The 57,671-nt window shown below is 63.6% G+C and carries 49 protein-coding genes (1 of these 49 running past the window's edge); 23 read left to right on the top strand and 26 right to left on the bottom strand.

The features are described 5' to 3' along the window. Window positions 1–323 carry the start of an alpha/beta hydrolase gene (locus ACW73L_RS17810; protein WP_498923928.1) on the bottom strand. 352 nt of this gene lie to the left of the window's left edge, so the window shows 323 of its 675 coding nt (coding positions 1–323); the start codon lies at window positions 321–323; its stop codon lies beyond the left edge, outside the window. A 299-nt stretch (window positions 324–622) separates the two neighbouring features. On the opposite strand from ACW73L_RS17810, the gene pbpC reads away from it, so the two are divergent. The 3 genes from pbpC to ACW73L_RS17795 all read left to right on the top strand — a co-directional run bounded on the left by pbpC (window position 623) and on the right by ACW73L_RS17795 (window position 4,480). Next, window positions 623–2,887 carry a penicillin-binding protein 1C gene (gene pbpC / locus ACW73L_RS17805; RefSeq protein ID WP_498923927.1) on the top strand — a complete coding sequence of 755 codons (2,265 nt, stop codon included), beginning with the start codon at window positions 623–625 and terminating at the stop codon, window positions 2,885–2,887. 98 nt (window positions 2,888–2,985) lie between these two features. Continuing rightward, window positions 2,986–3,870, top strand: a complete 885-nt coding sequence (locus ACW73L_RS17800) for a bestrophin family protein (protein ID WP_498923926.1) — start codon at window positions 2,986–2,988, stop codon at window positions 3,868–3,870. A gap of 55 nt (window positions 3,871–3,925) precedes the next feature. Further along, window positions 3,926–4,480: a DUF2058 domain-containing protein gene (locus ACW73L_RS17795; protein WP_498923925.1), complete on the top strand. Its 555-nt coding sequence runs from the start codon at window positions 3,926–3,928 to the stop codon at window positions 4,478–4,480. A 14-nt stretch (window positions 4,481–4,494) separates the two neighbouring features. Here ACW73L_RS17795 and ACW73L_RS17790 read toward each other — a convergent pair whose 3' ends face one another. The 4 genes from ACW73L_RS17790 to ACW73L_RS17775 all read right to left on the bottom strand — a co-directional run bounded on the left by ACW73L_RS17790 (window position 4,495) and on the right by ACW73L_RS17775 (window position 8,044). Next, window positions 4,495–5,826, bottom strand: coding sequence for a dicarboxylate/amino acid:cation symporter (locus ACW73L_RS17790; protein WP_498923924.1), 1,332 nt, complete (start codon window positions 5,824–5,826; stop codon window positions 4,495–4,497). Window positions 5,827–5,908: 82 nt separating this feature from the next. Next, window positions 5,909–7,072, bottom strand: a complete 1,164-nt coding sequence (locus ACW73L_RS17785; RefSeq protein ID WP_498923923.1) for an AAA family ATPase — start codon at window positions 7,070–7,072, stop codon at window positions 5,909–5,911. 42 nt (window positions 7,073–7,114) lie between these two features. Next, window positions 7,115–7,441, bottom strand: a complete 327-nt coding sequence (locus tag ACW73L_RS17780; RefSeq protein ID WP_498923922.1) for a DUF3301 domain-containing protein — start codon at window positions 7,439–7,441, stop codon at window positions 7,115–7,117. A gap of 6 nt (window positions 7,442–7,447) precedes the next feature. Further along, on the bottom strand, window positions 7,448–8,044 hold the full coding sequence (locus ACW73L_RS17775; RefSeq protein ID WP_498923921.1) for a YqiA/YcfP family alpha/beta fold hydrolase: 597 nt from the start codon (window positions 8,042–8,044) through the stop codon (window positions 7,448–7,450). Window positions 8,045–8,189: 145 nt separating this feature from the next. On the opposite strand from ACW73L_RS17775, the gene ACW73L_RS17770 reads away from it, so the two are divergent. The 3 genes from ACW73L_RS17770 to ACW73L_RS17760 all read left to right on the top strand — a co-directional run bounded on the left by ACW73L_RS17770 (window position 8,190) and on the right by ACW73L_RS17760 (window position 11,334). Further along, complete coding sequence (locus ACW73L_RS17770; RefSeq protein WP_498923920.1) at window positions 8,190–9,092, top strand: dihydrodipicolinate synthase family protein; 903 nt, start codon at window positions 8,190–8,192, stop codon at window positions 9,090–9,092. Between the two features lie 401 nt (window positions 9,093–9,493). Continuing rightward, window positions 9,494–10,549, top strand: a complete 1,056-nt coding sequence (locus ACW73L_RS17765) for a sterol desaturase family protein (protein ID WP_498923919.1) — start codon at window positions 9,494–9,496, stop codon at window positions 10,547–10,549. Window positions 10,550–10,581: 32 nt separating this feature from the next. Then, complete coding sequence (locus ACW73L_RS17760; protein WP_498923918.1) at window positions 10,582–11,334, top strand: alpha/beta hydrolase family protein; 753 nt, start codon at window positions 10,582–10,584, stop codon at window positions 11,332–11,334. On the opposite strand, the gene ACW73L_RS17755 is transcribed toward ACW73L_RS17760, so the two are convergent. Further along, a complete protein-coding gene (locus ACW73L_RS17755; protein WP_498923917.1) occupies window positions 11,276–11,527 on the bottom strand; it encodes a DUF6868 family protein in 252 nt (83 codons plus the stop codon). The genes ACW73L_RS17760 and ACW73L_RS17755 overlap by 59 nt on opposite strands. A gap of 22 nt (window positions 11,528–11,549) precedes the next feature. After that, complete coding sequence (locus tag ACW73L_RS17750; RefSeq protein ID WP_498923916.1) at window positions 11,550–12,413, bottom strand: SDR family oxidoreductase; 864 nt, start codon at window positions 12,411–12,413, stop codon at window positions 11,550–11,552. A 289-nt stretch (window positions 12,414–12,702) separates the two neighbouring features. On the opposite strand from ACW73L_RS17750, the gene ACW73L_RS17745 reads away from it, so the two are divergent. The 3 genes from ACW73L_RS17745 to ACW73L_RS17735 all read left to right on the top strand — a co-directional run bounded on the left by ACW73L_RS17745 (window position 12,703) and on the right by ACW73L_RS17735 (window position 16,095). Then, window positions 12,703–13,572 carry a sigma-54-dependent transcriptional regulator gene (locus tag ACW73L_RS17745; RefSeq protein ID WP_498923915.1) on the top strand — a complete coding sequence of 290 codons (870 nt, stop codon included), beginning with the start codon at window positions 12,703–12,705 and terminating at the stop codon, window positions 13,570–13,572. Window positions 13,573–13,639: 67 nt separating this feature from the next. Beyond that, window positions 13,640–14,872, top strand: coding sequence for a sigma-54-dependent transcriptional regulator (locus ACW73L_RS17740; protein WP_498923914.1), 1,233 nt, complete (start codon window positions 13,640–13,642; stop codon window positions 14,870–14,872). A 326-nt stretch (window positions 14,873–15,198) separates the two neighbouring features. Further along, entirely contained in the window at window positions 15,199–16,095 is an 897-nt protein-coding gene (locus ACW73L_RS17735; protein WP_498923913.1) for a 1-phosphofructokinase family hexose kinase, read from the top strand. 9 nt (window positions 16,096–16,104) lie between these two features. Here ACW73L_RS17735 and hslO read toward each other — a convergent pair whose 3' ends face one another. Further along, complete coding sequence (gene hslO / locus ACW73L_RS17730) at window positions 16,105–16,974, bottom strand: Hsp33 family molecular chaperone HslO (protein ID WP_498923912.1); 870 nt, start codon at window positions 16,972–16,974, stop codon at window positions 16,105–16,107. Window positions 16,975–17,091: 117 nt separating this feature from the next. Between hslO and msrA the strand changes: the two genes are divergently transcribed. The 4 genes from msrA (at window position 17,092) to ACW73L_RS17710 (ending at window position 20,905) form a co-directional block, all read left to right on the top strand. Further along, window positions 17,092–17,742: a peptide-methionine (S)-S-oxide reductase MsrA gene (gene msrA, locus ACW73L_RS17725; protein ID WP_498923911.1), complete on the top strand. Its 651-nt coding sequence runs from the start codon at window positions 17,092–17,094 to the stop codon at window positions 17,740–17,742. 95 nt (window positions 17,743–17,837) lie between these two features. Then, window positions 17,838–18,644: a M48 family metallopeptidase gene (locus ACW73L_RS17720; RefSeq protein WP_498923910.1), complete on the top strand. Its 807-nt coding sequence runs from the start codon at window positions 17,838–17,840 to the stop codon at window positions 18,642–18,644. 369 nt (window positions 18,645–19,013) lie between these two features. After that, window positions 19,014–20,348: an ATP-binding protein gene (locus ACW73L_RS17715; protein WP_498923909.1), complete on the top strand. Its 1,335-nt coding sequence runs from the start codon at window positions 19,014–19,016 to the stop codon at window positions 20,346–20,348. After that, window positions 20,345–20,905: a response regulator transcription factor gene (locus ACW73L_RS17710; RefSeq protein WP_498923908.1), complete on the top strand. Its 561-nt coding sequence runs from the start codon at window positions 20,345–20,347 to the stop codon at window positions 20,903–20,905. Before ACW73L_RS17715 ends, ACW73L_RS17710 begins: the two co-directional genes overlap by 4 nt. A 15-nt stretch (window positions 20,906–20,920) precedes the next feature. On the opposite strand, the gene gmk is transcribed toward ACW73L_RS17710, so the two are convergent. The 3 genes from gmk to ACW73L_RS17695 form a co-directional block, all read right to left on the bottom strand. Continuing rightward, window positions 20,921–21,535 (bottom strand): guanylate kinase, encoded by a 615-nt coding sequence (gene gmk, locus ACW73L_RS17705; protein WP_139558741.1) that lies wholly within the window; start codon window positions 21,533–21,535, stop codon window positions 20,921–20,923. A gap of 57 nt (window positions 21,536–21,592) precedes the next feature. Beyond that, the gene (locus ACW73L_RS17700) at window positions 21,593–22,462 is read right to left on the bottom strand and encodes a YicC/YloC family endoribonuclease (RefSeq protein WP_498923907.1); all 870 of its coding nucleotides are present in this window, start codon (window positions 22,460–22,462) and stop codon (window positions 21,593–21,595) included. A gap of 87 nt (window positions 22,463–22,549) precedes the next feature. Further along, complete coding sequence (locus ACW73L_RS17695; RefSeq protein WP_498923906.1) at window positions 22,550–24,928, bottom strand: penicillin acylase family protein; 2,379 nt, start codon at window positions 24,926–24,928, stop codon at window positions 22,550–22,552. A 108-nt stretch (window positions 24,929–25,036) separates the two neighbouring features. Here ACW73L_RS17695 and rph point away from each other — a divergent pair, with 108 nt between their 5' ends. From rph to ACW73L_RS17665, 6 genes are all read left to right on the top strand, one after another. Beyond that, complete coding sequence (gene rph, locus ACW73L_RS17690) at window positions 25,037–25,777, top strand: ribonuclease PH (protein WP_129884568.1); 741 nt, start codon at window positions 25,037–25,039, stop codon at window positions 25,775–25,777. 88 nt (window positions 25,778–25,865) lie between these two features. Continuing rightward, window positions 25,866–26,474 (top strand): RdgB/HAM1 family non-canonical purine NTP pyrophosphatase, encoded by a 609-nt coding sequence (gene rdgB / locus ACW73L_RS17685; RefSeq protein WP_498923905.1) that lies wholly within the window; start codon window positions 25,866–25,868, stop codon window positions 26,472–26,474. 89 nt (window positions 26,475–26,563) lie between these two features. Continuing rightward, window positions 26,564–27,229 carry a Crp/Fnr family transcriptional regulator gene (locus ACW73L_RS17680; protein ID WP_498923904.1) on the top strand — a complete coding sequence of 222 codons (666 nt, stop codon included), beginning with the start codon at window positions 26,564–26,566 and terminating at the stop codon, window positions 27,227–27,229. A gap of 146 nt (window positions 27,230–27,375) precedes the next feature. Continuing rightward, entirely contained in the window at window positions 27,376–27,567 is a 192-nt protein-coding gene (locus ACW73L_RS17675) for a hypothetical protein (RefSeq protein WP_498923903.1), read from the top strand. A gap of 258 nt (window positions 27,568–27,825) precedes the next feature. Continuing rightward, a complete protein-coding gene (locus ACW73L_RS17670) occupies window positions 27,826–28,548 on the top strand; it encodes a cytidylate kinase-like family protein (protein WP_498923902.1) in 723 nt (240 codons plus the stop codon). Further along, entirely contained in the window at window positions 28,545–29,000 is a 456-nt protein-coding gene (locus tag ACW73L_RS17665; protein WP_498923901.1) for a F0F1 ATP synthase subunit epsilon, read from the top strand. The genes ACW73L_RS17670 and ACW73L_RS17665 overlap by 4 nt, the downstream gene beginning before the upstream one ends. A gap of 72 nt (window positions 29,001–29,072) precedes the next feature. On the opposite strand, the gene rpiA is transcribed toward ACW73L_RS17665, so the two are convergent. Continuing rightward, window positions 29,073–29,729 (bottom strand): ribose-5-phosphate isomerase RpiA, encoded by a 657-nt coding sequence (rpiA, locus tag ACW73L_RS17660; protein ID WP_498923900.1) that lies wholly within the window; start codon window positions 29,727–29,729, stop codon window positions 29,073–29,075. Between the two features lie 119 nt (window positions 29,730–29,848). On the opposite strand from rpiA, the gene ilvA reads away from it, so the two are divergent. Next, window positions 29,849–31,381 (top strand): threonine ammonia-lyase, biosynthetic, encoded by a 1,533-nt coding sequence (ilvA, locus tag ACW73L_RS17655; RefSeq protein ID WP_498923899.1) that lies wholly within the window; start codon window positions 29,849–29,851, stop codon window positions 31,379–31,381. Window positions 31,382–31,415: 34 nt separating this feature from the next. Here ilvA and ACW73L_RS17650 read toward each other — a convergent pair whose 3' ends face one another. The 4 genes from ACW73L_RS17650 to ACW73L_RS17635 form a co-directional block, all read right to left on the bottom strand. Further along, window positions 31,416–31,874, bottom strand: coding sequence for an EVE domain-containing protein (locus ACW73L_RS17650; RefSeq protein ID WP_498923898.1), 459 nt, complete (start codon window positions 31,872–31,874; stop codon window positions 31,416–31,418). A gap of 503 nt (window positions 31,875–32,377) precedes the next feature. Further along, window positions 32,378–39,568 (bottom strand): PAS domain S-box protein, encoded by a 7,191-nt coding sequence (locus ACW73L_RS17645; protein ID WP_498923897.1) that lies wholly within the window; start codon window positions 39,566–39,568, stop codon window positions 32,378–32,380. A gap of 128 nt (window positions 39,569–39,696) precedes the next feature. Then, window positions 39,697–42,633: a PAS domain S-box protein gene (locus tag ACW73L_RS17640; RefSeq protein ID WP_498923896.1), complete on the bottom strand. Its 2,937-nt coding sequence runs from the start codon at window positions 42,631–42,633 to the stop codon at window positions 39,697–39,699. A gap of 203 nt (window positions 42,634–42,836) precedes the next feature. Next, window positions 42,837–43,034, bottom strand: coding sequence for a hypothetical protein (locus tag ACW73L_RS17635; protein ID WP_498923895.1), 198 nt, complete (start codon window positions 43,032–43,034; stop codon window positions 42,837–42,839). 352 nt (window positions 43,035–43,386) lie between these two features. Here ACW73L_RS17635 and ACW73L_RS17630 point away from each other — a divergent pair, with 352 nt between their 5' ends. Then, a complete protein-coding gene (locus ACW73L_RS17630) occupies window positions 43,387–43,812 on the top strand; it encodes a hypothetical protein (protein ID WP_498923894.1) in 426 nt (141 codons plus the stop codon). Between the two features lie 769 nt (window positions 43,813–44,581). Here the strand turns inward: ACW73L_RS17630 and ACW73L_RS17625 are convergent. The 4 genes from ACW73L_RS17625 to ACW73L_RS17610 form a co-directional block, all read right to left on the bottom strand. Further along, a complete protein-coding gene (locus tag ACW73L_RS17625) occupies window positions 44,582–45,214 on the bottom strand; it encodes a glutathione S-transferase family protein (RefSeq protein WP_498923893.1) in 633 nt (210 codons plus the stop codon). Between the two features lie 285 nt (window positions 45,215–45,499). Beyond that, window positions 45,500–46,024, bottom strand: a complete 525-nt coding sequence (locus ACW73L_RS17620) for a hypothetical protein (protein WP_498923892.1) — start codon at window positions 46,022–46,024, stop codon at window positions 45,500–45,502. Window positions 46,025–46,234: 210 nt separating this feature from the next. After that, entirely contained in the window at window positions 46,235–46,612 is a 378-nt protein-coding gene (locus tag ACW73L_RS17615; RefSeq protein WP_498923891.1) for a hypothetical protein, read from the bottom strand. A 69-nt stretch (window positions 46,613–46,681) separates the two neighbouring features. Next, on the bottom strand, window positions 46,682–48,094 hold the full coding sequence (locus tag ACW73L_RS17610) for a hypothetical protein (RefSeq protein WP_498923890.1): 1,413 nt from the start codon (window positions 48,092–48,094) through the stop codon (window positions 46,682–46,684). 335 nt (window positions 48,095–48,429) lie between these two features. Here ACW73L_RS17610 and ACW73L_RS17605 point away from each other — a divergent pair, with 335 nt between their 5' ends. Then, the gene (locus ACW73L_RS17605) at window positions 48,430–48,840 is read left to right on the top strand and encodes a BLUF domain-containing protein (protein WP_129884996.1); all 411 of its coding nucleotides are present in this window, start codon (window positions 48,430–48,432) and stop codon (window positions 48,838–48,840) included. An 81-nt stretch (window positions 48,841–48,921) separates the two neighbouring features. Here ACW73L_RS17605 and ACW73L_RS17600 read toward each other — a convergent pair whose 3' ends face one another. The 5 genes from ACW73L_RS17600 to ACW73L_RS17580 all read right to left on the bottom strand — a co-directional run bounded on the left by ACW73L_RS17600 (window position 48,922) and on the right by ACW73L_RS17580 (window position 55,510). Beyond that, complete coding sequence (locus ACW73L_RS17600) at window positions 48,922–49,800, bottom strand: sterol desaturase family protein (RefSeq protein ID WP_498923889.1); 879 nt, start codon at window positions 49,798–49,800, stop codon at window positions 48,922–48,924. After that, window positions 49,797–50,150: an HU family DNA-binding protein gene (locus ACW73L_RS17595; protein WP_498923888.1), complete on the bottom strand. Its 354-nt coding sequence runs from the start codon at window positions 50,148–50,150 to the stop codon at window positions 49,797–49,799. The genes ACW73L_RS17600 and ACW73L_RS17595 overlap by 4 nt, the downstream gene beginning before the upstream one ends. Further along, window positions 50,123–53,158 carry a PAS domain S-box protein gene (locus ACW73L_RS17590; protein WP_498923887.1) on the bottom strand — a complete coding sequence of 1,012 codons (3,036 nt, stop codon included), beginning with the start codon at window positions 53,156–53,158 and terminating at the stop codon, window positions 50,123–50,125. The genes ACW73L_RS17595 and ACW73L_RS17590 overlap by 28 nt, the downstream gene beginning before the upstream one ends. Window positions 53,159–53,515: 357 nt before the next feature. Beyond that, window positions 53,516–54,868: a glutathione-disulfide reductase gene (gene gor, locus ACW73L_RS17585; RefSeq protein WP_498923886.1), complete on the bottom strand. Its 1,353-nt coding sequence runs from the start codon at window positions 54,866–54,868 to the stop codon at window positions 53,516–53,518. Window positions 54,869–54,979: 111 nt separating this feature from the next. Next, window positions 54,980–55,510 (bottom strand): peroxiredoxin, encoded by a 531-nt coding sequence (locus ACW73L_RS17580; protein WP_498923885.1) that lies wholly within the window; start codon window positions 55,508–55,510, stop codon window positions 54,980–54,982. 163 nt (window positions 55,511–55,673) lie between these two features. On the opposite strand from ACW73L_RS17580, the gene ACW73L_RS17575 reads away from it, so the two are divergent. Further along, entirely contained in the window at window positions 55,674–56,552 is an 879-nt protein-coding gene (locus tag ACW73L_RS17575) for a LysR substrate-binding domain-containing protein (protein WP_498923884.1), read from the top strand. Between the two features lie 663 nt (window positions 56,553–57,215). On the opposite strand, the gene ACW73L_RS17570 is transcribed toward ACW73L_RS17575, so the two are convergent. After that, on the bottom strand, window positions 57,216–57,671 hold a 456-nt coding region (locus tag ACW73L_RS17570), incomplete at its 5' end, for a sigma-70 domain-containing protein (protein ID WP_498923883.1).

Genomic DNA, 57,671 nt, shown 5'->3' with positions numbered 1-57,671 from the left:
ACGCCCGCCGCCACTTCACGTTCGACAAGCCGCGCGACCTCGCGGCACGAGGCCTCGACTCCGGCAACATCGACGCTGCGGCCAAGATCGGCACCGGCGATGTCATACCAGGCTCGCATCACGTAGCCACCGTTGATCGTCACTGGACGATGCGGCGCGTTCGGAAACACGAAGCGCGTCGGACCCAGTCGGGACAACGGCAGCTCCTGGACGATGGGTTCGAAGTCGTGCGCATCGGCGCCGAGGCCGTGCAGCCAGATCACGCTGGCGGCCGGCGGCGCGCCGGACTCGACGGTCAGGCAATCGAGAAGTTCAGCAGTCATTGGCAGGCTAGTATCGTCGGGTTGAACGGCGCGGGTTACTCCCTCGCGGCCGGGAACAAGGTGGTGATCGATGTGGCTGGAGCAGCCTGCCGCAATACCGCGGCCACGCACAGCCGAGCAATGCAGCATAGCGGCAATCGTACGCCGCGGTAAACCGAACGAAATACGCCGACCGGCTGGCGCGAGAGGGGAAACCCGGCGGATTGCCACTGCCGCCTTGGCGGCGGACCCTGTCGATGTCACCATGCCGCAGTGGCCTGGCTGGCCATCGTGGCACCTTAACTCCCGCGTCCGATCTTATGCCGACCCGACAAGAAGCCCCTGCGCCTGTCGCTCCGCGCCGGCTACGCGACCGCCGGTCGCACGGACTGCGGTCGATAGCCTGGGTTGCGGCCATCCTGCTGGCGGTTTCCGGCGCCGGAGCCGGCTCCACGGCGTTGCCGACGCCAGCCGAGGTTCGTGCCGCCTGGCGTTCATCGGAAGCGTGGCTGCTGGATCGCCATGGCGAAGTGCTGCACGAACGGCGAATGGACCGGAATGTCCGGCGCCTCGCCTGGACCACGCTGGACAATATGTCACCGGCCGTGATCCGCGCGGTCATCCAGGCAGAGGACAGGCGTTTCTACCGTCACTCGGGCGTGGACTGGCGCGCGGTGGCCGCGGCAACCTGGGATCGGCTCGTCACTAGCCGCCGGCGCGGCGCCAGTACGCTGTCGATGCAACTCGCCGCGCTGCTGGATCGCGATGGCATCGCCAAACCGGGACATCGCAGCATTCCGGAGAAACTCGCCCAGATGCGCGCCGCGCTGCGCCTGGAGGAAACCTGGCGCAAGGACGAGATTCTCGAGGCGTATCTGAACCTGGCCGTGTTTCGCGGGGAACTCCAGGGCATCGGAACAGCGGCGCAGGGCTGGTTCGGCAAGGAGCCTTCCGGCCTGAACGATGGCGAGGCCGTCCTGCTGGCCGCGCTGCTGCCGGCGCCGAATGCGGAACCCGGCGATGTCGGCCGGCGCGCCTGTGCGCTGGCGGCAGTCGGGAACCCCTCGGTCGACTGCCACGAGCTTCAGGCCTTGGCGGCACGCCTGGCCCGGCCGCCGGCCGTCGCGAAGGCCGCGAACCTCGCCCCGCAACTGGCGCAGCAACTGCTCCGCGAGCCGGGCGAAGCCGTGACGACGACACTGGACGCGCGGCTGCAGCGTCTGGCCATTGAGGCGCTAACGGAACAGCTCAGCGCTCTGATCGACCGGAACGTGCGCGACGGTGCAGTCGTAGTGGCCGACAATGCCAGCGGCGACGTGCTGGCCTACGTGGCCTCCGGCGGTCCCTATTCCCGTTCCCCGGCGGTCGACGGCGCGCGCGCGCCGCGACAGGCGGGCTCGACCCTGAAACCGTTTCTCTATGCTCTGGCCCTTGAACGGCGCCATCTGACGGCCGCCTCGCTACTGAACGACTCCCCGGTCAACCTGGAAACGCCGAGCGGGCTGTACATTCCTCAGAACTACGATCGCGACTTCAAGGGTATGGTCAGCGTGCGCACCGCGCTGGCCGGATCGCTGAATGTTCCGGCCGTGCGGGCGCTGGCCCTGGTCGGCGTCACGCCGTTGCGCGACTATCTCCAGACGCTGGGCTACGCGGGCATCGACCGGGACGGTGAGTACTACGGCTACTCGCTCGCGCTCGGGTCGGCGGAGGTCAGCCTGCTTGAACAAGTCGCAGCCTATCGCGCGCTGGCCACCGGCGGCCGTGGCGGCGCGCTCCGCCTGCGGCTCGACGCGGCCATCCCACCGATTCGGCCCACGGTCGACGAGTCGGCGGCCTGGGTGGTCGCCGACATCCTCGCCGATCGCGCCAGCCGTGCGATTACGTTCGGACTCGACAGCCCCCTGTCGACGCGTTATTGGTCCGCCGTCAAGACCGGCACCAGCAAGGACATGCGCGACAACTGGTGCATCGGCTTCAGCCGACGCTACACGGTCGGGGTCTGGGTCGGTAACTTCGAGGGCGACGCGATGCACGACGTGTCCGGTATCACCGGCGCGGCACCGGTCTGGCAGGCCATCATGGACGCATTGCACGAGCAGGAGCCCGGAGTAAGACCCCCGCCACCGTCTAGCGTCGTGAGCCGCGACATCGTCTTTCGCCCGCCGCTGGAATCCCCACGGCGCGAGTGGTTCCTGTCCGGGACCGAAGTCAGGGAGGTCGTGCTGAACGAACCCGCGACGCGCGGACCGCACATCGTTTCGCCACCGCAGGGTGTCGTGATCGCGCTCGACCCCGATATCCCGCCAGCCCATCAGGCCGTGATCGTGACGGTAGAGGCACCGCCACCCGGGGCGGAACTGCAACTGGACGGAATCGCGCTCGGATCGGCGGCAACTCACCATGCCTGGCGGCCGACCCCGGGACGACATCGTCTGGCGCTAATCGGCGCGCAAGGCACCGTCATCGATGCGGTCGAGTTCTCCGTCCGGCCGATCGCCAACGCGGCCAGGGTCAACGGCAACGCCGACCCGGACGGACAACCGCACCAGGACCCTGCCGGGAACGTGAGCACCCGGCACTGACACGTGGCAAAACGGCGAGGCTGCCGTATGATCAACAGTAAACGCGGCCAACGGCGCTGCCGCGATAAGCCCAGCGGAACTTCACCTTAGCGCACAGCATGGTTAGCTACGATCCCAAGTCCTGGTGGGGACTCATTTTCCAGTTTCACAAGAGCGACACCTTTCGCCGGCTGCTACCTGCGATGCTCTCCGTGGCCCTGTTCAATGCCTTGATCGCCTACCTCGAGCATCGCTTCTTTGGAAACTCGCTGCAGGGCACGAGTCTGGTGCATTCGCTGCTCGGCTTCATCATCTCGCTGCTGCTCGTGTTCCGGACCAACACCGCCTACGAGCGCTGGTGGGAGGGCCGCAGGCTCTGGGGCCAGCTCGTCAACACGTCTCGGGACCTCGCGCTGAAGCTGCACGCGTATCTGCCGGAGGCGCACCCGAGCCGTCCCAACTTTGCGGCATTGATAGGGCAATTCGCGTCGACCCTGCGGGAAAACCTGCTGAACGGCCCGGCTCCGGGAATTCACGCCGGGATCAGTCACGGCCCGAATCGCGTGTCGGCCGAGCTGTTCGTCGAACTGGAACGCCTTTACCGCGCCGGCGACCTGACCGACACTCACTACCGCAATCTCAACCCGGGCCTCTCGAACCTGGCCGACATCTGCGGCGCGTGCGAACGGATTAAGAAGACACCCATCCCCTATTCCTACAGCCTTTTCATCAAAAAGTTCGTCTTCGTCTATACCATCACGATGCCGTTCTGTTTCGCACCCGTATTCGGCTACTGGTCGATCCTGCTCAGCACGTTCATGCTCTATGTGCTCGGCAGCCTGGAACTGATCGCCGAGGAAATCGAGAACCCCTTTGGCGACGATGCCAACGACCTGCCGACGGACGACATTTCGCGCATGATCGGTGATAACGTGCGGGAGATCCTGATCATCGATCCCGGCGCCCGACCGTTGCACCGGATATTCCGACCCCGTGCACCGTGACGCAATCCAGGCGAGCACAGCGCACCTATCCATTCGACAAGCCAGTACAACGACCATGGGCAACGCATTACAGGACCAACTGCTGAAGGCAGGCCTGGTCAACGAAAGGCAGCTGAAGAAGGCCAAGAAGGACAAGGTCAAGGACGAACGCCGCGCGCAAGGCCAGCAGCCCGACGGCACTCCGCCGGCTCCCGCAGCGCCCGACCACCGGCGCCTGCAGCAGGAAAAGGCGGAGCGCGACCGTGAACTGAACCGGCAGCGTCAGGAAGCCGCGGAGCAGAAGGCGGCTCTCGCGCAGGTGCGGCAACTGATCGAGGCCCATCGGGAACGGGTGGAGCCCGGCGAACGCCCTTACAACTTCGTCGTCGACGGCAAGGTAAAGCGGCTCTATCTGACCGATGACACCAGCCGCAAGATCGCGTCGGGACGGCTGGCCATCGTTGCGCTGGACGGCAAGTACGAGCTGGTCGGGGCCGAGACCGCCGAAAAGATCCGCGCCCGTCATGCCGCCAGCATCGCACTGTGGAATGTCGCCGAGGCATCTGAGACCAGCGATGCGGTCAGCGACGAGTATGCGGGTTACGACATTCCCGACGACCTGGTCTGGTAGCGGCCGGCGCGGCCTCAGCCCGACCGGGGCTGTTCGATCGGCAGCGGTTCCCGTGTCCGGCCGTCCAGCACGCAGGCCACGCTCATGTCGCCCATCACGTTGACCGCGGTGCGGCAACGGTCGAGAAACCAGTCGATCGGCAATAACAGCGCGACATACTCGGTCGGCAGACCGACCGCCTGGAAGACCAGCACCATGGTCACCAGTCCGGCCTCCGGGATGCCGGGCGCGCCCACCGACGCGATCACCGCCATGAAGGCCACGAGCGGCTGCCGCAGCAGCGGCACCGGCTGGCCGAGCATCTGCGAAATGTACAGCGGCCCCATGGCCTCGTACAGCGCCGTGCCGTCGTTGTTGAAATTGCTGCCAACCAGCGCCCCCATCGTTGCCGACTCTTCGCGCAGTCCGATCCGGTAGCGGAGGCAGTGATAGTTGATCGGCGCGGAGGCGGTCGAACTGGCTGTCGAGAAGGCCGTCAACAGCGCCTCGCTGCCGCCGCGCAGGAAATCCAGCGGCCGTACCCAGGATTGCAGCCGCACCCGCAGCAGGTAATACGCGGCCTGTAGCAGCAGCGCGATCAATACCGCGCCGACGAAGCGGAGCAGCGAGGCGAACGGCGCCAGTCCCTGCGTCGCGACGACGTGCATGACGATCGCCAGCACCGCGACCGGCACCAGGTCGACGATCCAGTGCAATGCCGTCAGGAAAACCCGATAGAAGGTTTCGAACAGTTCGGCGACGACCTCGACCCCGCGGCGAGCTTCGCCGTGCTCCCGCTCGCGTACGCGCCGTATCGCAACGCCGAGTCCCACCGCGATCACGATGGCAGGAATGATGTCCTGCCGACCGGTGGCCCAGTTCGGCACCAGGGCTCCGAAGAAACTCTCGGGCAGCTTGGTCTTCAATTCGTCCCAGAGATTCAGCGACGGGAAGGTCACCTGGGGCGCGACCGCGGGCATCGCGCCCGCACCGGGCTCCAGCAGGTTCGCGACGAGCAGGCCGATCACGATCGCGACCAGCGTGTTCGTGATCAGCAGCACGGCCAGCCGCCGCGCCGTGCGCGCGCCGATATCGGCCACGAGCAAGGCATGCACGATCGCGACGAAGATCAAGGGCAGCGCAATCATCGACAGCAGACGCAGAATCAGCTTGCCGACATCCAGCACATAATGGCTCAGCTGCCCGGCCAGGTCCGCTTCCAGCCACTGACGGGCCGCGAATCCCAGCGCGACACCGAGCGCCATCGCAACCAGGATGCGCTGGTACAGCGGGCGACCCCGCCAGGACCACAGCGGACGGCCGGGACGCGCGGGCACGGGATTCGCGAACGACGGATCAGCTGGCATGGTCAGGCCCAAAAGCCTGAGGTTAACACGCTGCACCCGAGGCCGCCGGCCACACGTAGACCCCGAACCCGCACCGCGCGGCTCAGTTGTCCGGCCAGTGCCAGGCGGGGCCGTCCAGTTCCCCCTGCCCGGCAAGACGGGTCTGACCCAGCGTCTTTTCCAGTTCGAGCCCCCGACACGCCGGCGCCTGCTGCAGGGCGGCGATCAGGCGCGGGGCGTGCGTCACCACCCAGACCTGGGTCCGCTCCGCGGCACGCACGATCAGCCGCGCCAGCGCCGGCAAGAGGTCGGGATGCAGGCTGGTCTCGGGCTCGTTCAACACCATCAGCGGCGGCGGTCGCGGGGTCAGCAGCGCCGCAATCCACAACAGGTAACGCAAGGTGCCATCGGACAATTCGGCGGCGGACAGCTCTCGCAACAGGCCGTGTTGCCGCAGGGCCAATGTGAAGCGGCCGTCCGGCTGCGTTCCGATGATCAGCGCTGCGCCGGGGAAGGCGTCCGCCACGGCGGCGTCGAGCCCCTCGGCATCGCCGATCTCCCGGATGGTCTGCATCGCCGCCGCGGCATCACAACCGTCATGGTGCAGCACTGGTGTGCGCGTTCCCAGCTGTGGCTGGCGCGCCGGGGCGTCGGCATCGGTCCGGAAATGATCGTAGAAACGCCAGCCCCGAATGCGCTCCCGCAGTTCCCAGACCTCCGGGGCAGCCTTGGGATCCGCGATCTGGCTCAGCAGGCTGTCGAACGTCCCGCTGTGCGCGGAGACAACCGTCCAGCCGCGGCCGGACCGGACCTTGGTCACCGGACCGCTGCGATCCACCAGAACGCCGGCAGGGCGGTGCACCGGGCCGGCCCAGATGGACTCCCGCTTTATCTCCGGGTCCAGCGCAAACGCGGACCGGCTCGGCGGCGGCAACCCGAACGCAATGGCATAGCCGAAATCCTCGCTGGCGAAGCCGAGGCGCAGCCGCACCGTATGCTGACGCGGGCCGCCCTGTACCGGCACCTCCCCGCTGCGCATCCGTCGCGAGACCGTCTCGGGTCCGGCCCAGAGTGTCGAGCTCAAGCCGCCCTCGCGGGCCAGTGCGTTGACGACGCCGCCTTGGGCGGTTTCGGCCAGCAGGCGCAGCGCGCGGTAAAGGTTGGACTTGCCGCTGCCGTTGGGGCCGGTAATGACGTTCAAGCGGCCCAGCGGAACTACCAGCTGCAGCAGCGAACGGTAGTTCCCGACGGCAAGCGTCGTCAGCATCGCTCACTGGCCGCCCTGGCCGCCGCGTCGCGCTGCATCGGATCAACCCGCTCGGTGCCACCAGGCGGCCTGACGCCCCAGCCCGGAGGTGATCACCTCGCGCCCCTCCATCACGACGAAACCCGACGCGCGGGAATAGCCGTCTTCGCAATAGTCGAAGGTGTAGGTCCGTCGCAGCGTCAGGCTACCGCCAGCCCCGCGGACCAGCTTCCGAGAGACCAGCGCCACCGTTTCGTCGAGCAGGCTGATGGCCCGGCGGCTACAGAGTTCGCGCGCGGCGTCGTTCGCCCGTTCCTTGGCGGCCAGGCTGTCGGCCCAGAAGGCCACCAGCGCGACCAGCAGGATGGCGATGATCAGTTCGGCAAACACCGGGTGTCAGTGTCCTGAGGACAACGGCCCCGGGACTCCATCCAGCCCGGCGAACGCGATGATCGGCTCGATGAATTCGCCGAAACGGGTGAAGCTGTGGTCTCCCCCCTCGAGAATAGTCTGGGTCGCACCGGCGTAATGGGCTACGGCCTGCCGGTAATCCAGCAGTTCATCCCCGGTTTCGACCAACAGCCAGAACCGCTCGGGCTTGGTGAGAGCCGGCACGTCCAATTCGGTCAATTCCGCGATATGTTCCTGTGTGAAGACGAAGGTTTCGCCGGTGTAGAGGTTATCCTGCGGCCCCAGGTATCTGGCCAACGCGATGTGGGCGACAACGGCCGGATTCACGAGTACGGCTTGCAGATCGTATTTTTTTGCCAGATAGGTCGCGTAATACCCGCCCAGCGAACTGCCGACCAGCGTCGCGTCCCGCGGGCAGTCATCGAGCACGGCTTCGACCTGCGCGATCGCCTCCCGCGGGCTGAACGCGAGCTGCTCGCACCAGAAACGGTGTTCGAGTCCGCGCTCGGCCATCTGCTGCGCCAGCAGCCGTGCCTTGGCCGATGCCGGAGCGGAACGGAAGCCATGAAGATAGATAATCATCGCCGATGCCGATAGAGTTGCGATCGAGGTCCAGCGACACAGCTTACCGTGTCGTCCCGGCCCGCGTGAATCCACCCGGAGCGAAGCCCCATGCGCTGCCGTCTTTCCGCCGAAGGCTTGCCGTCCGCAGGGCCGGCACCCGCCGATGATTGAACCCGCGCCGCTGGCCGGCCTGTGGTGTGCGACGCTGACGCCGCTCGCAGCGTCCGGTGCCATCGATCACGACCGGCTTGCCGGGCACATCCAAGACCTCATCGGACGCGGTGTCGACGGTATCGTGCTGTTCGGCACGACTGGAGAAGGCCCCTCCTTCTCGGTTTCCGAACGCACCGCCGCGCTGGATGCATTGCTGGCTGCCGGTGTCCCGGCCGCTCGGCTGGCAGTGGGCGCCGGCTGTCCGGCCCTCCCCGATACCGCCGCCCTGGTCCGTCATGCGCTCTCCTCGGGTTGTCCGCGCTGTCTGGTGCTACCGCCGTATTTCTGGAAAGGCGTTACGGACGACGGGCTTTTCGCCTGGTACTCGACCTTGATCGAGGCCGTTTGCAATCCGTCCCTGCGGCTCTACCTGTATCACATCCCGCAGTTGTCCGCCGTCGCGGTCAACCCGGAACTGCTGGCGCGACTGGATGCCGCCTATCCCGGCGTCGTGGCCGGAGTCAAGGACAGCGGCGACGACTTCGCACACACACTCGCGCTGATCGAAGCCGCGCCCGATCTGCAAATCCTGACGGGTGATGAGCAGCATCTTCCGGACCTGATGCGCGTCGGTGGCGCCGGCACGATCTGTGGCGCGGCCAATCTGTTCCCGGAATTGCTTGCTGCCTTGCTGACCCCCGGCGCGGACGCCAGGTCACTGATTCGGATACGCGCTTTCTGCCGGATCATCGCCGCCTATCCCTTTGTTGCCGCAATGAAAGCGGTCGTGGCATCGCTGTACGGAGACCGGGTGTGGCGTTCCGTCCGCCCGCCGCTGTCGCCGCTGCCCGAACCCGACGCAACCACCTTGCTTGCCGAACTGCGCGCCGCCGGTCTGCCGGACGAGTGCTGAGCGTCCTCCCTGCAACGCATCCACACGCCGGAAAGCCGACCGGGCGGAGCCGGGAAACGCCACTGCCGCGAGTCGCCCAGGCTGAATCCCGTCCGCAGCAGCGGCCGATCGCCGAATGGCCGCTCAACGCTTGGACCGACACGCGCTTGCGCCGCGCCAATCGCAGGAAATAACCAAATTCACCGCAACAGCGAACTGAGCGATCGCATCTCCACTCAGATTGGGTCTTGGCGGGATTCTGGTTTCTCAACGGATCCGCTCAGACCTGGGTAAAGTTGCCCATATGGGAACAATAAGGAAGTCTGACTTGTTATTGTAAACATGGGACACTATATTGAACCTCGAATTCCCATAGAAAAAGACTGCCGCGGGTGCTCCCGCCGCTGAAGAGGTGATAGCGAATGTTTACCAAGTTCACGCCACTACTCCATCAAATCGAGTCGCGCGTCCAGGCCTTCGAGTGGCCGGACCTGACTTCCGGCGAGGCCCGCGCGCTGATCGTGCTGGCGGCCTTCTGGCTGCTGTTCGCGCTCGAAGCGCGCTGCGCCTACCGGCCGGTAGAACCCCGGACGAGTCGCCAATCCTACTTCGCGAACATCGGGTCGTTCATGCTGAACGACACCTTGATGTCGCTGCTTTCGGTATCGACGCTCTGGCTGATCGCCGAGCGCTACGCCGACCATGGGCTGCTCAGCGGCATCGCGAACCCGGCGCTCAAGGGCATCGTGTCGTTCGTGCTGCTCGATCTGGTGCTGTATCTGTGGCATCGAGCCAACCACAGCTTCGACGCCTTGTGGGCCTTCCACAAGATCCATCACAGCGATCGCACCATGAACGTATCGACCGCGTTCCGACTGCATGGCGTCGAGGTCTTCCTGACGGCGGCCATCAAGGCCGTGTTCATTGCGGTCATGGGCATCGACGCTGCGGTGTTGCTGGCTAACGAGGCCGTGGTGACGGTGTTCGTGTTGTTTCACCACGCGAACATCACGTTTCCGGGTGAAGGCTCGTTAGGCCGCCTGATCGTCGTGCCACGCATTCATCGCGCCCACCACTCCAGCCGGCGCGCGGAGCACGACAACAACTACGGCGCCGTGTTTTCGCTTTGGGACCGGCTGTTCCGGACATTCACGGACGTGGAACCGAAAACCATCGGGCTGGCGCAGGTACCGGGTTTCGGTTTATGGGATCTGATCCGCTATGGCTTGCCGCAACTGCCCCAGCGACCGGCAGTGAAACCCGAAACCGTGCAGGCCATGATTGCCGAGGCCGCTTACTTTCGGGCCGAGAAGCGCGGGTTCGCCCCCGGATACGACTTCATCGACTGGGTCGAAGCCGAGCGGGAAATTCTGCAGAAGACCCGTACGGCCAGGCGGCAGCCGATGGGACCAGCCGAGCGGCATTGGCCGAACCCGCTGGCACTGTTCCGCGGACAGAACACGCTGTCGTCCTGTTGAGCTTCGACAAGAGGCTGTCACACTAACGCCAGATGACCGTGCGTCTGCTGGCCCGGCGGATTACCGTCGCTCCCGACGTCGAGGTTGCTTCGGAGTGGGCGGTTCCCGGGCCGTGGACGAACGGGACCGGAGTGATCCTCGCGCATGGCGCCGGAAGCGACATGACGCATCCCTTCATCGGATTCATCCAGCAGGGACTGGCCGACGCCGGGCTCCTGTCCGTCAAGTTCAACTTCCCTTACAAGGAATCGGGTCGCAAGGCACCCGACCACCCGGCCTTGCTGCAACGGACCTGGCAGGCCCTTATCGACGCCGTGCGCAGCGATGAGGCGCTGGCGCCACAGCGTCTGCTCATCGGCGGCAAGAGCATGGGCGGGCGGATCGCATCGCTCATGGCAGTTCAGGACGGCGTCTGCGACGGGCTGGTGTTCCTCGGCTATCCGCTACACCCCGCCGGACGGCCCCAGCGCTTGCGCACCGAGCACTGGCTGGACATCTGCTGCCCGGCCCTGTTCGTTGCCGGAACCCGAGATCCGTTGTGCGACCTGGATCTGTTGCGGGCCGAACTCGGAAAACTGGGATCGTCCGCAACCGTCCGCGTGATTCACCAGGGGGATCATTCGTTCAGGGTACCCACTGCCCTCAACCGCAGCCAGACAGCGGTCTGGAGCGAAATCCTCGGCATGATCCTAGAGTGGACCCGACGACAGTCGGAGGTCGGCGGAGTCACTCCGCTTGGCGCATCGCCAACAGGGCCAGATAGGGCACCAGATTCAGCACGATGATCGCGATCTTGTAAGCCGCCATGGCGGCGTAATGAATCGCATCGAAGGCTTCGGGGGACAGCCGGAACCACCGCCCGTGCAGCCGATACAGCGACTCGTGGGCGTAGGCGAACATGACGAACCACACCAGCAGCACGGTGTAGTTGAACCCCAGACTCCACAGTAGCCAGCGCTCCAGTTCGCTCCCGGTCATCGGTCTTTGCTCCCCGCTCGATCTAGGTCGGCCATGCAAGTTCGGCCAAGTGCAGGCTTTCCTCCCACAACTTCCGGGCGGCCTGGCTGTCCTGGGCTGCGGGCGCCATAGCCGCCGGACGCTCCCGAATGAAGTACTCTCCATGACGCTGGCTCAACTCCGGCGCGCAGGCAACATGGATGGACGTGCGGGCGCCTTGTTCCGGCGAAAGGGCGAACCGGGTGGCGACTCGCCACAGGAATGGAGGCAGGAGCCGGTGCCGAATCCCGATGTCGGTCGCCACGAAACCGGGATGTACTGCATTCACCGTGACCGCCGCAGGGTCCAGCCGCCGCGCCAGTTCCTGGGTGAACAGCAGATTGGCCAGCTTGCTCGCGCAGTACGCACGCCAGCCGCTATAGCGCCGCACCGACTGCAGATCCTCGAAGTCGAGCCGGCCTGCTTTGTGCGCCTCCGACGCGACGTTCACGATACGCGCCCCCGCCGGCGCCGACCGTAGCATAGGCAGCAACAACAGACTCAGCGCGAAATAGCTCAGATGATTCAACGCGAAGGTCATCTCCAGACCCTGTTCGGTCTGCTGCCGCGTTCCGAACATCGCGCCGGCGTTGTTCACCAGCACATCGACGCACGGCCAGCGCGCTGCGATAGCCCGCGAGACCGCCCTGACCTGCCTCAGGTCCGATAGATCCCCGGGCTCGAAGGTCGCCCGCGGCTCACCGCAGTGTTCGTTGATTGCAGCACAGGCGGCTTGTCCGCGCTCGACGTCGCGGCCGATCAGCAAAACGGAGGCACCGCGGCTCGCGAGCCCTCTCGCCGTCATCAGCCCGATCCCCGCAGTTCCTCCCGTTACGACACAGCGCAATGTCCAGTCTTGATTCGTCATGACTCTCCAGGAAACAGCGTCGCCCTTGTCCTGGCATGGTAGAGAGGCCCAGACGCGTCGTCCAGCTGGCGCCTGACGCGTCCATCGACATCGGCGCGCGATCCGGTCGCTCCTGCGCCGTCGCTCTCAAGCCTCCGGGGAGGTTGTCAAGTTTTTTGCCAAGACCCACCGCCGTCGGCGCGACTGAATTCCATCTCCATGAAAATCCAAATATTTCTTATGTGGTCCAGCGCTTGCTTATGTCTTTTTGGCTATTCCAGACCATTCCCTTTCTTTTTTCTTGACCAACATGCGTGACCACAGTATCGCTTCCCGCCACGAGCCTTCTGTCGACTCCCTCGGTGCGCGAACCCTTACCTCCGCAGGATCGACGGGCGAACGCCATTCATCCGTCCACTGGCTGCGCGCTGGTACCGGCTCGGCGTTCACCCGCACCACGCCCTTGCTGCAGTTCCCAGACCTGATCGGCGACTCTGCACCGATGCAAGCGCTTTACTCCAAGGCCCTTTCGCTCGCAGAGGCCGGTCATCCGATCCTGATCACCGGCAAAGTCGGCAGCGGCAAGAGCGCGCTCGCGAGGGCGCTCCACCGGATTTCCTCGCGGAGTAACGGAAGCCTCTGCGTGATGCGATCCGTCGCGTTTCCGGATTGCCTGGCAAGCGAGGAAGAAGCCGGTCTCCCGAACCGGGCCGGTGAACCGGCGATCGCGGCGCGTTTCGGGCACCTCGTCACTAACGGGACACTGATCCTCGATGAGGTGGGTGACCTGCCGTTCGCGGCACAGACGACGCTAGCCCGGTTGCTGTTGGGTCAGTCGGGACCGGTCAACGTAATCGCCCTGTCTCACATGGATCTGCAGCGCGCGGTCGTCGAAGGTCGGTTCCGCTCCGATCTTCTCTGCGGCCTAAGCCGCGGGCAACTCGAGATGCCCAGCCTGCGCGAGCGACCGGATGACCTGAAGCCGCTTGCGGCGCTCTTCAAAAACCGACTCGCTCCCTTGCATGGCCAGATTGCCGAGTTCTCGGACGACGCTTTCCGGGCCATGCTCCGACATACCTGGCCTGGCAACGTCAGGGAACTACGGAACCGCATCGAGCGGGCGATGCTGGTCACACGCGCGCCCTTGATACAGGCCGCCGACCTCGGCCTTGCCGCATGATCGGGCTGCCGACACAGATTCCGCCCCAAGCCCCAGTAAACGGACACAACCAACCCATCGACACCCCATGAAAACCAAGAATCCATCAGGCGTTCTGGTTATCTCCGAAGGCCCGGAACGCAAAGCTCATCCAAGCCTTCCGGACCTCGGCCACTGGCAGTGGCAGCACGCGCACACCCCCCAGGAGACTCAACGACTCATCGGCATGGGTTCGTTCAGGGTCGGCGTTTTCGACTTCCGTTCCGAGGGGAGCTCCGCGACCATCGCCGGATGGCACGAAGAAATTCTGCGGACCAACAACACCATTCAATGGCTGGCCGTCATCCCGAAGCACCAGCTCCGCGATCCAAGGTTTGCCGATCTGGTGTCCAACCGGTTCTTCGCCTATCAGGCCGCCCCCCTGGAGCCAGCCCAATTCGCGACGCTACTCGAAGCCGCCAGCGACATGGCGGAGCTGAGGCTGGGAAACAAATGCCCAGCGAGTGCGGGGTGGATTTCAGGCGAGAGCCCGGCAATGCGGCAGCTGGAAGCACAGTTGACACAGAGCGCGAATGCCGGTCTGCCGATCCTGATTTCCGGCGAGGTCGGCGCGGGCAAAGGGCTGGCCGCTTCCGTCATCCATCAGCGCTCACGGCGCTGCCATGAAGAGTTGCGGGTGATCAATTGCGTGACGCTGCCCGGATGCCTGCTCCCCTGCGACCCCGACCTGCCGGAAGATCGTCGGGAAGATCTCGAATTCCGGACTGAAGCTGCTTTTCGGATGACAACGCCCGCCCGGGGCACGCTCGTGCTGGACGAAATCGGCGATCTGTCAAAGTCCGCTCAACGCGTCCTGCTGCGCTGGTTGGATACTCACCAGGATCACACCCAGCTGATCGCAATCACGCACATGGACCTTCAGCAAGCCGCTGAGGAGGGCCGATTCCGGGGCGACCTGTTGCACCGGCTGAGCGAACTTCACCTCCAGATTCCGCCGCTGCGCCAGCGCGGTGATGACCTGATGCTGCTCGCGGAACACTTCATCAAGGCGAACTGGGCGCTAAACCGGCACGTGACCCGGATTTCCCGGCCCGCGATCGAGGCGATGCTGAGCTATCACTGGCCGGGCAACGTGCGTGAACTGCAAGCTCGGGTCCGGCGGGCAATGTTGATGAGTGAAGACTATCTGCTGCATACCGAGGATCTCGGTCTGGCTCGCCCGGCCGGCCCCTTGCGCAGCGTCCCGCGGGCAGCGCAACCGCACTGGTGCCCGCTTCGCGGACCATCGTCGAACGGGGCGCAACTGCCACAGGGGCAGTAGCCTTGGCTCTCGATCACTGGCACGAGACAAAATCCGCCGCCGGTGCGCCGCGGCTCCACAACGGCATACGAAAAGCGCACCGGAGGGAAAAAGCCGTGTGTGCGCTGATGTTGATCTCGCTGGTCTGGGGCACATTATCGCTGCTGCCGACACCGAACGACGAGGGCCAGCCCTCAGCGGTCAGTACCGAACGGGGCTGAGGGACACCGGATCGGAACGCGCAGGATGCAGGACGCGGGCCTCGGCGGGAGGCCCGCAACGAGACACGATGATCGAAGCATGCGACGATACGCGCGCCTCACGACCGGAGCGACTCACTCGTATCGATGAAACGTAGCGATGTCTTGATCGTCAATCCGAATCCCTTGCTGAATCTGGTCCATGCCGGAGCCTTCACTCCGGGTGCCATCAACCGGGTGCCGGCCCTGGCGATGCAGGCCGAGGGCAAGGGCGTCAACGTCGCACGCTTCCTCGCGCGACACGGATATTCCGTGGTCCTGACCGGGTTCGCCGGCGGCCACAGCGGCGCCTGGCTCCGCGAACTGGTCAAGGCGGAGGGAATACGTGACGCCTGTCTCGAGACCAAGGCCCCGCTAAGAGTCGGCTTCATGGCCTCCAGCCGCGCGGATGAGCATCCGACTACCGTGCTGCCGACCGGATTTCCCGTCACGCAGGATGAATGTCAAGCGCTGTGCGCGCGAGTGGCCGACTTGGCCTCATCGGTCCGGCTGGTCATCATGAGCGGTTCGGTACCCCATCCGTTAGCGGACAATCTTTACGCGGACCTGCTGCGACAGTGCCGGCCCTGCTCGGTGCCCTGCTGGCTCGACGCTCACGGTCCTGCGGTGGACCGCGCACTGAAGGAAGAGAGCCCACCCACGCTCGCCAAGCCGAATCGTGACGAACTGGACCACAGCCACAGTTGGGACCGGGTCCGGGAACTGCACATCACCGATGGCGCCGCCCCCGTCGAGGTCACGATAAGCGGCGAAGGACGCTGGCAGGTGCATCCTCCGGCCATTCGCCAGGTCAATCCCATCGGCTCCGGGGACTGCTATCTGGGCGGTTTGGCACATGGGTGGCTCAGCGGGCTTTCCGTCGCCGACAGGCTGCGCTATGCATCGGCGGCGGGCGCCGCCAATGCCCTGCAGCACGACGTTGCGATGATCGGTCCGGAACAGGTCGCACCGCTGTTGAGCGCGGTGGACGTCAGGCGCTTGTAATCGCGGGTATCAATGCTTGCGGATCGAGCCCATGACGCGGGACTCATCGGCGAACAGACTTCCGATATCCACGGCATCGAACTGATAAAGCCGGTTGCAAAAATCGCAATGGACGGCGATGGAAGGATCCACCCGCAAGGTTTCCTCGATCTCGGCGCGGCCGAGGGCGACCAGCACCCGTTCGATCCGGTCGCGCGAGCAGTTGCAGCTGAAGGTCACGACGTCCGGCTCGAACAGCCGGACCCGTTCTTCGTTGAACAGGCGATAGAGCAGGTTCTCGCTCGGCAGCGTCAGCAGTTCGTTACCGGTGACGGTATCGGCCAACAGGCAGACCCGAGACCAGTCCTCGGAATCGTGATGGCTTCCCGGAACCTCCTGCAGGAAAAGGCCGGCAGCACGCTGCGCATCGGCCGCCAGCCACAGGCGCGTTGCCAGCTGCTCCGAGCGTTGGAAATAGTGTTCGATCGCTGCCGCCAGCGTATCGCCGACCAGATCGGTAACGCCCTGATAAGGTTCCGTGCCCTCACATTGGACGGTCAGGACGATCCGGCCGGATCCGAAGACAGCGTCGAGAGGCCCTTCGGGAACGTCGCCCCGCCAATGTGCAATGCCGCGCACCGTGCGCTGGTCCGTGGCCTGCACGACCAGCGTGTGCAGTGGGCCGTTGCCCTGAACCTGCAAGATCAACGCGCCCTTGAACTTGATGGTGGCCGAAAGCAGTACCACCGCCGCCAGGGCCTGTCCCAGTTGACAACTCACGGTCTCGGGATAGGGATGGCGTTCGAGCACGGATTTCCAGCTGTTCTCGAGGCGGACGAACTCCCCGCGCACCCCGAGGTCCTCGAACAAAAACCGGCGAAAACTGTCTTCCTGTAACATCGTGACCAACACAGGTGAGGGGGTCCGAACCGATTATACGGCCTTCGGTCCAAGCCACGGCGGATCATTTCCGGCGCCCGACCTGTCGACGTCGGATCAACTGACTGCGGAGGCATCATGTGGAGTTTCCTGAAGGGTAAGCAGACGCTGCCGGACGCCGAATCGGCACTGCCGGGTCGGGCCACACCCGTCTCCGTTCCGGAGCACCATTTCGTCAACGGCCACCGGCTGCAGCCTCCCTACCCGGACGGGCTGGAACTTGCCACGTTCGGCCTGGGTTGCTTCTGGGGCGCGGAACGCAAGTTCTGGCCGATACCCGGGGTTTATTCAACTGCCGTCGGGTATGCCGGAGGCCACACCCCCAATCCGACCTATGAAGAAGTCTGCACGGGAGGCACGGGCCACGCGGAAGTCGTGCGCGTCGTGTTCGATCCGGCAAAAGTAGCCTACGAGACGCTGCTGGCAACCTTCTGGGAGTCGCATGACCCGACGCAGGGGATGCGCCAAGGCAACGACCGCGGCACCCAATATCGCTCTGCGGTCTATACCCATTCCGAACGGCAGCAGGCTATCGCGACGGCATCCTGCGCCAGTTTCCAGGAGGCGCTGACCCGCGCCGGCTTCGGCAAGATCACCACTGAAATAGCCCCGGCTGGACCCTTCTACTTCGCGGAGGCTTACCATCAACAGTACCTGGCGAAGAACCCTGCAGGTTATTGCGGGCTCGGAGGAACCGGCGTTACCTGCGCTCCACTCCGCGCAAGTTAGCGTAACGAGTTCCCCGACCGGTGCCGTGCCGTCTTTGGACCCGGTCGGCAATATCTCGTATCATCACCCGCTTCGTTCACCGGACCCACGGCCTAATGCTTGTCACCCGACTATTCCGCGCTCTGATCATCCTGGGCTCAGCGAGCCTGCTAGCCGCCGGCTGCAGTTCCAAGGCGCCTCGCCAGACTGCACCGCAGCATGCGCTGCCCGCCACCGTGAACGTCACCAAACTGGCCGCCAAGGCCTTCGAACAGATCAAGGCCGCAACGCCTCTGGACGAAGATGCGCACACCAATGCCCACATCATTTGCGTAGCCGGTGCGGTCGTGCGGTCGCGGGGCGGCGACTGGGAAATCGCCGTTTTCCGCAAAGACACGCCTTCGACCTTCGTCCTGCCGGGTGGCAAGCTCGGCGTGAACAGCAGCCTGCTCAAGGTGCTGCGCAACCAGCACCAACTGGCGGCGGTGATCGCTCACAATGTCGGGCATATGCTGGCTCGGCATCCAGAGAGACGCGTTGGCGCCGCGCTGCACAACCGGCCGGAGCTCGATTTGAACGGAGCCTTCAGCTCTTCGCGCAACCCGGATTCGGCTCTGGCTTATGGCTTGCTCGGCGTGCCCGCCGAGAGCGGGGTGTCAGTGCCCTACGACGCGGCTCAGGAGGCTGAAGCCGATCGGCTTGGGCTCGAACTGATGGGGCGCGCCGGCTTCAATCCCAAGGAAGCGGCGATGGCATGGCGGAACCTGGAAGCGAACGCGCGATCGGGAGCGTTCATGGCCCTACACGCGGCTCACGGCACCGATCGCAGCGCCAGCCTCGAGGCCGGCATGGCGACGGCCGTTGCACTGGAGGCGCAATATCTGGGCTCGCACAAAAAACCCGACTGCGATCGTATCCGCTGATGGCTGCCAGCGCCTGGGTGAGAAGCCACATGCGCGCCCTGAGGGGTTTTGCTGCATAAAAAACAGGGCCTCGAGAGGCCCTGTAATGCACTATAGAAGGAGGAATTCGAGCACCGGTTGTGCTTCGGTAACAAACGAGGGATCGATACCCAAGTAGTTAGGCTGAAGCATACTGATCAAAACCCGGTGAAAAAATGTGACAAATTGTCGCGGCCAAAGGGTGGGTCAGGGTTAGCCTGATTCTCCGCGGTCACGACAGGACTGTTCATCGCCATCGGAGCCGGGCGCTGTGGGAGGAACACCGGCGCCGCATTCCACCTCACCGGGCACCCCGCTTACACGCCGTCTGGAAAACGATAGAATTCCGCGATGAACGCACCCGCCAAGATGTCGATTCCGGTCCCCGCGGATTCCGACCAAACCGCCCGTAAGAATCTTCATTGGCTCTTCGTCCTGAGGAACCTGTTGCTGGGCGTGGAAGCCATGCTGATCCTGATCAGCGTATACGGGCTCGACATTCCTCTCCGGCAGATTCCCCTGTGGGGCATATTGACCGTCCTGGGCACCTTCAACTGGATCACTTGGATTCGCCTGACCTCGACTCCGGCAGTCAGCGAATTCGAACTGTTCGCGCAGATTGCCGTGGATGTGCTGGCCATCACCGCGATCCTTTACTTCACCGGCGGCGCCACGAATCCAATGGCGTGGTTCTTCCTGCTGCCGCTGATCATCGCCGCGACGGTTCTGCCGCATTCGTACACGTGGTACCTGGTCATCTTTGCCTCGTCCTGCTACACGGTGCTGATCGGCTATTACCAGCCGCTGCCAGAGATTCAGGCCGTAACGCTGCCTTCCGACGTGTCGCTGATGACCCACAGCTACATGGAGCACCACGACATCCAGTTGCATGTCTTCGGGATGTGGTTTGGTTTCGTCTTCAGCGCCGTGCTGGTGGCCTATTTCGTCGTCGAGATGGCGAACACCTTGCGCGAGCGGGAACGCCGTCTGGCCGAAGCACGGGAACAAGCGCTGCGCAACGAACGGGTCGTCGCGCTCGGGACGCTCGCGGCAGGCGCCGCGCACGAGATGGGCACGCCGCTCGGGACGATGGCGATCGTCATCCATGAACTGGAGCAGGAATTCGAAGCCGAGGAATTTGCGGCCCTGCGCGAAAAGATGCAGATCCTTCGCGGCCAGATCACCCGCTGCAAGAATGCGCTCGCCGTCATGTCGGCGTCGGCGGGAGAAGCCCGCGCTGAAGGCGGGCACCCGATGCCGATCACGCGGTATCTGAACGAAGTCGCGGAAACCTGGCGCCGGGAGAAGCCGGGCGTCGCTCTCGACTATCGACTCCGGACGCCCGGCCCCTCGCCGCTGATCATCGCCGAAGTGACACTGACCCAAGCCCTGATCAACATCCTGAACAACGCCGCCGAGGTTTCGCCGAAAGGCGTCATGCTCGAAGCCGGCTGGAATCAGGATCGCGCGTTCATCGACGTCACCGACCGCGGGCCCGGCATCGCTCCTGACCTGTCCGCCCATCTGGGCAAAGCCCCGATCACCACCAAGGAGCACGGCCTCGGCGTGGGGTTGTTTCTCGCCTTCAGCACGATCGAACGCCTCGGCGGCTCGATCGAATTGCTGCCACGCGCGGGCGGTGGTACCCGCACGGCTATCACCCTTCCGTTGTTGCCCTCCGCATGATACCCGAACTCGAAACCGATCAACTCGAACATCCTCGACTGCTGCTGGTCGACGACGACCCGACCTTCTGCGCAGTGCTGGCGCAGGCGCTGGAGAAGCGGGGCTTCGAAGTGCATGTCGCGAATGACGTCGAAGCAGGACTGGCGCTAGCCGAACGCATCACGCCCGAATACGCGGTGATCGACTTGCGGATAGGTCATGAATCGGGACTGTTGCTCGTCAAGCGGCTCTCCGAACTCGACGTCAATACCCGCATTGTGATGCTGACCGGGTTCGCGAGCATCATCACGGCGGTCGAGGCCATCAAGCTCGGCGCGGTGCATTACCTGACCAAGCCGGCCGACACGGACGAAATCGTCAACGCCCTGCACAAGGACGAGGGCGACACCAATGTCGAAATCAAGGAAAAGCCGCTTTCGGTCAAACGGTTGGAGTGGGAGCATCTGCAAAAGGTGCTCGTCGCGCACGACGGCAACATCTCTGCCGCCGCGCGCGCGCTCGGCATGCATCGCCGCACGCTGCAGCGCAAGCTCGAGAAGCGGCCGGTCAAGGAATAGCCGGGGAGCTACGCCCTAGCCCAGCAGCGAGGCGAGCAACTCCGCCAGACGATGGGATTGCTGTGAGGTTCTGAGCCGCTGCGTCAGCACGATGTCCTTCAGGGCGCCAAGCGCCTCCTCGAAGATGTCGTTGACGATCAGGAAGTCATATTCCGAATAGTGCGACATCTCCGAGATCGCATCGCGCATGCGCCGCGCGATGACCTCGTCGGGATCCTGGCCGCGGTCGCGCAAGCGCGATTCCAGTGCTTCGCGCGATGGCGGCAACACGAATACCGAAAGGCAGTCCGGCATCAGCGACTTCACGACACGCGCGCCCTGCCAGTCGATCTCCAGCAGCACGTCCTGACCGGACGCCAGCGTGTCTTCCACGGTCTGCCGCGCCGTGCCGTAGTAGTTGTCAAATACCCGGGCATATTCGAGGAACCCCTCGGCCGCGATCATCCGCTCGAACTCGGCGTGATCGACGAAGAAATAGGCCTCCCCGTGACGCTCGCCCGGTCGCTGAGCGCGCGTCGTATGCGACACCGACACCGCGAGCCCGGTGACCTCTGCGCGCAGCGCGCGCACGAGACTGGTCTTGCCGGCGCCCGAGGGCGCGGATAATACGATCAGGTTACCGCGACTCACGGCCCGCGCTCCGCCACGTGCGACAAGCCGCCACCGCCCCGCACCCTTCCCGCGACCTCACTCGACATTCTGCACCTGCTCGCGAATCTGCTCGATCAGCACCTTGATCTCCATCGCGGCGCGCGTCGTTTCGATGTCCGACGACTTGGAGCCGAGGGTGTTGGCCTCGCGGTTCATTTCCTGGGACAGGAAATCGAGACGGCGCCCAACCGACTCCGCCGTTTCCAGCGACCGCAGGAACTCCTCGACGTGGGCCGACAGCCGGTCCATCTCCTCCGCGACATCGAGCTTCTGGGCCCAGTACACCAGTTCCTGCTCCATGCGGTCCGCGTCGGGACGCGCGCTGACCTCGGCGAGCTTGGCCTGGAGCTTTTCGCGCTGCATCCGCAACACCTCCGGCATCCGCACTCGAACGCGAGCGACGCTCTCGCCGATCTGCAGCAATCGCTCGCGCAGCAACGCGGCGAGACTTTCGCCTTCCCGTTCACGCGCCGTGACGGCCTGCACCAGAACCTCGTCCAGCGAGGCCAGGGCCAGCGCGCCCAGGCGCTCCCGATCGGCTGCCCGGTCTTCCAGAACGCCCGGCCAGCCCAGGACATCCAGCGCGCTGAACGGAGCCAGCGACCGCCCGGCCTGTTCCTCCACCGCCTTGGCCGAATCCAGCACGGCACGGAGCCGCGCCGCGTTCAGGCTGATGACGCCCGCCGTGCCCTCGGCCTTCTTCCAGATCAGCGTGCATTCCACGCGCCCGCGCCGCAGGCTGGCCCCGATCCGCGCCCGCACATCCGACTCGAGGAAGCGGAATGCATCCGGCAGGCGCAGCGAGACATCCAGGAACCGGTGATTCACTGACCGCAGTTCCCAGGTCAGAGACCAGTCTTCCAACACACTGTCGTGGCTGGCGTAGGCCGTCATGCTTCTCAACATACTCCGCGGGTATTCCTGTTGGCTGGACAATCCGCCATGTTAAGGGCTACCGGGCTGCCGAGGAAACCCCATCGATACCACCCCGAGTCAGTCGGCGCCGGCGGGCACGAGCGTCAGCCCGTGTTCGGCAACACCCGCCTCGAACGGCAAGGGCGCGCCGTCGACCCAGGCCTGGTGCTGATCCCGGTAGTGGGCGGACAGGGGATGGCCGGATTGACCTCCGGGCATGTGGAACAGCCCGTCCGAGGGATGGTTCGGCGAGATGACGAAGCGTTCACTGGCCCCGTGCTCGCCGCTCAGGATGCGCACGCAATAGCCGGAGCAGCCGGCACTGCCGAATGCCGGCATATCGACGAACGGCGACAGCAGTGCAATGAGCCGGCCGAACGGATGGCGGACGTGGATCTCGTTGACCCGCCCCCAGGTCAATTCATCGACCCTGTCGATCGCGTAGTCGGCCCTTAACTGCCGGACGATGGACTCGAGTTCGACGGACAGAAACCCGTGCCAACTGGCGTGGCGCCGATCCGGCAGAGCGGCCTCCGGGCGTTGCTGGAGCAACGCCCGGAGCGGCGTTTCCATTTCGCGCCAGGCATAGGCGAAACCGGGCTCTGCCTGCGCGCAGCGGCGCAGAAAAGGCTCAAACACCGTCGCCGCCAGCCGCTGCCGAAAGCGCACCAATAGCGCGATGCCGCGACTGTCGGCCTCCATGCGCCCGTCCCAGGCTTCGGCACTGCGGCGCGCGTCGGCCAATTCACTGCCGCCTCCAGGCGACGGCGTCGCGGTCAGTTCAAGGACGAGCCGGCGGTAAAACTCGAAAAACTCACTGCCGGTATCTAACTGAAGTCGCAACAGATCCGCTTCCTCTATCCCATCCATCGCGGCAAGCCTCTGCGCGATCCGGAACGCCCGGAACCCATGCGAAAAATTGTGACCGATCAGATGCGGATACTCGCGCCCCAGTGTCCGGTTGTTGGCCGTCGCGATGTATCCGTCAACCGGGTCGATCAGCCGCGGCAAGGTTTCGGGCGGAAGAAACCCCTCCCATCCGACAGTCCCGTCCGCCCAGCTTCGCGCTACCATTCCATCGAAACCCCGGCGCTTCGGAAACACACCGGCATAGGTCCACGCGATGCGCCCTCCACTATCGGCGAGCACGACGTTCTGGGGCGGGATGCCGCAGCGATTCATGACGGCCATCGCTCGCTCCAGCGTCATCGCTCCGTCCATTTCGAGCAGGCCGAGGTTCATCGCTTGCGGCTGCAGCGCTGTCCAGCGTAAGGCCACAGGCGCACCGAGCAGAGGGTCGGGCAAAACCGGTCCCCAGATCGTCCGACGCAGATCAACCGTCAGCGCCTCCGCGCCCCGCACCGGAATGGTCTCGGTGTGCGTGTCGAAACGAACCGGACCCGCGGGCGTTCGATATGTGTCCGGGGCGTCCGGGTCCGTTTCGATCCGGACCAGATCCATGACATCGGCATCGACGTTCGTGAAACCCCAGGCGATCGCGCCATTGCTGCCGGCGATGAGCAGCGGCAAACCCGGCAGCGTCACGCCAGCCAGGCGGGCTGCACCGTAGCGCAGTTCGGCCCGATACCAGGTATTCGGCAAGCCCAGCGCCAGGTGCATGTCGTTGGCGACCATGGCGCGCCCGTCGCGGGTCTTGCGCCCGCCGACGGCCCACTGGTTGGAACCGGCGACAAGGCCATCGGCATCCACGGCGACACGCAGCGGCTGTGTGGATCGCTCGCCGATCAGTGTCGCCAGGGCTGCCAGCGGAATGGGCTGCGCCGGCCGGCGCGGCTCGCTGCCCCCGACCAGGGTTCGGCCGTACTCATCGGTATCCGGTGTCAGGAAGGCAAACACCTCGGGTGGCAGTTCCCGCTGCATCACCGTCAGCATGCGCTCGTCCTGTTCCTGCGTGGTCAGGGTCTGGAACATCCCGAAGGCGACGAGCAGGCTGTCCTCCGCACGCCACGGCCCCGGCCGGTAATCGAGCAGTTCGATCTCGGGCGGCCAGGCCCGGAGCGATGCCATCAACGCGTTGACGCCTTCGGCGTAGGCTTCCAGCACGGTGCGCTGCTCCGGCGGCAGCGCCGATGCCGCCGTTCGGGCGGCCTGCCGCGCCTGGTAGACCCGCTGCCGGCGGTCGGTCGCCAGCAGCTTGTCCCCGAGGATCTCCGCCAGTTCACCGGCGCTCTTGCGGCGGGCCAGATCCATCTGGAATAGCCGGTCGCGCGCGTGCAGGTAGCCGAGCGCGCGGTAGGCATCGACCCGGCTGCCGGCACGAATCACTGGCACCGCCAAGCCGTCCTGTGTGACCGCAACCTCTCGCTCCAGACCCGCCAGCACGACACGGCCGTCGGCTCCGGGCAGCGAGCGATACAGCCACACGAGCGCGAGCGTGGCGCCGAGAAGCAGCAGCACCGCTGGCGTCCACAGCAGCCATCGCACCACTCGACGCATCGAACGACTCACTCGCGACCCCCCTCGCAGAAATGGGAGAACCCCCCGCGTTTGGGACGGACGCATCGATTAGGGTAGACTGGCGCGCTTTGCTTAAGAGGGCACTTCATGCGACCCAGTGGACGAGAACCGGGCCAGCTCCGGGCCATCCGGATCACTCCCCATTTCACGAAGCACGCCGAAGGCTCGGTGCTGGTCGAATTCGGGGACACCCGCGTCATCTGCACCGCGAGTATCGAAGAGCGCGTTCCGTCTTTCATGAAGGGTAAAGGCAGCGGCTGGATTACGGCCGAGTACGGCATGTTGCCGCGCGCCACCCACGAGCGCTCGGGCCGCGAGGCCTCACGCGGCAAACAGGGTGGCCGGACCATGGAGATTCAGCGCCTGATCGGACGTTCGCTGCGGGCCGCGATGAATCTCGAAGCGCTGGGGGAACGCACCGTGACCATCGACTGCGACGTGATCCAGGCGGACGGCGGCACCCGGACGGCTTCGATTACCGGCGGCTATGTCGCGCTGGTGGTCGCGGTTCAGCGCCTGATGGAAGTACGCAAGCTGCGGATCAATCCGGTGCATGGGCAGATCGCCTCGGTGTCGGTCGGTATCCATCGGGGCATCCCGGTTCTCGATCTCGATTATGCCGAAGACTGCGATGCCGAAACGGACATGAACGTCGTCATGAACGATGCCGGCGCCTTCGTCGAGGTGCAGGGCACGGCCGAAGGCCACGCCTTCCGCCGTGACGAACTCGACGCGATGCTCGATCTTGCTAACAGCGGCATTCGGGAACTGATGCAACACCAGTTGGAAGCGATAGCCGCCAGCAAAGTATCGCCGACGAAGAGCTGATGCCGGCCTCCCCTCCGTCAACAGGCCGTCAGCGTGCGGCAATCCGGGTGCTGGGCACGGTTGCCGGCGACGCGCCGGGAGGCCGGTCATGAGCGTCAGCGGGTCGCGCCTGGTGCTCGCCAGCAACAATGCCGGCAAGATCCGCGAACTGTGTGCACTGCTCTCCGGCACGGGCTACGAAATCGTTCCCCAGTCCGAATTCCGCGTCGCCGAGGCGGAGGAAACCGGCCTGACGTTCATTGAAAACGCGATTCTAAAGGCCCGCCACGCCGCTGAACAGAGCGGCCTGCCCGCCATCGCCGACGATTCCGGCCTGGCCGTCGATGCCCTGGGCGGCGCTCCCGGCGTGGACTCAGCCTATTATGCCGGGCGGCAAGCGTCCGATCGCGACAACGTCGAGAAACTGCTGGCGACGATGGCCTCGGTACCCGAAGACCAGCGCGCCGCCCGCTTCCACTGCGTGATCGTATTGCTGCGGCATGCCCGCGATCCCAGCCCGCTCATCGCCCACGGTCGCTGGGAAGGGCGCATCGCGACCGCGGCACGCGGCGACTCGGGCTTCGGCTATGATCCGGTGTTCCTCGTCGACGGATCCGGACGGACTGCGGCGGAACTGGATGCGACCGAAAAGAACCGTCTGAGCCATCGTGGACAGGCGTTGCGCGCGCTGGTCGCGCAACTCAAGCCACGAGGCTAGTTCGGAAGCAGCCGGCCACTGCAGGCTGGACGCGCGGTGAAAAGCCCCAGACCCGACAACCGGCGCAGGTGGACGCCCCCGGAGGCCTCATGCCAGATCACCGAGAACTCCTCATCGCGCACTTTCCGGCCCTGTTCGAACGGCCGGATCCACCGCTCGAAAAGGCATTACAGCGAACCACCCTCATGCAACTCAGGGCGGGCCAGCAGGTGTTCTATCCCGGTTCGCCATGCCGCGGTTACGCCTTCGTGACCCAAGGGGCGATTCGCTGCCAAGTGCTGTCGGAACTCGGCCGTCAGATCGTGCTGTATCACGTCGGACCGGGCGGCTCCTGCGTCCTGACGACTTCCTGTCTGCTCAGCGACACCTTGTATCCGGCCGAAGGCGTCGCGCAGGCCGCGACCACCGCACTCCTGATGCCGCGCGACACGTTCCGCGAGGCCATCGACCAGTCGCCCGCACTGCGCTGCCATGTATTCCGCAGTTTCGCCGCCAGCCTTGCAGCAGTCATGGGCCGCTTATCGGACGTCGTTTTTGGCGACATCGGCGAGCGGCTGGTGCAGACCCTGTTGGCCGACGGCCAGATCCGCGTGACGCGAACCCATCAGGAACTCGCCGACGAGTTGGGAACAGCACGCGAAGTGGTATCCCGCCACCTCAAGCGTCTGGAACACCAGGGCTGGATCCGACTGGGCCGCGGCTCCATCGAAGTACGCGATGCCACGGCGCTCCGCGCGTCCGTCCACTTGCCCTGACGGCCCCATTGTGACTCGATCACTGAAAGCCTGAGTGGACAGGTGCACTATCCGGCTCAACACGGCCCGAAAGCCGTGTCGACGGCTCCACGCGGAACACCCGCGCGGCAGCCACCCGGTGCACTCTTCATCTCGGAGACATGACGATGGGCTTGATCCTCGACTGGTTGTCGGCATTGATCGGCTTCAAGCTGAACGACCCGCATGAGATTCCGTTCGCCGGCCCGTTGATGTTCGGCGCCCTCCTCGCCTTCACGCTGGGCTTCATCATCAATTGGTCCCTCGACCGCAGCCTGGCCGACAAGAGTCAGGCCGCCGACCGAAAACCCGCGGACTGATCCCGCAACGGACGCCTTCCGGGGGGGGGCCGAAGACGCAGCGCGGAACCTCCCTGCGAATCGATGGCGATGGGCCCGGGGGATAGCGGAGCCTGGGTCCTTCGTCCATAATGAGACCTGCATGTAGCCTTCGGGCCGCATGCACGACAACCTCACAATGGCACGGATGTGTCGCCCTCGGAGCGACGGTCGGAAGCGCAGCCTATCGGGCTGGGGCTCAAGTACCTTCGCCATCCCGATTCTTGCGGGAGAAATCGTATGCCGAATACCGACTGCTACGCGTTCCTGAAGGCGATCCTGGCGAAGGAATACGAAGCCAATCACTATCGCGGCGATGCCGCGCACCCGCACCACGCACACGTCGTCATCACGATCTCGCGCGACTTCGGAGCTGGCGGCGAACTCATCGGCAACGCCTTGTCGGAATGCCTCGGCATCCCGCTCTACGACCGTGAAATACTCCGTTTGATCGCAGAGCGGTCGAAAACCTCCGAGTTTCATGTTGAACTGCATGACGAGCAGGTGACGTCAGGCATCACGGCAGCGATCTTCAGCACGCTGACCGGCGCCGCAAACCATATCGCACTCTACCGAAAGTACCTCTACGACGTCGTGAAGGATCTGGCCAAAAAGGACGCCATTCTGATCGGTCGCGGAGCGCATCTGATCCTGAATGGCGAAAAAGCCTTCCGTATTCGCGTGATCGCTCCACTCGAAACCTGTGTCCAGCGGGTGATGGTCGAAACCGGAGCCAGCCGCCGCGCGGCCGAAAAGCAGGTACTCGAAGTCAACTCGCAGCGGCACCAGTCGATCAAGAAGCTGTTCGGGGACCACGACCGCCAAGTGTCGCTCAACAATGCCGAAAACTTCGATCTGGTCTTGAACACCGACCAGATTCCGCCGGAACAGGCCGCCCCGGTCATCCTGATGGCGCTGCGCGCCGCCGGCTATCATCTGTTCGAGGCAGCGCCCACGAAATGAGCCAGTCGCCCGGCCGTTGTGTCGACGTCGAAATCGCCGATGTAGCCCGCCTGATCTATTCCGGCCCCTGTACCAAGCTCGTGGCGCCTGCTGCCCTGGGCGAGGTATGCATTCTGTATGGGCATGCGCCGCTGCTGACCCGATTGAAACCGGGGGCAGTCCGGCTGCAAACGGAACAAGGCCACGAAGAGGTCTACTTCGTGTCGGGCGGGTTCATGGAAGTGCAGCGCACGGCCGTGACCGTACTGGCGGATCAGATGCTGCGCTCTGAGGAGATAGACGAAACCGCGGCGTTGGCGGCGAAGCGGCGTGCGGAGTCGATCCTGAAGCGTAACCCACTGTTCAAGGATCGCGACGAAGCCCAGTTGCAGCTGGTCAAGGCGCTCGCGCAGTTGCGGGTGCTGGAGTACGCGGAGCGGCTCCACCTGCACGAACCGCGACGGTCGCGCTGACGGTCGGCGGTCACGCCGCGGCCGCGCCGCGGGTGCGGCACGACCGGTGAGGACGAACCCGCAGAGGCAGGGTCAGCCGATGACCTTGACTCCGCTTGGCGTCCCGAGCAGCGCCATATGGGCGGGCTGCAGCGCAAAGATGCCGACGCAGACCACGCCGGGGATGTCGTTGATCGCCTTCTCCATCGACAGCGGATCGACAAGATTGAGACCGTGCACGTCGATGATCTGGTTGCCGTTATCGGTCACGCAGCTTTCGCGCCAGACCGGACGGCCGCCCATCGCGACCATCTGCCGCGCGACGTAGCTGCGCGCCATCGGGATGACTTCGATCGGCAGCGGGAACTTACCGAGCACGTCCACCTGCTTGCTCTCGTCGGCGATGCAGATGAATTTCTTGCTGGCTGCCGCGACGATCTTCTCGCGCGTCAGCGCGGCGCCGCCGCCCTTGATCATCTGCATCGCCGGATTGATTTCGTCCGCGCCGTCGATGTAGATCTCCAGCGTGCCGACGTCGTTCAGGTCGAGCACCGGAATGCCGGCCTGCTTGAGCCGCGCGCTGGTCCCCTCGGAGCTGGATACGGCGCCGTCGATCTTGCCTTTGAAGCCGGCCATCAGTTCAATAAAATGGTTGACCGTGGAACCGGTGCCGACGCCAATGACGGGAATGTCCTTGACGTAATCGACTACGGCTTCAGCGACCTTTCTCTTGAGTTCATCGGGCGTCATGTGTGCATCCTTTGGTTGGACTGGTATGAATCGCGCAAGATCATACTTGGTAGAGCCCCTAACTGTCATGTGGCGACCCGAACGCCACACTTCATGATCGACGGCGGCCGCCGGCCGCGATGAATCTGCAGCCCTACATCGAGCGCATCCTGCGCGCACGCGTCTACGAGGTCGCCGTCGAGTCGCCGCTGGATCCCGCGCCGGCGCTGTCCGAACGCTACACCAACCGGGTGCTGATCAAGCGCGAGGACTTACAGACGGTCTTCTCGTTCAAGCTGCGCGGCGCCTACAACAAGATGGCGCAGCTCGATCCAGACGCCCGGGCAGCCGGCGTGATCGCCGCCTCGGCCGGCAACCACGCGCAGGGTGTTGCACTGGCCGCGCGCAAGCTCGGCATTCACGCGCGGATCGTGATGCCCTGCACTACGCCGGGGATCAAGATTGCCGCGGTTCGGAGCCATGGCGCCGAGACCGTGCTGTTCGGGGATGCCTATGACGAAGCCTGCGAACACGCCTTGCAACTGGCCGAGCGCGACCGTCTGACCTTCGTCCACCCCTACGACGATCCCGATGTGATCGCAGGGCAAGGCACGGTCGGCATGGAGATCCTGCGCCAGCATCCCGGCGACATCCACGCGATCTTCGTACCGGTCGGTGGCGGCGGCCTGATCGCCGGCATCTCGGCCTATGTGAAGTTCGTCCGGCCCGACACGCGCATCATCGGCGTCGAACCCGAGGACGCCGACTGCCTTAACCGCGCGATGAAAGCGCGGCGCCGCGTGATGCTGAAGCAGGTCGGTCTGTTCGCCGACGGCGTCGCCGTTCGGCAAATCGGCAAGGAAACCTTCCATGTCGCCCAGCACTGTGTCGATGACGTCATTACGGTGACGACCGACGAGATCTGCGCCGCGATCAAGGACATCTTCGACGACACGCGCTCGATCGCCGAACCGGCCGGCGCGCTGGGCATCGCCGGGCTGAAGAAGTACGCGGAACAGACGGGACTCCGCGATCAGACGCTGATCGCGATCGAGAGCGGCGCGAATATCAACTTCGACCGGCTGCGCCACGTGGCCGAACGCGCCCAGGTCGGCGAGCGCCGGGAGATGCTGCTTGCCGTCACGATCCCCGAGCGGCCCGGCAGCTTCCTCGATTTCTGCAGCACCCTGGGCCGCCGCAGCGTCACAGAATTCAACTACCGCTATTTCGACGAGCACGAGGCCCACGTCTTCGCCGGCATCGCGATCGCACCCAGCGCCGGCGACCGCGAACGGCTCATCGACGAACTGCGGGCCCGGGGCTTCGCGGTGACCGACATGACCGACAACGAACTCGCCGTCGAGCATATCCGCTATATGGTCGGCGGACACGCACCGCGCCTGCTGAATGAAGTGATCTACCGCTTCGAATTCCCAGAGCGGCCCGGCGCGCTGTTGAACTTCCTGTCATTGCTGAGCGGGCGCTGGAACATCAGCCTGTTCCATTACCGCAACCACGGCGCGGCTTACGGCCGCGTGCTGATGGGCCTGCAGGTTCCCAAGGCGGAACACCGGGCATTCCGCGAGTTCCTCGACGCGACCGGCTACGCCTATGCGGACGAGACGGTCAATCCCGCCTACCGCCTCTTTGCGGGCGGCAACGCGCGCCGCTGAGCCTGCGCCCTCCGACTCGCATCCGCCATGCCGGCTATTCCAGCGACAGGATGAATGCCCACTGTGGCTCGGTCACCGGCATCACCGACAGCCGGTTGGCACGCCGGATCAGCGGCAGTCCGTCCAACGCCGGCTGATCGCGAAGCTCTGCCAGGCTGATCGTACGCTGCAGCTTACGGACGAAACGCACGTCGACCATCAACCAGACCGGCTTCTCGGGCGCACTCTTCGGATCGTAATGGACATGCTCCGGATCGAACGCGGTAGCATCCGGATAGGCCTCGCGTGCGATTTCGGCGATCCCGACCACGCCGGGTACGGCACAGTTGGAGTGGTAAAAGAGCACTCCGTCGCCCGCTTTCATATCGTCCCGCATCATGTTGCGGGCCTGAAAGTTCCTGACCCCATCCCAGGGCTCGGTCTGGTTCGGCCGTTGCTCCAGATCGTCGATACTGAATTCGGTCGGCTCGGACTTCATCAGCCAGTAGCGCATGCTCTCTTCCCATCTGCCTTGAAATGGGCTCGATCATATAGCCATTCGCGACTTCGGTGCAGATCGCGGGTGCGTTGCAGCGAGCAGCCGGGCGAGCCGGCGGGCTGCGCAATCGATGACTACCCGAGTCAGCCGAGTTATGCTTCGCCCCCGTCGACAAGTCCAATGATCGAAACGGTGCCCCTCTGGTCAGCAGGAGGCGAGCTTTCGACCCAAAGCAGGCGGTCGACAGGACTGACATTGAATGGCTCGATTCAGACTGAACCGGACATCCGGAATCACACACTGGCCGGCAGGTCTTCGAACAAGGCGGATGCTGGGGTCCAAGTTCCGATTTCGCCCGTGGTCAGCTTTCGGCAAGGTACTTTAATTGGGGCCGCGCGCCGAAAACGGTCATTGGTCAGCGAGTCGGCAACTGAACTGAAGGGCAATCTCGGCGTTTCGAGCCGCAGAAGGAGTAATGAAGCCGAGACGCTAAAGGCGAGGCGCTTCTGCCTGCGCATTCAAGTCGGCAACGCCAGGATCGCTTCGACCAATGGCCGCAATTCCCTTTCCAGATCGTCGACCAGTTTCAGCAGAGCGGGCACACCGCGCCCATTCTTGATCTCTAACTCGAGCATTGCCGCTGCCGCTTGCACACTGCTCACGCCCAAGGTCGCGGAAGCACCCTTGAGGGAATGGGCGAGCCGCCGAGCCACGATGAAATCTTCGGCAGCCAACCGCTCGCGCAGGCGGGCGGGTTCTTCCGAATGCGTTTCGGCGAAGCGCCGTAACATACGGTGATAAAAGTCGAGTTTCCCTTGAACCGAGGTGAGTCCGCACTCGATATCCAGGCCAGAGATAGTGCTTAACCCTGCGAGCAAGGTGGCTTCGTAGGTTTCTCGGTCACCTTGCGGGGGGGTGTATGGCGCAACTCCCGCCTGCGGCGGAAGCCACTGCTCCAGCCTAGCGTGGAGAACATTCGGCTCCACCGGTTTGGCGATATGGTCGTTCATGCCGGCTTCCAGACAAGCTTGGCGATCCTCGCCGAAGGCATTGGCGGTCATGGCCAGGATCGGCGTAGCGCGGTGCTCCGGCAGGCGACGTATTGCCCGGGTGGCTTCAAGGCCGTCCATTTCCGGCATTTGCATGTCCATGAGGATCAGCGCGTAGGGAACCCGCGCCGCCATCTCGACGGCCTGCCGGCCATTCTCCGCCAGATCGACCTCAAGCCCTGAATTCCGCAGTTGTTCCAAGGCAACTTCCTGGTTGACCGGATTGTCTTCGGCCAGCAGGATCCGGACAGCCTGGAACTTGCCGGGCCATACCTCACCGGCCGCGGCAGGCTTCTCGATCGGCGCGGTGGGCAGGGTCAGGCCGGGGCGCTTGGCCAGGCGCGCGGTGAACCAGAACGTACTGCCCCGGCCTGGTTCACTGTCTGCTCCGGCTTTGCCGCCCATGAGTTGGGCCAACTGGCGGGTGATGACCAGTCCCAGGCCCGTGCCACCGAATCTGCGGGTGGTGCTGTTGTCGGCCTGCTCAAACGCACTGAACAACCGGTCGATTTGCGCAGCCTCGAGGCCGACGCCAGTGTCCTTTACCTCAAAGCGGATCAGCAGGTCGTTTTCGCTGTCTTCGACAATGCGTGTCTCGACGCGGATGCTGCCTTGCTCGGTGAACTTGATGGCGTTGCCCAGGTAATTGAGCAGCGCTTGGCGCAGACGGGTGGGGTCGCCGCTCAATACAGGCGGTAAGTCATCGGTGGCGAAGTGCAGGCTCAAGCCTTTGTCTCGCGCTTTTTCCACGATCAGGGAACGGATTTGGTCGAACAGGGTGGCGGGGGAAAAATCCACTGTCTCCAGGGTCAGTTTGCCGGCCTCGATCTTGGAGAGGTCGAGGATGTCGTTAATGATGGCCAGCAAATGGTGATTCGCTTCCTGGATCTTGACGAGTCGTTCCCGCTGGCCCGGTTCCGAGAGGTCGTTGCCAAGCAATTGGGTCAGACCCACGATGGCGTTCATCGGGGTGCGGATTTCGTGGCTCATATTGGCCAGGAAAGCGCTCTTGGCGCGGTTGGCGGCTTCGGCTTCCTCGACGCGGCGGGCCAACTCGGCGTTGAGGTGCGCGATGTGCCGATCCTTCGCCTTGCGTTCGCTGTTGTCGAACAGCGTCGTCCGGCTAAGAAGATAATGGCCGTCTTTGTCGCGCACCGCCGTGGCGCTCAACGAGACTGGCAGCACGGAGCCGTCCTTACGGACCAATTCAAGTTCCAGGTTGTTGACCTGACCGGATTCTTTGAATCGCGGGAAGTTCTGCTTGAAGACCCGCACGCTTGCGGGGGTAAGGATCTGGACCATGTTCAGGCGCGACACGACTTCCTCGCGCCGGTAGCCAAGCCAGGCCAGTTCGGTATCGTTGATCGCGACGATCATGCCGTCGGCGTCAAGGGAGTGGTAGCCACACGGCGCATGGTTGTAGAGGTCGGCGATCTCCGCCGCGCGTTCCTCCAGGGCACGGTTGGCGTCCTGCAGTTGCCGGGTGCGTTGATCGACCCGGTGTTCGAGATCGTGGCGATACCGCTCCAGTTCTTCCTCGGTTCGCTTGCGTTCGGTGATGACGTCGAATACGGCGACAAAACACCCGCTGCCCACCCCATAGACGGAGATGTAAAACCACATTTCCAGAGCGGATAGGTATATCTCCAGCCTTTCCGGCTTGCCGCCCGCCGCGACCCGGCCGTAGACGGCGAAAAGCTCCGGGTCCTTTTCACGCACGCCTGGGATGACTTCGGTGACGTTTTTTCCGATCACGTCATGCAGTCCGGTCAGTTGCTCGAACGCCGGGTTGACTTCGAGAAAGGCGAAGTCGCACGGTTGGCCGTTCTCGTAAATCATGCGGCAATAGGCGAATCCCTCCAGCATGTTTTCGAACAGCGAGCGATAGCGGGATTCACTGGCCCGAACCGCCTCCTCGGCGCGCAAGCGCTCGGTGATATCGATGACGATGCCGATGTAGCGTTCGGGTTTGCCGTCCGCCCCCATGATGGGACGGCCCCGTGCCATCAGCCAGCGTGTCGGCTGTCCTTCCGGGCGATTGACCCGCCATTGCGATTCGAATTCCCGGCCTTGGCTGGCCGCGTCGTTGACCAGTCGGGCGACCCGGCCGCGGTCGTCCGGGTGGATAGTGGCCAACCATGCCGCGTAGCTGGGCTCGCATTGGCCGGGCGTCAGGCCATAAAGTTCCCACAGAGTATCGGACCAGTAGTTGCGGCTGCCGTCCAGAACCCATTCCCAGGTGCCGGCGTGGGACGCATCTTGGGCCAACCGCATGCGCGCTTCGCTATCGCGCAAGGCCTCTGCCGCAGTCCGTAGCGCCGTGACATCGGCGTGGGTACCGATCGCCCGCCGAGGTTTGCCCTCGGCGTCCCGTTCCACCACTTGCCCACGGTCCAGAATCCAGCGCCAGGAGCCGTCCTTGTGCCGCAGACGGTGTTCGCATTCGTAGAACTCGGTGCGACCCTCCAGATGGTCGGTTAGCGACGCCATGACGAACTCGCGATCGTCGGGGTGAACCAGTCGTTCCCAAGAGCGGACATGAGGCTCGATGTCTGAGGGAGCGTAGCCGAGCATGGTGGCCCAGCAGCCTCCGAATTGCACCGCACCGCTAGGCACATCCCAGTCCCAAAAGCCCAGTTGTCCTGCCTCCAGGGCCAGCGCAAGCTGCTGCCGACTTTCCTCCAACCGTCTCTGTGCCTGCCGGCGCTCGGTGATATCGAGGTTGACGCCTGTGAGGCGCAAAGGCTTCCCCTCGGCATCCTTGAACCCCTGAAACCGCCCGGCAATCCAACGCACGCTGCCATCGGGCCGGACAATGCGAAATTCGGTTTGCACCGGCTTGCCCGTGGCGAGTGTTTCCTCGACTTTGGCGACCGCACCGGCGCGGTCATCGGGGTGGACCAATTCCTCCCAAGCGGGTTGCGTCCGCCCAAATTCACCCGGTGCGAGTCCGTACATCGCCTCCAATTCCGACGTCCAGATGTTCACGCCGGTTCGGACATTCAAGTCAAACGCGCCGATCCTGGCAGCCTCGGTCGCCAGCCGCAGTCGCGCCTCGCTCTCGCGTAGTGCGTCCTCGGCCCGCCTCCGCTCGGTGATGTCGCTGCCGACGGCCAGTATCCCGGTCACCCGGCCTTGCTCGTCGTAGATCGCGCGGTTGGTCCAAGCCATCCAGACGCGGCGGCCATCCCGGCAAACATTTTCATTGATGTGGTTGAGATAGCGATCCGGGTGGCTGACGATATCCTTGACCAGGCCTGAGTAGTCGATGCCGGTTGATCCCTGCGCCGGCAACAGGATGCCGACCTCCTTGCCAACGATTTCCTCGTTCCGCCAACCGAAGAACGACTGGGCGTATTCGTTCAGGAAGGTGACGCGACCGTCGCGGGACCAGCGGAGGATGGCGCTGTTGGCGTCTTGCACCAACTCGCGGTAGCGGCGCTCGCTTTCTTGCAGGGCCGCCTCGGCCTTCTTGCGTTCGGTGATGTCCTGCTTGATGGAAACATAACGGCACACACGGCCGTCTTCCCCCCGTACCGGGGTGATGGTCTGGTATTCATGAAAAAGGCTGCCGTCCTTGCGCCGGTTGACCAATTCCCCTTGCCAGACCTGGCCGGAACGGATGGTTTGCCACAGTTGCTCAAAGAATTCGCGGCTCTGTTGGCCCGAATGCACCAGTTCGTGCAGGGTACGGCCCAGCACTTCCGCCCGGCTATAGCCACTCAAGGCAAGGAATGCCTGGTTGGCCCATTCGATGCGGCCGTCGTCTTCGGTGATCACGATGGCGTTGGCGGCCGCATTGAGGGCCAGTCCGCGCAGGGCCAGGGTTTCCTCGAGTTGCCGGCGTTCCGTGACATCCGTTCCGATACCCCCCACGTAGTGCATTCCGGCGCTATCCTGGAAGGAAAACTTGCAATTGCGCCATATGCGGCATTTGCCGTCTTCGTCCAGGGTTTCCTCGTCGATCTCCATTGGGCGGCCAGCCGCCAGCACCGCCCGGTCATTGGCCATAAAGGACCTGGCGATTTCCGGCGGCCACAGGTCCTGGTCGGTCTTGCCGCGCCAGTCCTCCAGCCGCACATTGAAGAAGTCCTCGTAGGTCTTGTTGAGGTAGACGTGGCGCCCTGCTTCATCCTTGATCCAGACGATGGCCGGGTTGTTGTCCATGAATAAACGGAAGCGCTCCTCCGCTTCTTCCTGCCGGACTTCCGCCCGGTGCATCTCCGAGATATCGGTGAAGGTCAATACGGCGCCGACGCGCCCGCCTGATTCGTTGATATAGGGCGCGATTTGCATCAGGTAGTGGAAATCGCCCTGGTGGACGCGTTGCACCACCGTGTCCCCACCGGTGATCACTCCGTTGATCTGATCACGCAACTCGGGGAGGTCGAGATGGCAGGGAACGCCGTAGAGCATCTGGCCAATGTCTTTCGCCACCAATCCGAACACCCGTACCGCGAGGGCATTGAAGCGGGTGATCTTGCCTTCACTATCCGTCACCACCAGGCCGGTGCAGATCGAGTTCTGGATATTGTTCAGCGTGGTGTTGATCTGGTCCGATTCCTCGGACTTGAGCCGTAAGGCTTCGTTGAGCGTTTTCAGTTCTTCGTTGGAGGCCTGCAACTCTTCATTGGAAGCCTGCAATTCCTCGCTGGAAGACTGGAGTTCCTCGTCCAGGGACTGCGATTCCGCGTTGGAGGCCTCCATCGCCTCGATCATCGCCTCCAGGTGTGCCCGTGTATCCGCCAATTCCTCCCGCAGGCGAGCGGTTTCATCGGCCTGGTCGGATTCGGTCGGAACGGCCCCTGCGGCGCCGACGGGGCTTTCCTCGAAATGAATCAGAAAGGCCGAATCGGTGCTGTCCGGCGCCAACTTGACCCGGCGCAAGACCGGCCAGGCCCAGACGACCTGGTCATCCAACACCAGCGCCGCGCCAGTCCCCCGTAGGGTTTCCAGGTCTTCCCACGCCATCCGGTAGGCGAGGGTCTTGAGTTCGCCCCGCAATTCACGGGGACACAGTGAAAACAGCGAGAAATCGGAGTCGTTCCCGGGCAGGCTGAAATACCGTTCCGACCGGCCGAAAAAATACAAGGGTTCGAACTTGGCGTTGACCAACACGCCTGGCGGGCCGTGGCGCACCAAGGCCGAGCATGCGGCCTCTTCCAGGGATTGCTCAGGAAGACCGGGTTTAGCCCTCGCATGCGAGCGAGGCTGCGGCCATGCGGGTGGGGCGAACCACGCGCGGGGCTGGGCGAAGATGGCCGAGGCCGGACGGCGCCGATAGAGCCTCTGGTTGGTGTCGATGGCCTCGAACAGTTGCGAGTTGAATCCGGTGGACTCCGATCTTCCCAGCAGCAGCAGGCCGCCGGGTTTCAATGCGTAGTGAAAGGCCTTGAGCAGTGTCTCTTGCTGTTCCTGTTTTAGATAGATCAGCAGGTTCCGGCAAGTTAGCAGGTCCATGTTGATGAAGGGCGGGTGGCTGAGCAGATCATGGACCGAGAAGACACACAGTTCGCGCAGCTTTTTCGCGATGCGCCAACCCCCCGCTTGTTTCCTGAACCAGCGTTCGCGGTCCAGATCAGCCAACTCGTCGGACGAATACACCCCGGCGCGGGCGAATTCCAGGGCCTCCTGGTCGACATCGGTGGCGAACACCCGAGCATCGAAACGGCCCAGTCGATTGCCCAGAATCTCGCCGAGCAGGATCGCCACGGAATAAGCCTCCTCGCCGGTCGCGCAGCCTGCGACCCAGACCCGGATCGAGTCGCCCTCCCTTTTGCCGAGGATCAATTCTCGGAGAGCCTTTTCCAAGGCGAGGAAAGCAGGCCGGTCCCGAAAGAAGCACGAGACGGAAATCAGGAAGGACGCTTGTAACCGAGAGAGTTCCTCGGGATTACCTTTGGCGTGGGCCAAATAGTCCTCCACAGAAGCGAAGCCCAGAGTCTGATAGCGCCGGGTGGTTTGACGGCGCAGCGTGGCTTCCTTGTATTGGCTGAGATCGAGGTGTGTGGCCTCGGTGACCAGCCCAAGTAATTCGTCGAAGGGCGAGGAGGTGGCTTCCGTCCGCCCTTCTCCCAGACGTTCGCGCAGGGTTTCGACGCTGTTCAACCAGCGGCCGATATCCTCGGTGTTTCCGCAGAAGCAGCTGCCTGGTTGCCCCAGCGCGGAACTTGGCATGGCGGCCTGTTCCGCGTCTGCCGGAGCCTGGACGATAACGATACCGCCCGCTTTCCGGATGGCGTCCACGCCGACCGTGCCGTCGTGCCCGGAACCGGACAGGATCACCCCAACCGCTTGGTCCCGGAAGCTTTCGGCTGCCGAGATGAACAACTTGTCGATGGAAGGCGAGATGAACGCGGAGGGTTCTGGCGGGAGCAGTTCCAGATGTCTATCTCGCACCAGGACATCGTATCCCGGCGGACCAACATAGAGATGATCCGGCCGGAGGGGGGCGCCTTGGTCGGCGCCGAGAATGGTGAGCGCGCTATGGAAGCCCAGGATCTCGGCCAAATTGCTGACATGGGCGGGAGACAGATGCTGAGCCAGGACATAGGCCGTCCGGCCATGGCGCTCCAGCGAAGCGACCAGCGGGCGTAGCGCCCGCAACCCCCCCGCCGAGGCACCGATGACGACCAGAAAGGAGGGGGATTCGTTGGTCATGGCGACCGCGCCTTCTTCAGATGTGTGTGGGTTTGTTTACGGCCGATACCAGATCGCTAAATGAGGAATTCCGCCCGTGGCACGCTGACGAGGGGCGCTCTGTCCCCATTCCGACGGAGAATCTCAGTTTATCCCGATCGCGGGACGTCCAGCCTCGGGCAATCGGCCAGCAAGCGCCGCAAAGCTTCGAGCCTGACCGGTTTGACCAGATGTTCGTCCAACCCGGCGGCGCGTGACTTCTCATGGTCCTCTCGCCGCCCGTAACCTGTCAGGGCGATAAGCCGCACCATCCCTATTTCCTTGGACCGCCGCAGCGCGCGGGCGACCGCCCAGCCGTCCATTTCCGGTAGCCCGACATCAAGAAGCACGACATCCGGCCGTTCGGCCTGCGCCATTTCCAGCGCACTCGGGCCATCGTAGGCTATCCAGACCTCATGCCCGTCGTGCCGCAACAACAGGGCGAGGCTTTCAGCGACATCGTGGTTGTCTTCCGCCACCAGGATGCGGAGTCCGCCTGTGGGCGAAAAGGCCGCAGTCGCGGTTTGGGGGTCGGCGGACGGCGGGTCCAAAAGGCGCGGCAGCCGGATCGTGAACTCGCTGCCATGGCCCCGCCCCGCGCTGAAGGCCGCTACGCTGCCGCCATGCAGGTCCACCAGCTTTTTGACTAATGAGAGCCCGATTCCCAAGCCGCCCTCGGAACGGTCTAGGGTCCGACTCACCTGGTAGAACGGAATGAACAGATGAGGCAATGCAGCGGCATCGACACCTTGTCCGGTGTCGCGAACCCGGATGACGGTTTCGTTGCCGCCGGACTCGACGGACAATTCAATCCGTCCGCCCTGGTTGGTGTATTTGGCGGCATTGTTGAGCAGATTTGACACCGCCTGGGCCAGCCGGACCAGATCGCCCTCGACCCAGACCGGTTCGGGCGGCAGGTTGACAGCGAGTTCATGACGTCGTTCGTTGATCAACGGGAGGACGGTCTCGATGGCCCGGTGCACGATATCTGCCACGGCGAGCGGCGCTTTCAGGAGTTCGATCTTGCCCCGGGTAATGCGGAAAATATCCAGGAGGTCATCGACCAGCCGGGTCATTTGCGCGGTTTGGCGGTCGATGATGTCCCGGCACCAGGCCATCTGGGCTGCGTCCAGGTTGGGCCGCCGGAGGATCTCGACGGCGTTGCCGATGGGGGCCAGGGGGTTGCGGAGTTCGTGGGCCAGCATCGCAAGGAATTCGTCTTTTCGCTGGTCGGCTTCGATGAGGGCGGCCTCAGCCTGTTTCAGGCGGCCAATATCGAGGTTGATGCCTGCCCAGCAGAGCACCTGGCCCCGCTCGTCCCTAACCGGTACGCCACGCGCCAGAACCGGGTGGTAGTTGCCGTCCACACCCAGGAAACGATGTTCCATGTCCCAAACGCCCCCGGTGCGGACACACTCCTTCCAGGCGGTCATGGTGGGTTCGACATCGTCGGGATGCAGGACTTCGCTCCAGCCGAAATCCGAGCATTGTTCCTGGGTGATCCCCACCAGTTTGAGGAAAGATTCGCTGGCGTAGGTGTTGCGGCCATCGGGCGCACAAATCCATATCCCATAATCGATGGATTCACCGATGGCCCGGTAAATGCGCTCGCTCTCGCGCAGCGCTTCCTGGACGAGCCTGCGGTCGGTGATGTCCTCGGCGGACATGATGATGCCGCCGGTCCCGCCCTCGCTGTCGAGCCAGGGCACCACCGCCCAGCGCAGCCAGCGGCAGCTGCCATCGCCCTGAACCCACCGGTCCTCGTCGCTCTTTAGCGTGGCGCCGGCCAGGCACTGCCTATGGATATCCTTCCAACGGTCGGGCAGATCCGGGTGCAGTTCGTAATGATTGCGCCCGGTCAAGTTGGTGTTGCCCTTGCCGTACTCAGCAAGCCAGCGGCCGCTAGCGGCCAGATAATTCATTCCGCGGTCGAACATGGCGACGCTGATGGGCGCGTGCTGGATAAACGTCAGCAGTTGAGCCTGGTTTTTCTTGAGTTTCTCCTCGGCCAGTTCCCGCTCCCTTTCTGCGCGCCGCATTTCCGAAATGTCCGTGAAGGTCAGCACGGCGCCCTCGCATTCGTCGTGCTCGCCAATGTAGGGCACGATTTGCATCAGGAAATGCCGCTCGCCGATGCCGACGCGCTGGGCCAGAGTCTTTCCGCCATCCCCGATGACATCTTCGATCGCGGCGCGCAGGTTGGGCAGATCGAGATGGCAAGGCACACCACAAATGTGCTGGCCGATATCGCCTTCCACCATGCCGAAGATTCGCACCGCCATGGCGTTGAAGCGGGTGATCCGGCCTTCCCGGTCCACCACCACCAGGCCGGCATTGATCGAATTCTGGATGTTGCCCAGCGTGCTGTTGGCCTGGCTCAGTTCGAGCGACTTGTGGCGCAGTTCCTCGTTCAGCGTGGTCAACTCCTCGTTCGCCGCTTGGAGTTCCTCGTTGGACGACTGAATTTCCTCGCTGGATGCCTGCGCTTCCTCGTTCAGGGATTGCAATTCCTCGTTGGAGGCTTCCAACGCTCTGATCAAGGCCTCCATTTGCTCCCGCGTGCCAGTGAGTTCGTCTCTGAGACGCCTGATTTCATCAGCTTGGGCGGATTCGGTATCGGCGATCGGCACGCACTCGGCTGGGCGTTCCTCAAAACTGATCAAGATCGCCGGTTCGGCCCCCTCCGACGTGGGCTCGATCCGGCGCAGTATCGGCCTGACCCGTAAGGCCCCGCCCTCCAGTGGGAGTACCGTGCCGATCCCCGTCAGCGACTCCACGCGTTCTTCCGTCATGCGATAGGCAAGTATCTTCACTTCGCTGCGCAATTCCTCGCGGCACAGCGCCAATACAGAAAAATTCGCGACACCTGCGGGCAACGCGAAATAGCGCTCGGACTCACCGAAAAATCGTAGTGGCTCGAATCGGGCGTTCACCAGTACACCCGGCGGCCCATATGCCCGCCCCATCGCCGCGAGCGCGGCGTCGATTTGCGTTCGGGGATCGCGTTGGGGCTTGTCGCGGGTGAGCAAGGGTCGGTGCGGGATCATGGAAGCGACCGTTCTGCAAGATCTAGGGTATGGAAGCGGCGCGGTGGCGCGGCGTCGATGGCGCTGGACAGGCCCGAGCCGTCACCTGCAGAGTCGGATTTTACGGGAGCAATGGGCTGCCGTCCCCAGGCTGTGATGGAAGGCGCTGAACAGAACAGCGTCGTGAGACGGCGTAAAGGCACGTAGCAGCTTACGGCAACCGATCAGGCCGAGTGGTTGGCATCGACATCGCCAAACAGACCTTCGAAGCCGCCATTGGCATTGGCGGCAGCATCGAGGCCTGCGCCAAATTGTGTGCCACTCTCTCCTGAAAGACGGGTGGAACTGCTGCGGCTGGAACTCCAAGATCTGCCGGCGATAGACTTCGATTTGGCAGTGATGGTGGCCAACAAGAACGACATCGAGCGGTAGATGCCGACAGAGGATCTCTCTGGTTTACAATCGCTACCTCGCAGGCGCAGCCTTCACGGGGATGGGCACAACCCCAACTGACATTCTGCTTCGTCTGGACGCGCGGTAGCGCCCATCGAAACTCTGTCTACGCAAAGCTTGGTGACGTATGTCTAGACCGTTAGTAGCCTTTCTGACTTTGGCGTTCGCACTTGTTGCTGCTGGAGGATGCACTACCTACAGCGTCAACCCCGGCTGGCATGGCGGCGGGGGGTGGGGGTACGGCGGCGGGGGTTGGGGGCACACCAACGTCTTTGTCGCCAACACTCATTACAACTACTATCACCCGGGGAGATGGTAACGATGGCACGATGGCTCGCCATTTCTCTGGCCGCAGTTATGAATGTCTCGGTTGGGGCGACCGACCCGTCAGTCGCCAAATTGGACCCAGCCTGGGCTGAGTTGGAAAAGAAGACGACGCAACTCCTTGGCCAAGAAGGACAGCGACAGGTGGTCGACATGGCATATGCGGAGATTGCGACCGACGCCTGTGGCGGCTTGACGTTGAACCAGAAGGCAATGACGGAAGGTTTTGACCAACTGGCTGAAGCCGGCAATAAGGCAACTGCCGGTCGTCAGTCCTACGAGCGGGGCATGATGGCCTATTTCGGTGTCTACACCGGGCTCATTCTGGCCGAGAGTTTCTTGGACAAGCGTTCGTTCTGCGATGGCGTTGAACGAGCAAAGGTGCGAAAAGGCGGCCCCAGCAGATTCTGGACTTCGCAATAGCGGTTTCAAGGCACAAGATGGATGGCCGGCCTCAGCAAACGCGAGTGTCGCCTGTGGCCGAGATGATCGCTGCCGGCACGAGAGCATCTGTGACCGCTGACGGAGTGCCGCGGTCATTTGCATGACCCGCCTCATCCGAACGGCCGGACCTGCCCGTCCGCCATCGTCGCACCCCCTCTGATCGATATCGCTGCACCGCCAGCCAGACGGCGCGCCGTGACGAAAACGCTCGAATCATCACAAGTCCGTCAGCAGGGCCATCGAATGAAGGCCAAAAGCGCTCGCTGAGGGGCGTTTCGTGCGCGCGACATCAAAATTAGCGGCTGCATGCGATTAGCCTGGGTCCGGAAGAATTGTCGGATTGACGACATCGCGACGATCCCGAAATCACTCGGTAATCGACAAGATCGACCGTAACGTTCATTAATGGCGCATGGCGCGTCGATTCCAGCCCGTGCGAGACCGAATGGCACACGCGCCTTGCAACGTGCCGCACCGTCGCGATCGAAGAAGAACCGGGTCACGGCTTCTAGCTCGCGGTGCGCACGAAAAATGGGAGCACCAAGCCCCGGCTCTTCCTGATGAGCCTGGAGGGTAACCGCTTTTTCGGGTTCGGAAACGTCCATCCCCACGCCGGATGACGACCGGACACTGTGCCGGGCCAGTTCCATGGATGGAGACGGGAGTGTGCTGACCTGCGGCAGGTTCGACCCCCAATTCGACCGGGAATCAAGAAAATGCCTCTCGGATTGGTTTCAGGCCACTCCCTTCAGCGCGCCGGATCCGGCAGTCGATAGCCTTCCTCCAGTAACACCCGCCGCACCACGGGTCGGCTCGACATGCGCTGATAGTGCAGGCGGCAGCGGGGAGGGAGTTCCATATTGAGCCTGTCGGCCCAGAACTCGATGTAAAACAGGGCTGCGTCGGCGATGGAGAACTCACCCACCGCGTATGCCCCGTCAGTCAGGGCATCGTTGATGATCAGAAATCCCTGGCTGACGATCTCTTCTCCTTTGGCCCGGACCGCCTCATGCTCGGCGGGATTGTCGGTGAAGTTCGAAGTCGCGAATATACGAGCGAAGCCCTGCATGTGCACCGTCCCGACGATGTAGCAGAGCAGTTCGAGCACCCTCGCCTCGCCTTCCACGGATTCAGGCAGAAGCCGGGCCCTCGGATAGTGTCTGGCCAGCCACCAGGCGATCGCCGGAAATTCGGTGAGTGCTGAACCGTCGTCCCGCACCAGCGTCGGAATGGTGGACTTGGGGTTGATGGCCAGATAGTCCCTGCCCTTATGTTCATTCGCCGGCAGGTTGACGATATGGACTTCAAAAACGAGGTCCAGTTCTTCCAACAGAATGTGGATTCCGGTCGAGCAAGACCCGGGTGCCATGTAGAACTTCATCGCGGAAATTTCTCCGAGCCAGAGGAGCCGTCGGCATGGTGACCCTACGGATTGTGCCATGCCGACGCGACTGACCTTCGAAAGCAGCGGGCGCGTCAATTGGTAAGGCGGCTTCGCTGCCCTCCTTGCCGTGGCGGGACCCGCGCCAGAACGCGATTACCGACAATCGGAATCGCCGCAGCGCTGGCGTCGGCGACGGCCGACGAGTGTGCAGGGAGACGGCTACTCGGGGAGCGCCCCACAGCCCGGAGCGGCTGAACGTCGCGGCATCCCGAAGCTTCCGCGTCAGGGCAGTTCCTGATCCTCGACCGATTGCCGACCCGCATGCCGCAGGGTGAATACCCGCTCGATCAGTGCCATTTCCCCGCCGGCCCTGGCATGACCTTGCGCCGCTTGCCGCCCCAGGTAGTACCAGGGGTTATTCCGGTGTATCAGACCGGCCGTCAACAGAAACAGCAGAAAGGCCGCGCCGGCCAAGACATACAAGCCATTCCAGGCACACAGGCCGGCGAAGACCAGGCCGGCTACCCGCAGGAAATTTAGCCAGCCGGAATAGACATGACCCGCGACCGGAAAGTCGATGGCCACGTGGTAACGACGGTAAGTCCTTTGTTCCTCCTGTTCGAGCGACCGGCAGAAGGGCAGATCGGTTTTGGGGCGGGTGGCCAGGTCAATGCCGAGGAAAATCAGCCACAGGCTGTAGGTAATCCCCAGAAAAACCTGTGTCGATATCACCAGTGACGGGTAGCCGACCCCGACCGCGATCAGTACGGTGATCAGACCCAGGAAATTGCCCACAAAGACGCCCATGCATGACTCCGTTGTTTCAGTGCCGGGCAAGTATACGGTTTGATCGGACGACACGAGCCAATTCCACATCATCGGCGTCTGGCTACTGTGCCGCTTGTGGGTGGTGGTATGGATAGTATCCGTGTTTGCTATCGGTCGCACACGCGGCCAACGCGGAGTTTTCACCGATGCCGGAAGTACCCCGGCCGCGTTGGCTTCGCGCAGTGCCGGTCAATCGGTCACGGCGATCTTTACCCACTCCGCTGTGATCGACTCGGCCGGCAGTGTCTCACGTGACTTGACCTCGACCGACAGGCCGGGCTTGAGGTCGACGGGCGAGCCGGCCCGGTTCGGCCCCTTCCCGCGACTGCGGTCCAGCCACACGGGCGCGGTCTCCGGAATCGTCACCATGACCGCGGTGTCCCCAACCTTGACGCTGAACCGCCGACCCTCGGTTTCGACTGTGGCGATCGTGCCGACCACGGAGGCCTTCCCGGAAACCCCGGGGGAGGCGCCGATCGGGATGTACATCTCGGTGGCCTGCTGGGCTTGCGCCAGGCCACCCAGGGCGCTCAGCGCAACGGACAGAAGCAGATTTCTTGCGATCATGACAGACTCCTTGGTAACAGGGCGTGGAGCTTTCCGAAAGCGTCGGGCCCACACGGCGGGCGTGTACCCTCAGCCGCTCAGATGGCCTCGGGCGCGATTGACGGCCTTGAGCGCGCGACGTGCCAGATCCATGCGCTGTGCGGGATGCCGATCGGCCTCGATGGTCAGTTCACGCGCTTCCCTGAGATCGACCACGGCATCCGGGTGCAGCCCGGCCTCGTTCAATACGCGAAGCGCATCGTCGATATCGTTCACTGCCCGGTGCACGATATCCTGGGGATGCTCGCCGTCCTTTCGCTCATTGCGCTCTACCGCCCCCAACATGTGCTGCAGTTCATCGATATTGCTCAAGGCATTGATGACGCGGAGGAACGCGGCGATGGCCGAGACCTCGGTCGCATCCAGCCGGATCGGGCCGCCGGTCGCGCGGGCGAGGCCCTGGCCAGCCGGCGAATTATTGAAGGTGTCGCCATCGTAGAAGTCGACGGCCGCCTCGATCGTCGCAACCGCGTTGTTATGGAAGAACGGACCGGTGTCGGCCGCCTCGACCAGCGAGGGCGTGTTGAAGGTGCCGTTGCCCGGATTGCCCAGCCCATCATCCGGGGGCGTCGGTGTGCCGGCCAGCGCGGCAGGGTGGTCCGGAAGCTTCTCGACCCCGGTGTCGAAGTTGAGATTGCCCTCGCCCAGCGGCCCGCCAGGGGCTGCGTTGGCGCCGGCGTTGAAGTGGCAGAAGAAGCACTTGCCCTTGGTCGGCGAGTCGAAAAGCGCCTGGCCCCGCAGTGCGACGGCGCTCTTCAGCGGCAGCGGCAGTTGCAGTTCGACCTGCCGGCCTTGGCTCAGTTGATAGGCCTCAAGCGCATCCAGCTCGGCCTCGGTCGGCAACCGGAAATCGACGCCGGCGCGGCGGTTCAGGCTCTTCGTGAAGTGCTGGGTCACGGCGCCGACCGCGAACGCCCGCAGGTCGCGTGTGCCGGGCGCACCGTCGCCGGACCATCCGGTGTGGGGACACCGCGTCGCACTGAAGCATTCGAAACGGTCCCGCGGATTGCTATCGATCGACACCCGCTGCGCAAACACATGCGGGACGCCGCGCAGCGTGAACTTGCGGTCAAGGTCGGAAAAACCGTCGAGATTCTCGAGGATCAGTCCCAACTCCCGCATCAGCTTAGGGTTCTCGAAGTTACGCGCGAGTTCCGGCATGAACTCGGCGACGAACAGTGGGTCGTCCTTCGGCAAGGTGGCGATGAACGCGGGGTCTATCGTCAGGTTGTGCTCTGCCCGGTGACAGGTACCACAGGTGCGGCCGTTGCCCGCAAAGGTTTCCTTGAAGAACAGTTCGCGTCCTTTCGCAACCAAAGGGTCGCCGACATCGCGAGGCGGGGGCAGCTTGGCTTCAGCGGGAGGAGGAGTCGACGGGCAAGCCGCCAGCACCGCCAGACCAACGGCCAGCAGCGCTGGCATCCACATATCGACTTTTTTCATCGGACGACCCCCCTTGGGCATCACGTGAGCGGTGCCAGAGCAGCGACGCAGGCCGCGGTTCGGCCTCCGGCGGCGGCGTCATGCAGTGCCGACACGGCTTGGCGCGCGCAGCGCTATAACAGCGGGTTTGCCGCCTGAGTACAATCCGTATGCCCACGGATGGTCATCGGTTAGGTGAGATCGAGGAAACCGCGGGTGGACCATTAACGGGATCCCCGCGAAGGCCGGAATGCTGAGGGCGCTGGAACCGGTGTAGCCTCGCCGGCTTGAACGGGAACCCTGAGTGTTGGCGCCTTGGGATAAAATCCCGCTGGCCTACGGTCGAAAGGCTTGTAATGAAAACCCTACTCCGGCTTATCTACACCAGTCGCTCGAATGTGCACCTCGACGAGGCGGGCTTGGCTAGCCTTTTGGAGCAATCCCGCGGCAACAATTACGACTCCGGCATCACGGGCGTGCTGAGTTTCGGCCACGGTTTTTTTCTGCAGGTCCTGGAGGGTCCCGAGCGGGAGTTGATCTCCCTGTACTCGAGGATCATCGCTGATTCCCGCCATCGGGATTGCGAAATCCTCGATGTCAGTCTGACGCACGATCGCCTGTTTCCGAACTGGACGATGGGTTTCGTCGGCGCGTTCAAACGCGGCTCGGCGCCTTACAACGAATTGCTGGATTACCGGATCGTCCGTGACGACGCCGCGAAGACGCGCGCCCTGCTCGACGACCTGTTAGAAATCGTCACGGAGTGACGTTTACCCCCCGGCAAATGCCCACACTGCAGGCTAGCCTGAACCGTCTGCCCGGCCCTCTGCCGGTTGAAGCGTATTGGATTAGGACCTTTGCGGCCTCAGGTAGGTGCCGCTACGCACGGTCTTACCGAGACTCCGGGCGAGTCCCCGATAACCACCCGTCTGGAATACATCCGGAAGGCCGTAGCGCAAGAGATCGACGAAGTGCTGTTCGTCCACGCCCGCTAGCCCGATCGCCGTCGGCTCTTTATCCTGTAAGGTCCCGAACAGCCGGTCCCATAGCGAAAATACCGCCCCGTAGTTGCTGTCGTGCTCCGACCGCAGCACCGAATGATGAAGCCGATGTAAGCGGGGGACGATGAACAGCCGGGACAGCAGGTCCTCGCCCCGGAAGCGGATGTTCGTGTGATGGAACAACACGAAAATGGAAATGACGGTCTGGCTGACCAGCACGACCGGGGCACTGACGCCGATCAAGCCGATGAAGGCGACGCGGACCAGCACCTCCAGGAACAATTCGCCGAAATGAAAACGCAAACCCGTGGTGACATTGAACACCCTGTCACTGTGGTGCACGCGATGGAACACCCATAAGGCATCGACATGGTGGGTCAGGTAGTGCCACCCATACAGCGCCAGATCCAGCAGGACAAAGGTCAGGCCGTACTTCAACGGTCCGTCTGGCATCTGACTGAGCAGGCCGTACCCGGACAGCTGCTGGGCGACGAACATCAAGGTAGGAATTGATAGCACCGACAAGGTGATATCGTTGAACAGGAACGTTTCAAGGTTAGTCAGGTAAGAGTTCTTCAAGGCCCGGAGCCCCGGCCTCAGAAAGGGGCGCCGCATCTCCACCCACCACAGCAGGGCCAGGGTCGCCACCAACAACAGCGCGAGCCCGTCGTCATTGAAGAATCCGGCTTCGGTCGTCACCGCAATCGGTTGCGCGCCATCACTCATGGTCCGTGTCCCTGATACGTTTGGCATCTATTCGACAGACACTGCATTGCGGGTACAGTTTCCTCGCCGGGGCAATGCGTTGTTTGCTGGGCGTCAAGAATCAACGATGGCTGATGTATTCCCCAGTGGATCTGCTGCTTGAAGGCCTTGCGGAGTACGAACTTCGGCGTGCCTGAGGCTGCGATCCGGTGCGTGTCACCCGTCGCCGGGTTTCGCCCTTCGTGGGCTTCTGTTTCAGCCGCTTTGAAGAGGGGTAACGCAATGAAGGTTCCGGTCTCGCCTTCGCCAACGGCCCGTGTGATCTCGAAATGCCATGATTGCCCTAACGAGGTGCGCGACTGTCGAGCCACTGCAGGAGTTTCTGATAAAGGCGGCCGGGCTCCACGGGCTTGGACAGAAAGTCGTTCATGCCCGCATCAAGGCAGGCCTGCCGATCCTCCGCAAACGCGTTGGCGGTAATGGCCAAGATAGGGACTTCCCGATACGCTGACATCTGGCGCAGCCGGCGCGAGGTTTCCAGTCCGTCCATACCAGGCATTTGCATATCCATGAGTATCACTGCGTAACGGTTGCCCATGGCGGACGCCAACGCCTCGTTGCCGTCGGCTGCAATAGTCGGGCACAGGCCGCCCTTCTCCAGCAGCGCGCTCATGACTTCCTGGTTGATGAAGTCGTCTTCCACCACCAGGATCCTGGCGCCGACAAAGTCCTTCAGGAGGGCTGGCCCGACGACCGCTTCATGCCTGCGGTCGACTGAGGGATCACAGCTCTCGCCCAGCCGAGCCGTGAGCCAAAAGGTACTCCCTTTTCCGGGCCGGCTGTCCACGCCGACTGCCCCGCCCATCAGTTGGGCCAACTGCCGAGTGATGGCGAGTCCGAGTCCCGAACCGCCATGGCGGCGGCTTCGCGAGCCATCAGCCTGCTCGAAGGGTTCGAACAACCGCGCCTGCTGCCGCAGAGGGATGCCCGGTCCGGTGTCGCTGACCTCGAACCGGATCAGGTAGTCTTCGGCAGTCGTATCCAGCACCCTTCCGCGGAGCGTTATTCCGCCCTTGTCGGCGAACTTCACCGCGTTGCCGAGATAGTTCAGCAAGGCTTGGTTAAGGCGGGTGACATCGCCCTTCAGGCTGGAAGGCACCCCATCCACATCCACCGTGAGACTCAGACCCTTGGCGAGAGCCAGTGGCTCGACGCCGGCGAGCAAAGTGCGCAGCAGGTCGTCGAGGCGAAAATCCGCCGGGTCGAGTTCCATCTTGCCGGCCTCGATTCTGGAAAGATCGAGAATGTCCTCGATGACACGAAGCAAATGTTTACCGGCCGCTTCGATCTTGCCCAGCTGGCGGGTTTGGGCCGGTGTCAGGAGGGGATCCGTCAGGAGGATGTGCGCCAGCCCCAGAATACCGTTGAGCGGCGTCCGGATTTCATGGCTCATATTGGCGAGAAAGACGCTCTTCGCCACGGTAGCGACCTCAGCTGCCTCCTTGGCCTGTTTCAGGGCCTGTTCGGCGCCCTTGCGCTGGCTGATGTCGACACCAAACGCGATATGTTGGGCTGACTGCCCATCCCTGGGCTCCCTGTAGTGGACCGTTACCTCGATCGGGAAGCGGCATGCGTTCTTCGCCTTCACATCGGTCTCGAAGTGAAGGTAACCCCGCTCCCTGATCGCCGCGGCGACTTGCGGAAAAGTTTCCGGCGCGACACCGGTGTCTACGTCCCAGACATGGAGTCGACGCAACTCCTCCTCGGTGTAGCCAAGGAGCTTCTGGGCATGGGAGTTGGCCGAGAGCAGACGGCCACTGCCGGCATCGACCCAGATGATGCTGGTACCGACGCTCTCCAATGCGAGCCCCAGATCAGCCAGGCGATCGTTGGTGGTGCGCAATTCCGCAGTGCGCTCCTCCACCATCGTCTCCAACCGCTCACGGTAAGCCTTGAGTTCCGCATCCAGGCGCTTACGCTCGCCGATGTCTTCGACCAGACCGAGCAGATATCGCACCGCACCATTCTCGTCACGGACGCAGCCCACGCTCAGGTTCGCAAACAAGACTTCGCCGTTGCCACGCAGGAAGCGCTTCTCGAGCGTATACCCGTCAGTCTCACCTCCCATGATCCGCTCGAACTGGACAACGTCGGCGGCCAGATCCTCCGGATGCGTGAGTTCCGCCCAAGTCCTCTCCGTCAATTCAGTGCGGGAGTAACCCAACATCTGGCACAAACGGTCGTTCACCTCGAGCCAGCCTTTATCCGGAGAAGTGATCGTGATGCCGACCAGGGGGGTTTCGAAATAACTGCGGAAACGCTGCTCGCTCTCACGAAGGGCCTGCTGGGCGAGCTTGGACTCGGTGATATCCACCACTACCCCGTCCCATAGGCTCTGCCCACCTTCCAAGGGCGTGGGCTCCGACTGGATGCGCGCCCAACGCACTTCGCCGGCAACCATGAACCGGCCTTCCCAGCAGAAGGGCTCGAGACTCGCAAAAGCCTGCATGTTGGCGGCGAGCAGTTCCTCCCGATCGGCCGGATGCACCGTTGCGAAGCCGGCGGCCAGGTCGGCGTAAGCGTCCCTGATGTCGAACCCCAGAAGTTCACCGACACGGGGACTGAGGTATTCAAACGCCACGAAACCTTCCCGTGCCGCGCGCAAGCGGTAGATACCCACGGGCACTCGTTCCACCACCTGCTCGTAGCGATTCCGACTCTCGCGCAATTCGCGGACAAGCTGCTGATCTTTGGAGGGCTGGGCATACCAACGGGTTACCGCCATCCCCAAAGCCTCGTCCGAATTGTGGCACGGTATGCCACAAACAGAATCGCTGGCATCGACGACGCGCTCGTGACCGTCCAGACTATGAATGGCCTCGCTGGTATTGCGAAGAATCGCCCGGCCATGGTCCGCCTCACCGTGCGACCGCGCTTCCGTGAGAACGCGCTCACCGATCTCCTCGGCCATCAACAGCCGCTCGGACGCCGGACTACCGTCCGCGCCGAGCACCACCTCGCTGACTCTAAGCCAGATCGTCATGCCATCGGGCCGGCGATAGCGCTCAATCCGACAGCCCGGGGGGTTGTCCGAAGCCGGCATCGCCATCTCGGGAGCGGACGCGGCCAGCGTCTCCGCCGGCGGCCAGGGCGAGTCGATCAACGCGGCTGGCGCCACGCCGAGCAATCCGGCCATCCGGGCGTTCATATCCCGAATATTTCCGCTGGCTGTTTCGATGACGGCAATACCAATAGGGGCGTTGGCAAACAAAGCCGTGTAGCGAGCCGTGGCCAACCGACTTTGCTGCGGGTCTGGCAGTTCCTCCTCGGGCGCTCCGCGCCCCGCTGCCGACCCTTTCGTGTCGCCAAGTTCGGTCATGCTATCGGATGTTGACTGCGGATGGAGTGGAAGTACCGGGGGTTTCTACAGGACTGCAAAACGGGGGTAAGTATATGCCCTGTGGGGTTACTCATTGGAGTATCTCCCCCGGGTAAGTTTCAGGGTGCGGAATCGGCGGATGAGGCCGAGGGAATCCGCGTTACTGAAAACCGGCATTCGAAACAACCACGGGTAGAGTACGAGTCGCCGGAACGGCCGAGGACGCACGCTTCGCCGTGTACGCATCAACGCCCCCTCCTTACCGAATGGAGCCGTACGGCGCCTCGGACAACCTTATGGATGCGGTAAACGCCCTGTTCGCTGTAGCTTTCTGGGTCGCGCATGCCACCACGCCCCTCAGCCGAGAGGCGTCCGCATGGTCACGAACTCCTCTGCGGCCGTCGGGTGAATACCCAGGGTGGAATCGAACACGGCCTTCGTGGCACCGGCCCGCAGCGCTACGGCCATGCCCTGGATGATTTCTCCGGCGCCGGGCCCCACCATATGCAGGCCCAGCACCTTGCCATCCTGTCGGTTCACGACCATCTTCATCATCGTCTTTTCCCCCAGACCCGACAGCGTGTGCTTCATCGGCGTGAAGATCGATCGATACACATCGATCTCGCCATGCACCGCCCTCGCCTGTGCTTCGGTCAGACCGACCGTCGCGACGTTGGGCTGACTGAAGACCGCGGTCGGAATCGTGTCATAGTCGACCGGGGTGCTTCGATTGGCATAGAGCCGGTTCACCAGCGCCATGGCTTCGGCAGTAGCGACCGGGGTCAGGTTGACTCGGTCCGTGACGTCGCCGATCGCATGAATGGAAGGGATGGTGGTCCGATAGTCCCCGTCGACGATGACGGCGCCTTGCTCGCTCAGCGCAACGCCGACGGCTTCCAGCCCCAGCTCGGCCGTATTCGGCGACCGGCCGGTGGCGTAGAGCACCATGTCCGCGGCCAGCGTCTCGCCTTCGGTGGTGTGAGCAAAGTAACCGTCCCCGGCCTTTTCGATGCGATCGATCACGGTATTCAGGCGCAGGCTCAAGCCTTTCCTGACCATTTCCTGCGGCAGGAAATCCCGGATCGCCTCGTCGAAACCGCGGAGCAACTTGGCGCCGCGATGGACCAGCGTGGTCTGAACCCCGAGGCCATGCATGATGCCCGCGAATTCCACGGCGATATAACCGCCGCCGACGATCAGCAAGCGCCGCGGCAGGTGCTCCAGAAAGAACATCGCGTCGGACGTAACGGCGTGCTCCTTGCCGGGGAACTCCGGAACCGAAGGCCGGCTTCCGGTCGCCACCAGGATCCGCTCCGCCGTGATGCGCCGCTCGCCCACCGCGACCGTGTGGGGGTCGAGCAGCGTCGCCCGGCCGGGCAGGATCTCGACACCGGAGCCTTCCAGCAAGCTGGAGTAAACGCCCTGCAGCCTTTCGATCTCGCGGTTCTTCTGAGCCAGCAAACGCGACCAGTCGAAACGCGCCTCGTCGACCGACCAGCCGAAGCCGCGGGCGGCGTCGAAGTCTTCACGAAAATGAGAGGCGTAGACGAACAACTTCTTCGGCACGCAGCCGACATTCACGCACGTGCCGCCCATGTGGCGGTCCTCGGCGATGGCGACCTTCGCACCAAGACCCGCCGCCATACGGGCGGCGCGCACACCGCCGGAACCGGCGCCGATCACGAACAAATCAACCGCATCGACCGTCATGGACCCTCGCTCCGTTGGAAAGACCCCGGGTCGGACATCCGGGCGGTGTCGGTCCCGCCCATCCCGGGTATCCTCGAAGGGCACCGGAGATGGGCAGAAGCCGCGCGACACTCAGCTCCGGGACTGTTTCAGGTAGGCCAGCATCGTATCGACGTCGCTGACCTCGAAGGGGTCCTCCGGGTGGTTGTCGGCGATACCCGGTTCGGCGAACAGTTGCACGATCGTGCCATCGTTGACCAGCATCGAATAGCGCCAGGAGCGGTACCCGAAACCGAGGTTCTCCTTCTTGACCAGCATGCCCATCAGGCGCGTGAAATCGCCGTTGCCGTCGGGCAGCATCTTCACGCGTTCGATGCCGAGGTGCTTGCCCCACTGGAACATCGTGAACGCATCATTCACGCTGAGGCAGTACACCTCGTCCACACCCTGCTCGACGAGTTCGGCGTATTTGGCCTCATAACCGGGCAGATGTGTGCTGGAGCAGGTCGGCGTGAACGCACCGGGCAAAGCGAATACGACCACCCGGCGGCCTTTGAACACATCCTCGGCGCTGACATCCTGCCAACGGAATGGATTCGGGCCGCCGACGCTCTCGTCGCGGACACGGGTCTTGAAAACGGCAGGGGGGACAGTGTGAGTCATTGTAAATCTCCGCTTTAAGGGGTGGTCCGGTCATGGGCCGGGATTTCGACGGGCCGGCGTTGCTCCCCTTCCCGTCCAGTGCGGAGACAGATTATGTCAGCCTTTTTCCGCAGTAAAATCGATTGTTATAATTTCGACGATCGATTTCATCAATTGAACTCCGATGAACTTGCGAGACCTCCAATACGTGACCGCCGTGGCGGAGCTGCGCAGCTTCGTGCAGGCAGCGGAGCGCTGCTGCGTCAGCCAGCCGACGCTGAGCATGCAGATCAAGAAGCTCGAGGATGAGTTGGGCGTGCAGCTTTTCGAACGCACGAACAAATCCGTGCTGCCGACGGCCGTGGGCGAGCGCGTCATCGAGTCAGCCCGGCGCATCGCAAAGGAAGTCGATGGCATCAAGGAGATAGCCGACGCGGCGAAGGATCCGCTCGCCGGGCCCCTGCGTCTCGGCGCGTTTCCGACCCTGTCGACCTATCTGTTTCCGTCCCTCGTCCCGTTCATCCGGCAAGCTTTGCCCCGGGTGAAGCTGACCTTGGTCGAGGAAAAAACCGAAGGGCTGATCCAGCAGTTGAAGACCGGCCAACTCGACGCGGCCTTGCTGGCGTTGCCGGTACCCGAGGAGGGTCTGGCAGCCGAGCGCCTGTTCGAGGACGCGTTTCTGCTGGCGATCCCGGCAGACCACCCGCTGGCGCCGCGGAAAACGATCGATCAGGCCGAATTGGCGGGACAGTCGCTGCTGTTGCTGGATGAAGGTCATTGCCTGCGCGGTCAGGCATTGCAGGTATGTCAGCTCAACGGCGCGAACGAGAGGCAGGATGTCCGCGCCACCGGGCTGGAGACGCTGCGGCAGATGGTCCGGGCGGGCTTGGGCATCACGTTGATGCCAACGATAGCCTTGAGACCGAACGACGAGCAGATCCGCTACATCCCGTTCTCCCCGCCGACGCCCAGCCGCACGATCGGCTTGGTCTGGCGCAAGACCAGCGCCCGCACGGCGCTGTTCGCCGAACTCGGGCGCTTGGCCCGACAGGCCGCGGGCTGAATGCCGAGGGGCGAAGGCAGGCATCATCCGAAGGGCGTGCCGCGACCTCCGTCTGGCTCGGTTCTGCAATCCGGTCCGGAGGCATTTCGAACCGGCACGCGTCGAGCGAACTCCGCGCCATATGGTGATCGACCCCTACCCGATGCGCCCCAACTTGGAGCCGCGCCGTCAGCCAGCGGACTGTGGCGGCGCTTTCGGACGAGTTGAAGGAGAAGGTCGTTACAACGAAGGTCGATAAGCCGGACCTCGGACAGGCGATCGAGGCGGTACGGGGCGCCGCGCTTTCACGCTGGACGCGCTTGGTGGTGAGGTAGCGAGGAGCCTGTTGCCTGGAGTTTGCGCTTCGCAAAGGAAAACCCCGGCGGGGAAGAACGATCCCCGCCCGGGGTTCACCGGCGTTTTCATCCGGGCTTCCCGTCTCCTCAGGAGAGCATGGAGCAACTGCAAGTGTAGAAGACGCTTCGGCTGGCGTGGCTGCTGCGGTGAGCCGCTAGCCCGGAATCAGTCCAACTTGGAGACGAGCGAGGTAGGACACCAAGCTGCAGCCCCGTAGCCGGCCATAGCGGAGAGCGCCCAGTTCATCCTAGGTCGCTCGGATCCGTTGCAGCTGCATGAAATTGAGTTTTCGTGATCCTGTCGCGACGGTGCCTTTCCGCGGGCAACTTAGTGAAACAGCACCTCGGCGTCATAGCCCTGTTCCTGCGCCAGCCGCTTCAGTTGCTTCAGCGCCGCATTCTGCAGTTGACGGACTTTCTCACGCGGCATCCCGACCGTGGCGCCGATGACTTCCAGCGTCTCGCCGTCACCGCCGTTCAGACCGAAACGACGGGTCAGGATCTCTTGCTGTACCGGCGTCAGGCTGGCCAGCCAGACCGGTAGCTGGTGCTCGACTGCCGTCTCGTGCAATTGCTCGGTGACGTCAATCTGGGCCTCGTCCTCGACCGTATCCACCATCATCTGGTCCGAGCCCAGTTTCACCGGCGTGTCCAGCGAGGTCAGCTTCTCGTTCAGGTGCAGCAACTGCTCCACGGCTTCAACCGACGCGCCGACGTGCGCCGCGACATCCTTCGGCTCCGGATCCCGCGGCAGCTTCATGGCTAACTCGCGGTAGGCGCGGAG

The sequence above is a fragment of the Methylolobus aquaticus genome (genome assembly GCF_054172105.1).
This window is presented reverse-complemented; position numbering and strand designations above follow the sequence as displayed.

Excerpts from the sequence above, each read along its gene's own strand:
- ACW73L_RS17680 (WP_498923904.1), top strand. The coding sequence starts at position 26,564 with ATGCCAGATCACCGAGAACTCCTCATCGCGCACTTTCCGGCCCTGTTC.
- rdgB (WP_498923905.1), top strand. The coding sequence starts at position 25,866 with ATGAGCGTCAGCGGGTCGCGCCTGGTGCTCGCCAGCAACAATGCCGGC.
- msrA (WP_498923911.1), top strand. The coding sequence starts at position 17,092 with ATGTGGAGTTTCCTGAAGGGTAAGCAGACGCTGCCGGACGCCGAATCG.
- ACW73L_RS17640 (WP_498923896.1), bottom strand. The coding sequence starts at position 42,633 with ATGATCCCGCACCGACCCTTGCTCACCCGCGACAAGCCCCAACGCGAT.
- ACW73L_RS17770 (WP_498923920.1), top strand. The coding sequence starts at position 8,190 with ATGATTGAACCCGCGCCGCTGGCCGGCCTGTGGTGTGCGACGCTGACG.
- ACW73L_RS17740 (WP_498923914.1), top strand. The coding sequence starts at position 13,640 with ATGAAAACCAAGAATCCATCAGGCGTTCTGGTTATCTCCGAAGGCCCG.
- ACW73L_RS17635 (WP_498923895.1), bottom strand. The coding sequence starts at position 43,034 with ATGTCGTTCTTGTTGGCCACCATCACTGCCAAATCGAAGTCTATCGCC.
- ACW73L_RS17745 (WP_498923915.1), top strand. The coding sequence starts at position 12,703 with ATGCGTGACCACAGTATCGCTTCCCGCCACGAGCCTTCTGTCGACTCC.
- ACW73L_RS17665 (WP_498923901.1), top strand. The coding sequence starts at position 28,545 with ATGAGCCAGTCGCCCGGCCGTTGTGTCGACGTCGAAATCGCCGATGTA.
- rph (WP_129884568.1), top strand. The coding sequence starts at position 25,037 with ATGCGACCCAGTGGACGAGAACCGGGCCAGCTCCGGGCCATCCGGATC.
- ACW73L_RS17645 (WP_498923897.1), bottom strand. The coding sequence starts at position 39,568 with ATGACCAACGAATCCCCCTCCTTTCTGGTCGTCATCGGTGCCTCGGCG.
- ACW73L_RS17615 (WP_498923891.1), bottom strand. The coding sequence starts at position 46,612 with ATGATCGCAAGAAATCTGCTTCTGTCCGTTGCGCTGAGCGCCCTGGGT.
- ACW73L_RS17600 (WP_498923889.1), bottom strand. The coding sequence starts at position 49,800 with ATGAGTGATGGCGCGCAACCGATTGCGGTGACGACCGAAGCCGGATTC.
- ACW73L_RS17710 (WP_498923908.1), top strand. The coding sequence starts at position 20,345 with ATGATACCCGAACTCGAAACCGATCAACTCGAACATCCTCGACTGCTG.
- ACW73L_RS17580 (WP_498923885.1), bottom strand. The coding sequence starts at position 55,510 with ATGACTCACACTGTCCCCCCTGCCGTTTTCAAGACCCGTGTCCGCGAC.
- ACW73L_RS17620 (WP_498923892.1), bottom strand. The coding sequence starts at position 46,024 with ATGGGCGTCTTTGTGGGCAATTTCCTGGGTCTGATCACCGTACTGATC.
- rpiA (WP_498923900.1), bottom strand. The coding sequence starts at position 29,729 with ATGACGCCCGATGAACTCAAGAGAAAGGTCGCTGAAGCCGTAGTCGAT.
- ACW73L_RS17610 (WP_498923890.1), bottom strand. The coding sequence starts at position 48,094 with ATGAAAAAAGTCGATATGTGGATGCCAGCGCTGCTGGCCGTTGGTCTG.
- ACW73L_RS17785 (WP_498923923.1), bottom strand. The coding sequence starts at position 7,072 with ATGCTGACGACGCTTGCCGTCGGGAACTACCGTTCGCTGCTGCAGCTG.
- ACW73L_RS17650 (WP_498923898.1), bottom strand. The coding sequence starts at position 31,874 with ATGCGCTACTGGCTGATGAAGTCCGAGCCGACCGAATTCAGTATCGAC.
- ACW73L_RS17795 (WP_498923925.1), top strand. The coding sequence starts at position 3,926 with ATGGGCAACGCATTACAGGACCAACTGCTGAAGGCAGGCCTGGTCAAC.
- ACW73L_RS17695 (WP_498923906.1), bottom strand. The coding sequence starts at position 24,928 with ATGCGTCGAGTGGTGCGATGGCTGCTGTGGACGCCAGCGGTGCTGCTG.
- ilvA (WP_498923899.1), top strand. The coding sequence starts at position 29,849 with ATGAATCTGCAGCCCTACATCGAGCGCATCCTGCGCGCACGCGTCTAC.
- ACW73L_RS17735 (WP_498923913.1), top strand. The coding sequence starts at position 15,199 with ATGAAACGTAGCGATGTCTTGATCGTCAATCCGAATCCCTTGCTGAAT.
- gor (WP_498923886.1), bottom strand. The coding sequence starts at position 54,868 with ATGACGGTCGATGCGGTTGATTTGTTCGTGATCGGCGCCGGTTCCGGC.
- ACW73L_RS17760 (WP_498923918.1), top strand. The coding sequence starts at position 10,582 with ATGACCGTGCGTCTGCTGGCCCGGCGGATTACCGTCGCTCCCGACGTC.
- ACW73L_RS17715 (WP_498923909.1), top strand. The coding sequence starts at position 19,014 with ATGAACGCACCCGCCAAGATGTCGATTCCGGTCCCCGCGGATTCCGAC.
- ACW73L_RS17720 (WP_498923910.1), top strand. The coding sequence starts at position 17,838 with ATGCTTGTCACCCGACTATTCCGCGCTCTGATCATCCTGGGCTCAGCG.
- ACW73L_RS17800 (WP_498923926.1), top strand. The coding sequence starts at position 2,986 with ATGGTTAGCTACGATCCCAAGTCCTGGTGGGGACTCATTTTCCAGTTT.
- ACW73L_RS17755 (WP_498923917.1), bottom strand. The coding sequence starts at position 11,527 with ATGACCGGGAGCGAACTGGAGCGCTGGCTACTGTGGAGTCTGGGGTTC.
- ACW73L_RS17605 (WP_129884996.1), top strand. The coding sequence starts at position 48,430 with ATGAAAACCCTACTCCGGCTTATCTACACCAGTCGCTCGAATGTGCAC.
- ACW73L_RS17675 (WP_498923903.1), top strand. The coding sequence starts at position 27,376 with ATGGGCTTGATCCTCGACTGGTTGTCGGCATTGATCGGCTTCAAGCTG.
- ACW73L_RS17790 (WP_498923924.1), bottom strand. The coding sequence starts at position 5,826 with ATGCCAGCTGATCCGTCGTTCGCGAATCCCGTGCCCGCGCGTCCCGGC.
- ACW73L_RS17590 (WP_498923887.1), bottom strand. The coding sequence starts at position 53,158 with ATGACCGAACTTGGCGACACGAAAGGGTCGGCAGCGGGGCGCGGAGCG.
- ACW73L_RS17775 (WP_498923921.1), bottom strand. The coding sequence starts at position 8,044 with ATGATTATCTATCTTCATGGCTTCCGTTCCGCTCCGGCATCGGCCAAG.
- hslO (WP_498923912.1), bottom strand. The coding sequence starts at position 16,974 with ATGTTACAGGAAGACAGTTTTCGCCGGTTTTTGTTCGAGGACCTCGGG.
- ACW73L_RS17700 (WP_498923907.1), bottom strand. The coding sequence starts at position 22,462 with ATGTTGAGAAGCATGACGGCCTACGCCAGCCACGACAGTGTGTTGGAA.
- ACW73L_RS17750 (WP_498923916.1), bottom strand. The coding sequence starts at position 12,413 with ATGACGAATCAAGACTGGACATTGCGCTGTGTCGTAACGGGAGGAACT.
- ACW73L_RS17765 (WP_498923919.1), top strand. The coding sequence starts at position 9,494 with ATGTTTACCAAGTTCACGCCACTACTCCATCAAATCGAGTCGCGCGTC.
- ACW73L_RS17575 (WP_498923884.1), top strand. The coding sequence starts at position 55,674 with ATGAACTTGCGAGACCTCCAATACGTGACCGCCGTGGCGGAGCTGCGC.
- ACW73L_RS17625 (WP_498923893.1), bottom strand. The coding sequence starts at position 45,214 with ATGAAGTTCTACATGGCACCCGGGTCTTGCTCGACCGGAATCCACATT.
- ACW73L_RS17670 (WP_498923902.1), top strand. The coding sequence starts at position 27,826 with ATGCCGAATACCGACTGCTACGCGTTCCTGAAGGCGATCCTGGCGAAG.
- pbpC (WP_498923927.1), top strand. The coding sequence starts at position 623 with ATGCCGACCCGACAAGAAGCCCCTGCGCCTGTCGCTCCGCGCCGGCTA.
- ACW73L_RS17630 (WP_498923894.1), top strand. The coding sequence starts at position 43,387 with ATGGCACGATGGCTCGCCATTTCTCTGGCCGCAGTTATGAATGTCTCG.